The 57,517-nt window shown below is 72.0% G+C and carries 51 protein-coding genes (2 of these 51 running past the window's edge); 30 read left to right on the top strand and 21 right to left on the bottom strand.

Annotated features, from left to right (window positions below):
- From IE273_RS12085 to IE273_RS12055, 7 genes are all read right to left on the bottom strand, one after another.
- Nucleotides 1–44 carry the start of an FAD-dependent oxidoreductase gene (locus IE273_RS12085; RefSeq protein WP_189815136.1) on the bottom strand. It extends 1,090 nt beyond the left edge of the window, so the window shows 44 of its 1,134 coding nt (coding positions 1–44); its start codon is at nt 42–44; the stop codon falls past the left edge of the window.
- 229 nt (nt 45–273) lie between these two features.
- Nucleotides 274–1,272 (bottom strand): type I glyceraldehyde-3-phosphate dehydrogenase, encoded by a 999-nt coding sequence (gene gap / locus IE273_RS12080; protein WP_189815135.1) that lies wholly within the window; start codon nt 1,270–1,272, stop codon nt 274–276.
- A gap of 112 nt (nt 1,273–1,384) precedes the next feature.
- The gene (locus IE273_RS12075) at nt 1,385–2,341 is read right to left on the bottom strand and encodes a GlxA family transcriptional regulator (protein ID WP_189815134.1); all 957 of its coding nucleotides are present in this window, start codon (nt 2,339–2,341) and stop codon (nt 1,385–1,387) included.
- A gap of 101 nt (nt 2,342–2,442) precedes the next feature.
- The gene (locus tag IE273_RS12070; protein WP_189815133.1) at nt 2,443–3,627 is read right to left on the bottom strand and encodes a cytochrome P450; all 1,185 of its coding nucleotides are present in this window, start codon (nt 3,625–3,627) and stop codon (nt 2,443–2,445) included.
- Nucleotides 3,628–3,658: 31 nt separating this feature from the next.
- Nucleotides 3,659–5,014 (bottom strand): NAD(P)/FAD-dependent oxidoreductase, encoded by a 1,356-nt coding sequence (locus tag IE273_RS12065; protein WP_189815132.1) that lies wholly within the window; start codon nt 5,012–5,014, stop codon nt 3,659–3,661.
- A complete protein-coding gene (locus tag IE273_RS12060; RefSeq protein WP_189815337.1) occupies nt 5,004–5,213 on the bottom strand; it encodes a ferredoxin in 210 nt (69 codons plus the stop codon). The genes IE273_RS12065 and IE273_RS12060 overlap by 11 nt, the downstream gene beginning before the upstream one ends.
- A gap of 101 nt (nt 5,214–5,314) precedes the next feature.
- Entirely contained in the window at nt 5,315–5,515 is a 201-nt protein-coding gene (locus tag IE273_RS12055) for a hypothetical protein (protein WP_189815131.1), read from the bottom strand.
- A gap of 231 nt (nt 5,516–5,746) precedes the next feature.
- On the opposite strand from IE273_RS12055, the gene IE273_RS12050 reads away from it, so the two are divergent.
- The 5 genes from IE273_RS12050 (at nt 5,747) to IE273_RS12030 (ending at nt 12,115) form a co-directional block, all read left to right on the top strand.
- Nucleotides 5,747–6,739, top strand: a complete 993-nt coding sequence (locus IE273_RS12050) for an Acg family FMN-binding oxidoreductase (protein WP_189815130.1) — start codon at nt 5,747–5,749, stop codon at nt 6,737–6,739.
- A gap of 343 nt (nt 6,740–7,082) precedes the next feature.
- Nucleotides 7,083–9,467: a phosphoketolase family protein gene (locus IE273_RS12045; protein ID WP_189815129.1), complete on the top strand. Its 2,385-nt coding sequence runs from the start codon at nt 7,083–7,085 to the stop codon at nt 9,465–9,467.
- Between the two features lie 158 nt (nt 9,468–9,625).
- A complete protein-coding gene (locus IE273_RS12040) occupies nt 9,626–10,651 on the top strand; it encodes an alcohol dehydrogenase catalytic domain-containing protein (protein ID WP_189815336.1) in 1,026 nt (341 codons plus the stop codon).
- 192 nt (nt 10,652–10,843) lie between these two features.
- Complete coding sequence (locus IE273_RS12035) at nt 10,844–11,098, top strand: SHOCT domain-containing protein (RefSeq protein ID WP_189815128.1); 255 nt, start codon at nt 10,844–10,846, stop codon at nt 11,096–11,098.
- 132 nt (nt 11,099–11,230) lie between these two features.
- Complete coding sequence (locus IE273_RS12030) at nt 11,231–12,115, top strand: universal stress protein (RefSeq protein ID WP_189815127.1); 885 nt, start codon at nt 11,231–11,233, stop codon at nt 12,113–12,115.
- Nucleotides 12,116–12,165: 50 nt separating this feature from the next.
- Here the strand turns inward: IE273_RS12030 and IE273_RS12025 are convergent, their stop codons facing one another.
- Nucleotides 12,166–12,378 carry a hypothetical protein gene (locus IE273_RS12025; protein WP_167360858.1) on the bottom strand — a complete coding sequence of 71 codons (213 nt, stop codon included), beginning with the start codon at nt 12,376–12,378 and terminating at the stop codon, nt 12,166–12,168.
- A gap of 315 nt (nt 12,379–12,693) precedes the next feature.
- Here IE273_RS12025 and IE273_RS12020 point away from each other — a divergent pair, with 315 nt between their 5' ends.
- The 4 genes from IE273_RS12020 to IE273_RS12005 all read left to right on the top strand — a co-directional run bounded on the left by IE273_RS12020 (nt 12,694) and on the right by IE273_RS12005 (nt 16,362).
- Entirely contained in the window at nt 12,694–13,137 is a 444-nt protein-coding gene (locus IE273_RS12020; RefSeq protein WP_189815126.1) for a universal stress protein, read from the top strand.
- A gap of 199 nt (nt 13,138–13,336) precedes the next feature.
- Nucleotides 13,337–14,242, top strand: coding sequence for a universal stress protein (locus IE273_RS12015; protein WP_189815125.1), 906 nt, complete (start codon nt 13,337–13,339; stop codon nt 14,240–14,242).
- A gap of 26 nt (nt 14,243–14,268) precedes the next feature.
- On the top strand, nt 14,269–15,204 hold the full coding sequence (locus IE273_RS12010) for a universal stress protein (protein WP_189815124.1): 936 nt from the start codon (nt 14,269–14,271) through the stop codon (nt 15,202–15,204).
- Nucleotides 15,205–15,288: 84 nt separating this feature from the next.
- Nucleotides 15,289–16,362 (top strand): zinc-dependent alcohol dehydrogenase family protein, encoded by a 1,074-nt coding sequence (locus IE273_RS12005; RefSeq protein ID WP_189815123.1) that lies wholly within the window; start codon nt 15,289–15,291, stop codon nt 16,360–16,362.
- Nucleotides 16,363–16,383: 21 nt separating this feature from the next.
- Here the strand turns inward: IE273_RS12005 and IE273_RS12000 are convergent, their stop codons facing one another.
- Nucleotides 16,384–16,851, bottom strand: coding sequence for a pyridoxamine 5'-phosphate oxidase family protein (locus IE273_RS12000; RefSeq protein WP_189815122.1), 468 nt, complete (start codon nt 16,849–16,851; stop codon nt 16,384–16,386).
- Nucleotides 16,852–17,227: 376 nt separating this feature from the next.
- On the opposite strand from IE273_RS12000, the gene IE273_RS11995 reads away from it, so the two are divergent.
- Nucleotides 17,228–17,929 (top strand): CBS domain-containing protein, encoded by a 702-nt coding sequence (locus IE273_RS11995; RefSeq protein WP_189815121.1) that lies wholly within the window; start codon nt 17,228–17,230, stop codon nt 17,927–17,929.
- 64 nt (nt 17,930–17,993) lie between these two features.
- Here IE273_RS11995 and arr read toward each other — a convergent pair whose 3' ends face one another.
- The 5 genes from arr to IE273_RS11970 all read right to left on the bottom strand — a co-directional run bounded on the left by arr (nt 17,994) and on the right by IE273_RS11970 (nt 26,094).
- Nucleotides 17,994–18,422, bottom strand: a complete 429-nt coding sequence (gene arr / locus IE273_RS11990) for an NAD(+)--rifampin ADP-ribosyltransferase (protein ID WP_189815120.1) — start codon at nt 18,420–18,422, stop codon at nt 17,994–17,996.
- A 199-nt stretch (nt 18,423–18,621) separates the two neighbouring features.
- A complete protein-coding gene (locus IE273_RS11985) occupies nt 18,622–19,803 on the bottom strand; it encodes an SGNH/GDSL hydrolase family protein (protein ID WP_229887179.1) in 1,182 nt (393 codons plus the stop codon).
- 297 nt (nt 19,804–20,100) lie between these two features.
- Nucleotides 20,101–22,518 carry a glycosyl hydrolase family 95 catalytic domain-containing protein gene (locus IE273_RS11980; protein ID WP_189815118.1) on the bottom strand — a complete coding sequence of 806 codons (2,418 nt, stop codon included), beginning with the start codon at nt 22,516–22,518 and terminating at the stop codon, nt 20,101–20,103.
- 110 nt (nt 22,519–22,628) lie between these two features.
- Nucleotides 22,629–24,515: an alpha-galactosidase D gene (locus IE273_RS11975; protein WP_189815117.1), complete on the bottom strand. Its 1,887-nt coding sequence runs from the start codon at nt 24,513–24,515 to the stop codon at nt 22,629–22,631.
- 367 nt (nt 24,516–24,882) lie between these two features.
- Nucleotides 24,883–26,094: an ROK family transcriptional regulator gene (locus tag IE273_RS11970; protein WP_189815116.1), complete on the bottom strand. Its 1,212-nt coding sequence runs from the start codon at nt 26,092–26,094 to the stop codon at nt 24,883–24,885.
- 387 nt (nt 26,095–26,481) lie between these two features.
- On the opposite strand from IE273_RS11970, the gene IE273_RS11965 reads away from it, so the two are divergent.
- From IE273_RS11965 to IE273_RS11930, 8 genes are all read left to right on the top strand, one after another.
- Nucleotides 26,482–27,573 (top strand): substrate-binding domain-containing protein, encoded by a 1,092-nt coding sequence (locus tag IE273_RS11965; RefSeq protein ID WP_189815115.1) that lies wholly within the window; start codon nt 26,482–26,484, stop codon nt 27,571–27,573.
- Nucleotides 27,574–27,608: 35 nt separating this feature from the next.
- Complete coding sequence (locus IE273_RS11960; RefSeq protein WP_189815114.1) at nt 27,609–28,697, top strand: mandelate racemase/muconate lactonizing enzyme family protein; 1,089 nt, start codon at nt 27,609–27,611, stop codon at nt 28,695–28,697.
- Nucleotides 28,694–29,770 carry an ABC transporter permease gene (locus IE273_RS11955; RefSeq protein WP_189815113.1) on the top strand — a complete coding sequence of 359 codons (1,077 nt, stop codon included), beginning with the start codon at nt 28,694–28,696 and terminating at the stop codon, nt 29,768–29,770. Before IE273_RS11960 ends, IE273_RS11955 begins: the two co-directional genes overlap by 4 nt.
- Nucleotides 29,767–30,843 (top strand): ABC transporter permease, encoded by a 1,077-nt coding sequence (locus tag IE273_RS11950; RefSeq protein WP_189815112.1) that lies wholly within the window; start codon nt 29,767–29,769, stop codon nt 30,841–30,843. The genes IE273_RS11955 and IE273_RS11950 overlap by 4 nt, the downstream gene beginning before the upstream one ends.
- The gene (locus IE273_RS11945) at nt 30,840–32,384 is read left to right on the top strand and encodes a sugar ABC transporter ATP-binding protein (RefSeq protein ID WP_189815111.1); all 1,545 of its coding nucleotides are present in this window, start codon (nt 30,840–30,842) and stop codon (nt 32,382–32,384) included. Before IE273_RS11950 ends, IE273_RS11945 begins: the two co-directional genes overlap by 4 nt.
- A gap of 168 nt (nt 32,385–32,552) precedes the next feature.
- Entirely contained in the window at nt 32,553–33,269 is a 717-nt protein-coding gene (locus tag IE273_RS11940) for a GntR family transcriptional regulator (protein ID WP_189815110.1), read from the top strand.
- 169 nt (nt 33,270–33,438) lie between these two features.
- Complete coding sequence (locus IE273_RS11935; RefSeq protein ID WP_229887178.1) at nt 33,439–34,659, top strand: PP2C family protein-serine/threonine phosphatase; 1,221 nt, start codon at nt 33,439–33,441, stop codon at nt 34,657–34,659.
- A gap of 28 nt (nt 34,660–34,687) precedes the next feature.
- A complete protein-coding gene (locus IE273_RS11930) occupies nt 34,688–35,059 on the top strand; it encodes an STAS domain-containing protein (RefSeq protein ID WP_189815109.1) in 372 nt (123 codons plus the stop codon).
- 21 nt (nt 35,060–35,080) lie between these two features.
- On the opposite strand, the gene IE273_RS11925 is transcribed toward IE273_RS11930, so the two are convergent.
- Both IE273_RS11925 and IE273_RS11920 read right to left on the bottom strand, forming a co-directional pair.
- Nucleotides 35,081–37,876: a SpoIIE family protein phosphatase gene (locus IE273_RS11925; protein ID WP_189815108.1), complete on the bottom strand. Its 2,796-nt coding sequence runs from the start codon at nt 37,874–37,876 to the stop codon at nt 35,081–35,083.
- Between the two features lie 80 nt (nt 37,877–37,956).
- Nucleotides 37,957–38,226, bottom strand: coding sequence for a DUF3291 domain-containing protein (locus tag IE273_RS11920; RefSeq protein ID WP_373309328.1), 270 nt, complete (start codon nt 38,224–38,226; stop codon nt 37,957–37,959).
- A 187-nt stretch (nt 38,227–38,413) separates the two neighbouring features.
- Here IE273_RS11920 and IE273_RS11915 point away from each other — a divergent pair, with 187 nt between their 5' ends.
- Entirely contained in the window at nt 38,414–39,478 is a 1,065-nt protein-coding gene (locus IE273_RS11915; RefSeq protein WP_189815107.1) for a hypothetical protein, read from the top strand.
- 226 nt (nt 39,479–39,704) lie between these two features.
- Here IE273_RS11915 and IE273_RS43430 read toward each other — a convergent pair whose 3' ends face one another.
- On the bottom strand, nt 39,705–40,067 hold the full coding sequence (locus tag IE273_RS43430; protein WP_229887177.1) for an AsnC family transcriptional regulator: 363 nt from the start codon (nt 40,065–40,067) through the stop codon (nt 39,705–39,707).
- A 137-nt stretch (nt 40,068–40,204) separates the two neighbouring features.
- Here IE273_RS43430 and IE273_RS11905 point away from each other — a divergent pair, with 137 nt between their 5' ends.
- Entirely contained in the window at nt 40,205–41,671 is a 1,467-nt protein-coding gene (locus tag IE273_RS11905) for a carboxylesterase/lipase family protein (protein ID WP_229887176.1), read from the top strand.
- A gap of 52 nt (nt 41,672–41,723) precedes the next feature.
- Here IE273_RS11905 and IE273_RS11900 read toward each other — a convergent pair whose 3' ends face one another.
- Nucleotides 41,724–43,016: a cytochrome P450 gene (locus tag IE273_RS11900; RefSeq protein WP_189815106.1), complete on the bottom strand. Its 1,293-nt coding sequence runs from the start codon at nt 43,014–43,016 to the stop codon at nt 41,724–41,726.
- A gap of 37 nt (nt 43,017–43,053) precedes the next feature.
- Complete coding sequence (locus tag IE273_RS11895) at nt 43,054–44,409, bottom strand: glutamine synthetase family protein (protein WP_189815105.1); 1,356 nt, start codon at nt 44,407–44,409, stop codon at nt 43,054–43,056.
- A gap of 337 nt (nt 44,410–44,746) precedes the next feature.
- On the opposite strand from IE273_RS11895, the gene IE273_RS11890 reads away from it, so the two are divergent.
- From IE273_RS11890 to IE273_RS11845, 10 genes are all read left to right on the top strand, one after another.
- Nucleotides 44,747–44,935, top strand: coding sequence for a ferredoxin (locus IE273_RS11890; protein WP_014670403.1), 189 nt, complete (start codon nt 44,747–44,749; stop codon nt 44,933–44,935).
- Between the two features lie 3 nt (nt 44,936–44,938).
- Complete coding sequence (locus tag IE273_RS11885) at nt 44,939–46,147, top strand: NAD(P)/FAD-dependent oxidoreductase (protein WP_189815104.1); 1,209 nt, start codon at nt 44,939–44,941, stop codon at nt 46,145–46,147.
- Between the two features lie 10 nt (nt 46,148–46,157).
- On the top strand, nt 46,158–46,964 hold the full coding sequence (locus IE273_RS11880) for an acetoacetate decarboxylase family protein (protein WP_189815103.1): 807 nt from the start codon (nt 46,158–46,160) through the stop codon (nt 46,962–46,964).
- Between the two features lie 35 nt (nt 46,965–46,999).
- A complete protein-coding gene (locus tag IE273_RS11875) occupies nt 47,000–48,463 on the top strand; it encodes an aldehyde dehydrogenase (protein WP_189815102.1) in 1,464 nt (487 codons plus the stop codon).
- Nucleotides 48,456–49,382: a 3,4-dihydroxyphenylacetate 2,3-dioxygenase gene (locus IE273_RS11870; protein WP_189815101.1), complete on the top strand. Its 927-nt coding sequence runs from the start codon at nt 48,456–48,458 to the stop codon at nt 49,380–49,382. The genes IE273_RS11875 and IE273_RS11870 overlap by 8 nt, the downstream gene beginning before the upstream one ends.
- A gap of 28 nt (nt 49,383–49,410) precedes the next feature.
- A complete protein-coding gene (locus IE273_RS11865; protein ID WP_189815100.1) occupies nt 49,411–50,256 on the top strand; it encodes a fumarylacetoacetate hydrolase family protein in 846 nt (281 codons plus the stop codon).
- A 28-nt stretch (nt 50,257–50,284) separates the two neighbouring features.
- Nucleotides 50,285–50,899, top strand: coding sequence for a TetR/AcrR family transcriptional regulator (locus IE273_RS11860; protein ID WP_189815099.1), 615 nt, complete (start codon nt 50,285–50,287; stop codon nt 50,897–50,899).
- Between the two features lie 188 nt (nt 50,900–51,087).
- Nucleotides 51,088–52,548: an APC family permease gene (locus tag IE273_RS11855; RefSeq protein WP_189815098.1), complete on the top strand. Its 1,461-nt coding sequence runs from the start codon at nt 51,088–51,090 to the stop codon at nt 52,546–52,548.
- An 86-nt stretch (nt 52,549–52,634) separates the two neighbouring features.
- Nucleotides 52,635–54,125, top strand: a complete 1,491-nt coding sequence (locus tag IE273_RS11850) for an aldehyde dehydrogenase (protein ID WP_189815097.1) — start codon at nt 52,635–52,637, stop codon at nt 54,123–54,125.
- Nucleotides 54,122–54,844 (top strand): gamma-glutamyl-gamma-aminobutyrate hydrolase family protein, encoded by a 723-nt coding sequence (locus IE273_RS11845; RefSeq protein ID WP_189815096.1) that lies wholly within the window; start codon nt 54,122–54,124, stop codon nt 54,842–54,844. Before IE273_RS11850 ends, IE273_RS11845 begins: the two co-directional genes overlap by 4 nt.
- A gap of 71 nt (nt 54,845–54,915) precedes the next feature.
- Here the strand turns inward: IE273_RS11845 and IE273_RS11840 are convergent, their stop codons facing one another.
- Both IE273_RS11840 and IE273_RS11835 read right to left on the bottom strand, forming a co-directional pair.
- Complete coding sequence (locus IE273_RS11840) at nt 54,916–55,488, bottom strand: MarR family winged helix-turn-helix transcriptional regulator (RefSeq protein WP_189815095.1); 573 nt, start codon at nt 55,486–55,488, stop codon at nt 54,916–54,918.
- A gap of 111 nt (nt 55,489–55,599) precedes the next feature.
- Nucleotides 55,600–57,517: the 3' portion of a beta-L-arabinofuranosidase domain-containing protein gene (locus IE273_RS11835; RefSeq protein ID WP_189815094.1), read on the bottom strand. 392 nt of this gene lie beyond the right edge of the window; only the last 1,918 of its 2,310 coding nucleotides appear in the window; its start codon lies beyond the right edge, outside the window — the gene reads right to left on this strand; it ends in the stop codon at nt 55,600–55,602.

Raw genomic sequence — 57,517 nt, 5'->3', positions numbered from 1 at the left:
AGTCCGGCGAGCCCGGCGCCGATGATCGTGACATCAGTGGTCATGGTGGTTCCTTGCCTTCCGCGTGCCCGCCGGACGGTCACCCGGCAGGAATACCGGCAAGGTTTCAGACGCTGCCGACACCTGGCCGACACGCCGCCGACAGCGGACCGACAGCCCCAGGTCGAGCCGATCGCGCAGGCGGGGAGGTGCCGGTCCGGTCCGGGCGCCGTACACACCGGTCCGGCACTGGTCGAAGACCGGCACATCCCCCTGACGCACCGTGCTGGAGTATCAGCCGGTGGCGAGGAACTCCAGCGTGTCGATCACGCGGTTGGAGAAGCCCCACTCGTTGTCGTACCAGGCGACCACCTTGATGTGGCGGCCTTCGACGCGGGTGAGGGCCGAGTCGAAGATCGACGAGGCGGGATTGCCCGTGATGTCGGACGACACGAGCGGGTCGTCGGAGTACTCAAGGATGCCGGCGAGCGGCCCCTCCGCTGCGGCGCGGTACGCCGCCAGCACCTCGTCGCGCGTCACATCGCGGGCGACGGTCGTGTTGAGCTCGACGATCGAGCCCACCGGCACCGGTACGCGGATCGAGTCGCCCGACAGCTTGCCGTCGAGGTTGGGCAGCACCAGGCCGATCGCCTTGGCCGCGCCGGTCGTGGTCGGCACGATGTTGATGCCGGCGGCCCGGGCGCGACGGGCGTCACGGTGCGGGCCGTCCTGAAGGTTCTGCTCCTGCGTGTAGGCGTGCACCGTCGTCATGAACCCGTGCTCGATACCGGCGAGTTCGTCGAGGACCGCGGCCAGCGGCGCGAGCGCGTTGGTGGTGCAGGAGGCGTTCGAGACGATCGTGTGCACGGCCGGATCGTAGGCGTCGGTGTTGACCCCGAACGCGAGCGTGACATCGGCGCCGTCCGACGGCGCGCTGACGAGCACCTTCTTCGCACCGGCGTCGAGGTGGGCCCCGGCGGCCTTGGCCGAGGTGAAGCGGCCGGTGGCCTCCAGGACGATGTCGACACCGAGTTCGGCCCACGGCAACCGCGCCGGTTCACGCTCGGCCAGCACCGTGATCCGCCGGCCGTCGACGACGAGGGTGTTGCCGTCGGCGGTCACCGGGCGCCCGAGCCGGCCGGCCGTGCTGTCGAAGGCGAGCAGCCGGGCGAGCGCGGCGGGCTCCGTCAGATCGTTGACGGCGACGATCTCCAGGGCGCTGTCGCGCTCCAGCAGTGCGCGCAGCACGTTGCGTCCGATGCGGCCGAATCCGTTGATGGCGATGCGAGTCATGTGTGACGTCCCTTCCTTTCGCCACCAGACTCGCCCGCGGCCCGCGCCACCGACAGTGGCGGGATCGCCATGGTCCACAAGGATCGCGCCAGCCGGCGTGGTGCCGGGCGGCCTACTCGCCCCGGGTGAAGGTGCGCCGGTACTCGCTCGGAGTGGTGCCGAGGATGCGCTGGAAGTGGAGCCGCAGGTTCGCGCCGGTGCCGAGCCCGACGTCGGCGGCGATCTGTTCGACGCTGCGCTGCGAGCGCTCAAGCAGTTCGCGGGCCAGGTCGATGCGGGCGCGCATCACCCACTGCATCGGCGTGTAGCCGGTCTCCTCGACGAAGCGCCGGGAGAACGTGCGGGGCGAGACGCCCGCCTGCCGCGCCAGTACGTCGAGGGTGAGGGGCTCGCCGAGCCGGTGCAGCGCCCACTCGCGGGTCGCGGCGAACCGCTCGCCGAGCGGCTCGGGGACGCTGCGCGGCACGTACTGGGCCTGGCCGCCGCTGCGGTAGGGGGCCGCGACCAGACGCCGGGCCGCGTGGTTGGACGCGGCCACTCCGAGGTCGCCGCGCAGGATGTGCAGGCACAGGTCGATGCCGGAGGCGGCGCCGGCCGAGGTGAGCACGCTGCCCTCGTCGACGAACAGCACGTTCTCGTCGACCTGGACGAACGGATGCCTGGCCGCGAGTGCCCGGCTGTAGTGCCAGTGCGTCGTGGCGCGCTTGCCGTCGAGCAGGCCCGTGGCGGCGAGCGCGAAGGCACCCGTCGAGATGGCGGCGAGCCGGGCGCCCCGCTCGTGGGCGGCGATCAGCGCGTCGAGCACGGCCTGCGGCGGGTCGTCGCGGTCCGGGAACCGGTAGCCGGGCACGAAGACGATGTCGGCCCACGCGAGCGCGTCGAGGCCGTGGGCGACGTAGTACGCGAGGCCATCGCCGCCGGTCACGAGACCGGGTGCCGCCCCGCACACCCGCACCTCGTACGGCATGCTCGCGCGGGTGGTGAAGACCTGCGCGGGAATGCCGACGTCGAGCGGCTTCGCACCGTCGAGCACGAGGACGGCGACGCGACGGAGGGGGGAGGGCGGCACAGGGAAAGGTTACGTGGGGCGTGACGCCGACGTGCCACTGCGCTGTCGTCGCCCCGTCCCGTCCCTCCTTCCCTGTCGTGCGCGGTGCCGGCGTACGGCCCTCAGAGCTGGAGGGGCAGGTGGCGGGGGCCGCGGAGCATGGCGTTCTGGCGGTAGGGCGGTGGGTCCTGGACCAGCCGGGCGGTGCCGAGGTGGGGGAGCAGGGCGCCGAGCGCGGAATAGGCCTCGATGCGGGCCAGGGGGCCGCCGTAGCAGAGGTGGATGCCGCTGCCGAAGCCGAAGTGCTGGTTGTCCGGACGGGTGGGGTCGAACCGGTCGGGCTCGACGAACCGCTTGGGGTCGCGGCTGCCCGAGGCCAGCACCAGGACGACGGACGCGCCTTCCGGGAGGGTGGTGCCGGCGACGTCGACGTCGGCCCGCGGGAGGCGCTCGCGCATGTGGACCGGAGGCTCGTAACGCAGCAGCTCCTCCACCGCTCGCGGCAGCAGGTCCGGTTGGCGGCGCAGCAGGTCCAGCTGGTCGGGCCGGCGCAGCAGGGTGAGCACACCGTTGGTGATGAGGTTGACCGTGGTCTCGTGCCCGGCGATGAGCAGCAGGACCGCCGTTTCCGCGAGTTCCTCCCGGGTCAGGCGCAGAGCCGGGTCGGGCTCGTTGACGAAGGCGGAGAGCATGTCGTCGCTCGGCTTGCCGCGGCGCTGTTCGGCGAGGTTCACCAAGTAGCCGCCCATCTCCATCTTCGCCTGTTCACCGGCCTTGTCCGTCTCGGTGGTGTCCGCGCCGGCCCTGACGTCGGCGGCGGCGACGAGGGCGTCGGACCAGGCCCTGAAGAGGGGCTCGTCCTCGCGGGGCACGCCGAGCAGGCGGCAGATGACCGTGACGGGCAGCGGGTAGGCGAAGTCGTCGACGAGATCGATCTGCTCGCCCGCGCGGAAGGATGCCAGCAGTTCCTGGGTGATCCGGTCGATCTCGCCGCGCATGCCGTCGACGCGGTGGGGGCTGTGCGGCGGACCGAAGGGCCGCATGGCCAGGGTGCGCAGTCGGTGGTGTTCGGGGTCGTCGAGCCGCAGGAACGGCAGTTGCTGGGCCTCCCCGCCGCGGGTACGGGGATCGACACTCATCCGCGGGTCGTGGAGCAGGGCGGCGACCTCGTGGTAGGTGCCGATCAGGTAGCTGCCGTCAGCCTGCCGCACCACGGGTCCGGCCGCGCGGAGTTCCGCGTACAGCGGGTACGGGTCAGGGCGGCTGGCGTAGTCGGTGATGCGTTCCAGCAGGGTCTCGGAGGCCATGGCGGCTCCTCGGGGTGGGGCGGGACGTGGGCTAGACCACGGTCAGTCGGCGGTCGGGAAGGTGACCGGTGAGCGCGACGGTCGGGCCGTGGGACAGCACCGACGGATCGGGCACGTCGGAGGGGATCGTGACGTCGGCCGCGATCGCCCGGTCCGCCGCGCCGGGCGGGGGCGGGAAGGGAGCGGCCGACTCGATCAGGTGCCGGTAGTAGTCGAGCGACTTGGCCATGTCGACGGTGACGGCCGCGGTGACCCGGCCCTTGTACCCGTAGACCATGGCGAGACGGCGCGCCTCCAAGGAGCCTTGGGCGATGACGATGTGGTCGGAGTACGTGGGCACGCCCACGGACTTGATGTTGAGTCCGAACTGGGTCGACCAGAAGACCGGGACCGCCAGGTGCGGGCGTCGCAGTGGACCCGGGTTGACCATGTTGTGGGCCGCCACCTCGGCCTGCTCGACCGCGTTGCCCCAGTGCTCCAGGGACAGCATCTGGTAGCCGAACAGCGGGTGGGGGAAGCGGGAGACGTCGCCGGCCACGAAGACGTCGTCGGTGACGATCCCGTACATGTTGAAGGCGCGGCATCCGGCGTCGCACGCGATCCCGCGCGGGCCCGCCGCCAGCCCCGACTCCGCCAGCCATTCGACGTTGCGGATCGCTCCCAACGCCGCCACGCACACGTCCGCGTCGACCCGGCTGCCGTCGGACAGCCGCGCACCCGTGAAGGCGCCGTTGCCGTTCAGGGCGGTGACCGTCACGCCGGTGCGCAGGTCCACACCGTGGTTGCGCTGCATGACGGCCGCGAGCTTCGACAGGGTGCCGCCGAGCGCGCCGACCAGGGGAGCGGGGCCGCGCTCGGTGACCGTGACCTGCACCCCCAACTCCCGGCAGGCCGAGGCGATCTCCGAGCCCGTGAAGCCGCCGCCGATGACCAGCACGCGCTCCGGCCTCGCGGCGAGCCGGTCGGCCAGCCCCGCGCCGTCCTCGCGGGAACGCAGGGTGAACACCCCCTCCAGCGCGGCCTCCTCCTTGTGGGGCCAAGGCCGCGCGCGGGTTCCGGTGGCGATCAACACCCGGTCGTACGGCAGTGACTCCCCGTCTTCCAGCAGCACCCGCTTCTCCAGCAGGTCCAGGCCCGTGGCGCGGACGCCCAGCCGCCACTCGGCGTCCGGATCCCGGCGCATCGGCAGCTCGGTGGTCTGCGCCGTCGCCTGCCCGAGCAGCACCTGCTTGGACAGCGGCGGACGGTCGTAGGGTGCGTGGGGTTCGTCCCCGACCACGGTCAGTGAGCCGGTGAATCCTTCCTCGCGCAGCGCTTCCGCGGCCCGCAGACCGGCCAGCGACGCACCGACGATGACGATGCGGCCGTCCTTGAGGTCATCGGGCACCGCTCTTCACCTCTTCCCCCAGGAGTATGGCCTGGACCGGGCAGGCCGCCGCGGCTTGGCGCACGCGTTCTTCCTGGTCGTCGGGTACGGCCGTGGCGTAAAGAAGGCCTTCCTCGCCGTGCAGCTCGAACACGGCCGGCGCGAGGAACACACACTGTGCGTATCCCTGGCAGCGCGTGAGATCGACAACGGTCCGCATCTTCACTACCTCCTCCGCTGTCACACCCCCCTCACCTCCAGAATGGGTGGAGACCCGTTCGCTCGCACGGTGGCCGCCTCGGGGCCGCCGCCGGTGCGTCGTCAGCCGAGGGCGCGGTCGAGGCCGGCGGTGGCGCCGATGCGGGTGGGGCGCGTGAACGCCGGTGGGGACGCGCCCAGTTGCTCGCCCGCGCGGCTGATCTCCTCGGCGTACAGGCCGACATGGCCGGCGTTGCCGAGGGCACCGAGGATGGACGGCCACACGAGGGCACGAGGGGCGACGAACCTGGTCAGCGGCATCATCGGCGGGTGACGTCCGGCAGGGTCGCCACCCGCGGCGCCGGCGGACGGAGCACCCGTCCCGTCACCCACGCCGCGATCGATCATCGACCGCCCGGCGGCCCGTCCTGCCCCGTCCCTGAGGGGGACCGGCCCGGAGCCTGAACGCGTCTGACCACGGCACCGCTGCCCCGGGCCCGGGACGTGCGCCCGCACGCGATGTGGGTACTGGGACGGAGTCGGCAGGAGGGCACGATGGACACACCGCAGCCGGACGCGAAGACGGTCGCCGGTCTGGTCGCCGAGGCCGTGACCGCTCCCTCCATGCACAACGCGCAGCCCTGGCGCTTCCGCTTCCTGGCGAGCGAGCGGGTCCTGCTGCTGTTCGCCGACCTCGACCGCGCCATGCCCCGCTCCGACCCCGGCAACCGCGCCCTGCACATCGGCTGCGGTGCGGCACTGTTCACGTTGCGGGTCGCCGCGGCGCACGCCGGCATCACCCCCACGGTCAGCCTGCTGCCGGACCCCGCCGAACCGCTGCGGCTCGCCGCGGTCCGGCTGGGCGGGACAGACCCGGACGCCTCGGAAGACGATCTGGTCCGTCTGCACCAGGCCGTCCGCCGGCGGCACACCAGCCGGTACCCCTTCGACGAGAAGGACATCCCGGAGGACGTGCGGGCCGCCTTGCGCGCGGCGGCGGACCGGGAAGGGGCGGAGTTGCAGTTCCCCGGGCCGTGGCACGTGCGGACGATCCTGGACCTGGTGCACGACGCGGAGAACCGCGACGTCCTGCACCCGGAGAGCGCGGGGGACCTGCGGCGCTGGACGCGGCTCGGACCGGAGGCCGACACGGCCACCGACGGGGTCCCGGAGTACGCCTTCGGACCGCGCATGCGGGACGGCAAGGCGCCCATGCGTGACTTCGCCGGCCGCCGCCCGGTGGCCGACCGCGGCACGGCCTCGTTCGAGAAGGACCCGCACCTGGCCTTGCTGAGCACACCGGGCGACGGCCCCGCCGACTGGCTCCGGGCCGGCCAGGCACTGCAACGGGTGCTGCTGGAGGCGACCCTGGCGGGGCTCGCCACCTCCCTGACCTCCCACGCCCTGGAGAGCCGGGACCTGCGCCTGCTGACCCGTGACCCCGTGACGGGCCGCGGCCACGTCCAGATGGTGCTCCGCCTGGGCTACGGGCCACAGGGCCCCGCCACGCCCCGCCGGTCCGTCCGCGACGTCCTCGACATCGCCTGAACGGCAGGGGCCACGACGACCGGAGTGCGCGACGAGGACGGAAGCGGCTCCGGCCGCGCCCCGGTGCCCGCGCCGCCCCCGTCGCGGTCGCGGGCCCCGCCGGTCGCCGTCGGGCTGACGGCATCTCGTCGCAGCGCCGGGAAGACGTTCGCACCGCCGACCGGCCGGACGGGTGGTCCGATCGGGTGCCGGCCGAGGCAGCCAGGTCCTGCGGGACCGTCCGCCGCGCGGCCGGTGGCCCGAACGGCCCTGTCGGGAACCCGGCGCGTCGATGGAAGGTGGTCGTACAGAGGCCGGCACGCATGAAGCCCCCGAACGCCGTCCCGACACGAAAGGGATCCGGATGTCCGTCGACACGCACACGGCGCCCGCCGAACTCTCGGACGAGGAGCTCACCTCACTGGACGCCCACTGGCGCGCCGCGAACTACCTCTCCGTCGGTCAGATCTACCTCATGGCCAACCCCCTGCTGAGCGAGCCGCTCCAGCCCGAGCACGTCAAACCGCGGCTGCTCGGCCACTGGGGCACCTCACCCGGCCTGAACCTGGTGCACACCCACCTCAACCGCGTCATCAAGGCCCGCGGCCTGGACGCGCTGTGCGTCTGGGGGCCCGGACACGGCGGCCCGGCCGTCCTCGCCAACTCCTGGCTGGAGGGGTCGTACACCGAGACCTACCCGGACATCACCCGGGACGCGGCCGGCATGGCCCGGCTGTTCAAGCAGTTCTCCTTCCCGGGCGGGGTGCCCAGCCATGTCGCCCCCGAGACCCCCGGCTCCATTCACGAAGGCGGTGAGCTCGGCTACTCCCTGTCACACGCCTACGGCGCCGCCTTCGACAACCCGGACCTGCTGGTCGCCTGCGTGATCGGCGACGGGGAGGCGGAGACCGGTCCGCTGGCCGCCTCCTGGCACTCCAACAAGTTCCTCGACCCGGTCCGCGACGGCGCCGTGCTGCCGATCCTGCACCTGAACGGCTACAAGATCGCCAACCCGACGGTGCTGGCCCGGCTCCCGGAAACCGAACTGGACGAACTCCTGCGTGGCTACGGCCACGACCCCGTCCATGTCACCGGTGACGACCCGACGGCCGTCCATCGCGCGATGGCCGCGGCGATGGACGAGGCGCTCGACCGCATCGCCGGCTTCCAGCGTGCCGCCCGCGAGGACCGGGCCACGGACCGGCCCCGCTGGCCCGTGATCGTGCTGCGCACGCCCAAGGGCTGGACCGGTCCCGCCGAGGTGGACGGACTGCCGGTCGAGGGCACCTGGCGCGCGCACCAGGTGCCGCTGGCCGCCGTGCGGGACAACCCGGAACACCTGCGGCAGCTGGAGCAGTGGCTGCGCTCCTACCGCCCCGAGGAACTGTTCGACGAGCACGGCGCCCCCCGCGCGCACGTAGTGGCATGCGTCCCGGAGGGTGCCCGACGGCTCGGCGCCACACCGCACGCCAACGGCGGCCTCCTCGCGCGGGAACTGCCTCTTCCGCCCCTGGAGAAGTACGCCGTCGAGGTGGACAAGCACGGCGCCACTCTGCACGAACCCACGCGTGTCCTCGGTGACATGCTCGAAGACGTCATGCGGGCGACGACCGACCGCCGGGACTTCCGGCTCGTCGGCCCCGACGAGACCGCCTCCAACCGGCTCCAGGCCGTCTACGGGGCCAGCGGCAAGGCCTGGCAGGCCGCCATCCTCGACGTGGACGAGCACCTCGACCGACACGGCCGGGTGATGGAGATCCTCTCCGAGCACACCTGCCAGGGCTGGCTGGAGGGCTACCTCCTCACGGGCCGGCACGGGCTGTTCTCCTGCTACGAGGCCTTCGTGCACATCGTGGACTCGATGGTCAACCAGCACATCAAGTGGCTGCGCACCACCCGCCGCCTGCCCTGGCGCGCTCCGGTCGCCTCCCTGAACTACCTCCTCACCTCCCATGTGTGGCGGCAGGACCACAACGGCTTCTCCCACCAGGACCCCGGCTTCGTGGACCACATCCTGAACAAGAGCCCCGAGGCCGTACGGGTCTACTTCCCGCCGGACGCGAACACACTGCTGTCCGTGGCGGACCACGCCCTGCGCAGCCGCGACTACGTCAACGTGATCGTGGCGGGCAAGCAGCCCTGCTTCGACTGGCTGTCGATGGAGGAGGCGAAGGTCCACTGCGCCCGGGGCGCCGGCATCTGGGAGTGGGCCGGCAGCGAGGACGGCACGCGCGAACCGGACGTGGTGCTCGCGTGCGCGGGTGACGTGCCGACGCAGGAGGTCCTCGCCGCGGTCCAGCTGCTGCGCCGCCACCTGCCCGACCTGGCCGTGCGCGTGGTCAACGTGGTCGACATCGCCCGACTGCTGCCCAGCGAGGAACACCCGCACGGCATGAGCGACTTCGAGTACGACGGACTGTTCACGGCCGACAGGCCGGTGATCTTCGCCTACCACGGCTACCCCTGGCTCATCCACCGGCTGGCCTACCGTCGTACCGGGCACCGCCACCTGCACGTGCGCGGCTACAAGGAGATCGGCACGACGACCACCCCCTTCGACATGGTGGTCCGCAACGACCTGGACCGCTACCGCCTGGTCATGGACGTCGTCGACCGCGTCCCCGGCCTCGCCGTCCGCGCGGCCGGGGTGCGCCAGCACATGGAGGACACCCGCCAGCGCCACCACGTCCACATCCGGGAACACGGTACGGACCTGCCCGAGGTCGCCGACTGGACATGGGACGGCTGAACCTCCTGCCGGGGAGAGCGCCGCGGCGCTCTCCCCGCACGTCAGCGGCGTGCCGCCGACTGATCCCGGGTGCGCATGAGGTCCACCTTGCGTGGGCCGTGTTGCCCGGCAGCGTCACGGGGGCGACCGTGTAGAGGGGGAGCGAGGAAGTGAGTCCGGTGCGAGCGCTCGTCTACCACGGCCCGGCGCGGATCTCCTGGGACACCGTGCCCGACCCCGTGATCGAGGAGGCGACCGACGCCGTCGTGCGCGTCGACGCGACCACCGTGTGCGGCACGGACCTGCACATCCGGCGGGGCGACTTCCCCGACGTGAAGCCGGGGACCGTGCTCGGCCACGAAGCCGTCGGCGAGGTCGTGGAGACCGGCAGGCAGGTCAACCACCTGCGCCCCGGCGACCAGGTGATCGTGTCGTCCGTGTCGGCCTGCGGGGATTGCCGGGAGTGCCACGACGGCCGGTACGGACAGTGCCGGGGTGGCGGCGGATGGCTCCTGGGGAATCTGATCGACGGCACCCAGGCCGAGCTCGTGCGTGTGCCGTTCGCCGATCACTCCACCACCCGACGGCCCTGCGACCTCCCGCTGGACGACGCGGTGCTGCTCGCCGAACTGCTGCCGACCGCCTACGAGGTCGGGGTCCGCAACGGACACGTCGGTCCGGGAGACACCGTGGTCGTGGTGGGTGGCGGCCCCGTCGGCCTCGCCTCGGTCGTCGTCGCGCGGCTCTACTCGCCCCACAGGATCATCGTCGTCGACCTGGCCGGCTCACGGCTCGAAACCGCTGCCCGGGTGGGGGCGGACGCCGCCGAATCGCCGGGAAAGATGATCACCGAACTGTCCGAGGGGCCGGGAGCCGACGTGGTCATCGAGGCGTCCGGTGATCCGGACGGCTTCCTGCTGTGCACGCGCGCCGTCCGGGCGGGAGGACACATCGCCAACATCGGCACGCACGGCAGACCGACGACGCTGCACCTTGAGGCGATGTGGCGCAAGAACGTGACGATCAGCATGGGGCAGGTGGACACGTCCTCCACACCGTGGCTGCTGGAGTTGCTCAGGTTCGGCCAACTGGCCGTCGCCCCGTTGGTCACCCACACCTTCGGTCTCGACGCCATGGAGGACGCCTACGAGGTCTTCGCACACGGCACCGGCACGGGCGCGCTCAAAGTCGTGCTGCACCGGTGAGGGCCATCGGCAGCCGGGGGACGCAGGTGGCTACGGTCCGCTCCGCCCCCGTACGGGCGTACCGGCCCACCGTCCGGGGCCGCCCGGCCCCAGACGGCGGGGACGGGCGGCGGGACGATGCGAGTGAGGGCAGGAGCCGCCGGGCGCGCCGGCGATCCGGCCACGGAGCAGGGCCGAAGCAGGTGAGAGACCATGGTGTTCCGGTACGGACACGGCGTCGGTGGATGGTTCGCGATGTCGACCGGCGTGATCCTGTTCTGGGCGCTGATCATCGCAGTCCTCGTGCTGCTCGTCCGCGCCCTCCACCGGCCGCGGGATCACCGGCACCTTCCGGCCCCACCGTCGGCGGAGGACATCCTCCGTGAGCGGCCGGCCCGCGGGGAGATCGACGAGGACGACTACCGGCGCCGTCTGAACACACTGCACGCCGGACCGCCCCGGACCTGAACCGGCGAAGGCGACAGCGAGCGGTACCTGGACCGGCGAAGGGGACAGCGAGCTGCAAGGGGCCGATGGACTTCCGACCGGGCCGTAACGCCCTCGCGGTGTACGGCGCGACGGGCGGCCCCGGGAAAGGCGGTGGGGACGATGACACTCCCTCTGGTCGTGGGAGTCGACGGATCGGAGCCGAGCCTCGTCGCGGTCGACTGGGCCGTGGACGAAGCCGTCCGCCACGGTCTCCCGCTCAGGCTGGTCCACGCCTCCCTCTGGGTGCGCTACGAGGCCGGCCTGCCCCCGGCGGGTCCGGGACAGTCCTCGGAGCAGGTGCTGGCCGAGCACATCGTGGCCGCGGCGGCCGACCGTGCGGAACGACGCAACCGGGACGCGGAGATCATCACCGACATCGTTCCCGAGGAGGCGACGGCCGCTCTCCTGCGCGAGGGCGGCGCGGCCTTCGCGCTGGTGACCGGTTCGCGTGGCCGCGGCGAGCTCAGGGGACTGCTGCTCGGGTCGGTCGGTCTGGCCGTGGCGGCCCGAGCCCCCTGCCCGGCGGTCGTGGTCCGGGGTGACCGGGTGGGCCTGGCGGGTGGGCACGGGCGCATCCTGCTCGGCCTCGGTGGAGCCGGTACCGGCGCGGAAGCCGTGCGCTTCGCCTTCCGGGAGGCGGAGGTGCGCGGCTGCGTCCTCGACGTCGTGCATGCCTGGCGCGGGCCCGCCCACGACAGGAGCGGCAACCGGCCACAGGCCGACGGACCGGTCGAGACGTCCGGGCAGAGCGCCTCCTCCGCCGTCGACGCCCGGCTCACGGCCGCGATCGACGAGTACCCGCACGTCCGGACGCGCCCGGCGGCCGTCGAGGGACCGGCCGGCAAGATCCTCGTGGAACGGTCGGCCGCCGCGGACCTCGTGATCGTCGGCGCACGACGCGGAAAGGGGCACTTCGGACCGCAGCTCAGCCGTGTGGGCCATGCCCTCCTCCACCATGCCCAGTGCCCGGTCGCGGTCGTGCCCGAACGGCAGTGAGCGCGGCGCGGCGTGCTCCGAACGCACCGCGGGTGAGCGGTCCTGCGGCCTCACCCGAACAGGCTTCGCACCCTGATGGTCTCGACGCGCCGCCATGTGCCGCCGGGCAGCAGCATCCGCTCGCCGTCGGCACTGCGAGCGCTCAACCGACCGGAACCGGCCGGCCGGGGCGCCGCGCGCCGCCGCGTCTTCCTCGCCGAGGGCAGCGCCGGACCGCGGTAGGTCCGCTCGGCCCGCGCGTCAGCTTGAGTGCGTCGGCTCATCGGCCCTCCACATCGCGAGTACGGGATGCTCTTGGGAACGCCGGCGCTCCCGGCGGTCGGGCTCGCCCCGATGCCCGGACAGCCGTCGGCCCCACACCCAGCATCCCCCCTCGTGTACCCGCGGGCGGGGCCGAATCGCACAACCGCGGGAGCAAGTCGAACCGGCCGGGCCGCGCGCCACGCGCGCTGACCGCGCACAGCCGTCCGTCATGCCGCCGGATGCGCATCTCTGGCGGTGTGGCGACGGGTCCCGCAGCGTGGGGACAGGGGCGGAACGGCCCGGCGGGCACACACACCGAAGGAGAGGTGGGACGCATGGACAAGGATGCCTCCGAGCGCCGGGTGGTGGTCGGTGTCGACGGGTCGCAGTCCTCCTACGACGCCCTGCGCTGGGCCGTGCGCTACGCCGGCCTGGTCGGCGGCACCGTGGAAGCGGTCGCGGTGTGGGAGCTGCCGGGCCTGTACGGCTGGTCGGGGCCCGCCGTCGACATGGACGTCGACGAGGACGAGACACGCCAGAAGATGAGCCGGGAGCTGACCGACGCGCTCGGCGCGGACACGGCCGGCTCCGTGCGGACCCACGTGGTGCACGGCAACCCCGCCGACGTCCTGCTGCGAGCCGCCGAAGGAGCCGAGGCCCTGGTCGTCGGCAGCCGGGGCAGGGGCGGGTTCGCGCGCGCCCTGCTGGGCTCCGTCAGCCAGCACGTCTCGCAGCACGCGAGCTGTCCGGTGGTGATCGTGCGCTCCGCGCGGCAGTGAAGAAGACCCGTGGGCCCGGCCGCCCGGCACACTGGAAGGAGCCGGACCGCCCGGTCTCGGACCGCCCGGCCTCGGACCGCCCCTTCGGCGTCCGCCTCGAAGGGGTCGGCCGGTCCCGGGCGGGGCCGTATGGCCCCTGATCGTGTGCGCCCCACGGCGCCACCCTGGTGTCGGACCCCTCACCCGGGAGGCGGAGACCATGTCGCGAACCGTCACGGTGGGTCTCGACGACTCGCCCGAGAGCCGGGCCGCGGCCGAGTGGGCCGCGCGCGAAGCCCTGCTGCGTCGCCTGCCGCTGAAGATCGTGCACGTCCAGGGGCCGAGGCCCCGGTATGTGGCCCGCATGCCGGGGCGGGACCCGGTGAGTCACGTGCGCCGGGCCCAGCAGCTGACAGACGAGTCCGCGGACGGCATCCGGCTGCGCCACCCGGGCGTCGAGGTGACCACCGAGCTGCTCACCGGCACCGTGGTCGATGTCCTCGGCGAGGCGGCGGGCCACGCCGAGCTGCTGGTGCTGGGATCGCGGGGCGTGGGCGGGTTCGGCGGGTTCGTGCTCGGCTCGGTGAGCCGGGGCGTCGTGGCCCGCGCCGAACGCCCGGTCGTGCTGGTGCGGGCGGGGGAGCAGGCCGCCGACGAGCACAGGATGGACCCGACGGGCGTACCGTCCGCTGCGGCGCCCTTCCGGCCCGTGGTGCTCGGCCTCGACCTCGACCACCCGGACGACACGCTGCTGGACTTCGCCTTCGACGCCGCCGCCCGCCGGAAGGCGGCCCTGCGGGCCGTCCACGCCTGGTCCGGGCCGTCGGCCTCGTTCCACGGCTTCTCCGGTGACGCCAGGCTCCACACCTCGCTCGAACGCGGGCAAGCCACCCTCCTCGGCAAGGTGCTGCGCCCCTGGCGGCAGAAGTTCCCGGACGTCGAGGTGATCGAAACGAGCCGGTGCGGCAGCGCTCCACAGGTCCTCGTCAACGATTCCCGTGACGCCTCCCTGGTGGTCGTCGGACGGCGTGTCCGCCCGCACTCGTTCGGTGCGCACATCGGCCATGTCACCCACTGCGCGCTGCACCACATCGCCGCCCCCGTCGCGGTCGTCGCGCACACGTGACCGACCACTCCGCAGGAGGAGAAGCCATGAGCGCAGCAGCCGCACAGGCCCATGGGGCGCCTCTGGACCTGCCCCTGGTCGTCGGCGTCGACGGTTCGGAGCCGAGTATGCGGGCCGTGGACTGGGCCGCCGACGAGGCGGTCCTGCGCGGGGCGTCGCTCCGGCTGGTGTACGCCTCGCTCTGGGAGCGCTACGAGGGCGCGGTCCCGGTCCAGGAGTCCGCAGAGCCGTCGGAGGAGATGATGGCCGAGGAGATCGTCGGGGCCGCCGAACAGCGGGCCCGTCGGCGGCGGCCCGGCGTCAAGGTCACCACCGATGTACTGCCCGAGGAACCGGCGTACGGCCTGATACACGAGAGCAGCAGCGCCCTGGCCCTGGTGCTGGGCTGCCGCGGTCGCGGCGGCGTGACCGAGTCACTCCTCGGATCGGTCGGCGTCGCGGTGGCCGGGCACGCGCACTGCCCGGTGGTCGTGCTGCGCGGAAGCGACGGCGACCAGGCGCGCTCGGCGGCACGCGGTCGCGTCGTCCTGGGAGTCGGCGCGGAACCGGCGGGCTCGGCGGCGGTGAGGTTCGCGATCGAGGAGGCCGTGCTGCGCGGGGTCCCGCTGGAAGCCGTCCGGGCCTGGCGCCGTCCCCTGCACGAGCCCCGTGCGCATCGTCCCCCGGACTTCGTCCGGGGGTACTCCCGGCTCGTCGGTGAACCGGCCCACCCGCGAGAGCGGCAGGCCGCCGAGACGGTCGAGGACGCGCTGCGGGACATCCCGTCCGGCCTGCGGGTACGACGACGTACGGTCGAGGGACCCGCACGCGACGCCCTGTCGGCCGTCTCCCGTGAAGCCGACCTGCTCGTCGTCGGAGCGCGGCGCCGCCGAGGCCACCACGGGCTCCGACCCGGCCGTGTCGTCCGCGGTGTGCTCCACCGCGCCTCCTGCCCGGTGGCGGTCGTACCCGAGCCGGCCTGAGCCCCGGGCAGGAGGGCCGGCCGGCCCGAGCGCGGACCCACGGACACAGCACAGCCCGAAGACCGAACCGGGGTGAGGAGCGTCATGAAAGCCTTCGTCTTCCACGGTCCCGGACAGGCGTCCTGGCAGGACGTCCCGGACCCGGCCGTCAAGGAACCCACCGACGCGATCGTGAAGGTCGACGCGGTGACCATCTGCGGCACGGACCTGCACATCCTCAAGGGCGACGTCCCCGAGGTCCGTCCGGGAACAGTGCTCGGCCACGAGGCGGTCGGCGAGATCGTCGAGACCGGCAGTGACGTGCGCACCGTGCGCCCCGGGGACCGGGTGCTGGTCTCCTGCATCACCTCGTGCGGCCGGTGCCGGTTCTGCCGGGAGAGCGCCTACGGCCAGTGCCGGGGCGGCGGAGGCTGGATCCTCGGCCACCTCGTGGACGGCACCCAGGCCGAGTACGTCCGCGTACCCCACGCCGACCTGTCCGTCCACGCGCTGTCCGCCACCGTGCGCGGCGAGGACGCCGTCCTGCTCGCCGACATCTTCCCGACCGCCTACGAGGTCGGCGTGCTCAACGGACACGTGCGTCCCGGCGACACCGTGGCCATCGTCGGCGCCGGTCCCATCGGACTCGCGGCCATCGCCACGGCACGCCTCTTCGCGCCGGAGCGGATCATCGCCGTCGACCTGACCCCGGCCAGGCTGGAGGCAGCCCATCGGCTGGGCGCCGACGCGATCGCCGACGTCCACGAGGCTCCCGGCCAGCTGGTCGCCGACCTGACCGACGGCCTCGGCGCGGACGTGGTGATCGAAGCGGTCGGCGTGCCGGAGAGCTTCGAGATGTGCACCCGGATGGTCCGCCCCGGCGGGCACGTGGCCAATGTCGGTGTGCACGGCCGGCCGGCCACGCTGCACCTCGAAGACCTGTGGATCAAGAACGTGACGATCACGACCGGCCTGGTGGACACCTACTCCACCCCCACCCTGCTGCGGATGGCCGCCGCCGGCCGGCTGCCGACCGGGCAACTGATCACCCACACCTTCCCGTTGCACCACATGGAAGAGGCGTACGACGTCTTCTCCCGGGCCGGCGAGACCGGTGCGCTGAAGGTGGTGCTCGGTGTGGAGCAGCACGCGCAGGTGGCCGTGCCCACACCCCCGTGACCGCGCCGTGCGCGACGGTCGTCAGCCGAGTGCCGTCACCGTCCCGCCCTGCCCCGCCAGGTCCGTCAGGCGGACACCCGCGACCAGCTCGGGGTGGATGCGGACCGCCTGGTCCAGGCCGTCCGCGGGTGCCCAGGGCCGCAACATCGCCCGGATGCGGGCCAGTTCCGCCGGATCGGTCACCAGGCGGGCGTAACCCGTGACGACCACGCTCCAGCCGAGGTGGGTGTCCGGGTCGATGACGTCGGCCTCGTAGGCGACGACCACGCCCGGACCGGCCGCCTCCTCGGCGTGGGATGTCAGGGCCGTGCCCTCGTGGGTACGGATGACGATGTCGCCGTCGTCCAGGACGTGGTTGACCGGGCGGACGGTGGGGAGAGCCTGCCGGGTGAAGACGATCCTTCCCAGCGACACGCTGCCCAGCAGCCGCAGCGCCTCGGCGGGGCCGAGGTCGACGCGTCGGTGCACGGGGGCGTGATCACGGGTCATGGCCTGCTTCTCCTGGACGGGCGACCGGCCTCCCGCCGGCGTCGGCCGGCCGGTGGGCGCCGGGGTGCGGTACGGGCGGATCGGCGGCGCGGGGGACCGGTGCCGTTCCTGTTCTCACGGTCGTCCACCAGATGCCTTCCCTCCAGTGCCGGTCGGCTCTCGGACAGGGGTCGGACGTCCCTCGCACCCGCGGGCACCCGCTTCGACGCCGGCGACGGATCCCGGCGGCACCGGCAGCCGAGCGGGCCGGACCGGCGATCCCCGGGGCGGGCGGACGAAGGTCCCCCTGGGCGGGCCGTTCGACCCATGCCCCGGGCGGCCCCGTCACCGCAGCCTGGAGATGTCGCAGACCGGTACTCGGCCCCTGGAGGACGCCATGACCGGTATTCCCACCGTCGTGAGCGACGTGATGACGCGCAGGGTCGTGGCCCTGCGCACGGGGGCTGCGTTCAAGGACATCGTGCGGACCATGCGGGAGTGGCGGGTCAGCGCCCTCCCCGTGCTGGACGACGCCGGACGCGTCGTCGGCGTGGTCTCCGAGGCCGATCTGCTGCGCAAGCAGGAGTACGGCGGGGGCGGCCTCGGCTGGTACGGGCGGGCCCGGGACCTCACCGGGTTCCGCAAGGCGGACGCGGCGACCGCGACGGAGCTGATGACCACCCCGGCCGTCACGGTGCCGCCCGACGCCGGCCTCGCCCAGGCGGCGCGCATCATGGCGCGGGGCAGGGTCAAGCGGCTGCCGGTCGTCGACCACGCGGGCCTGCTGAAGGGCATCGTCAGCCGGTCCGACCTGCTGAAGGTCTTCCTGCGGGACGACCAGGGCATCGCCGAGGACGTCCGGCGCGAGGTCGTCGCACGGCTCTTCGGCCCGTACGCGGAGGCGGTCCGGGTCGAGGTGCGCGACGGTGTGGTCACTCTCACCGGCAGGACCCCCGAGACGGCACTCGTTCCCCTGGCCACCGCCCTGGCACGGACCGTGGCCGGTGTGGTGGACGTACAATGCGCGCTGAGCGGCCCACCCCGCCACCCGGACCTCGATCCGGACCTGCCGGATCCGCAGCGGTCGGCTTCCGCCTGACGGGGCGCCGCCAGGGAGGAGGCCCGGACCGGTGACACGGCTTGCGGGGCTCCGGCGGTCCTCGTCAGTCCAGGATCGTGGCGATGCCGCGGCGGCGAAGGTCGGCCAGCCCGTTGAGCATGGCCTCGATCTGCTCGGGGGAGTGCCCGGCCCAGTCCTTGAGCTCCGACACGACGCGCACGGGCTCGCGGGTGCGGTACGAGCGGGTGGGGTTGCCCGGGAACTTCCGGTCGGTGACGTTGGGATCGTCCTCCAGATCGCCGGTCGGCTCCACCACGTAGACCCGTCCCGGCCCGTCGCCGGCCGCGAGTTCGGCGCCCCAGGCGGCGGCATCCAGGGTCTCGGACACGTAGACGTGGCGGGACGTGCGGCCTTCCTGGAAGTTGGACGCGTACCCGGGGATCAGCAGATCCCCGGGTACAAGGGCCGCCTTCGTACCGTGCAGAAAGGTTCCTGCCTCGTACACCTGGAAGGGGACGGGCGCGCTGGTCATGGGCTGCTCCTCGGGGCCTGGGCTCGGGAGAACAGGAAACCACCATCCGCACGTCGGCGTCGGTGCCGCGTGGGGGAGTTCACGTCGGTTTTCAACGTGACCGGACAGTGGGCGAGTTCCCTGCCCGTCCATCAGGACGACGCCGGGTCATCCGAGACGAGGACCCGGCGTCCTCCTCCGCGAGCGGCACCCACCTGTGTCAGGTGCGCAGGAGCCGCAGGTCGATCGCGTCGGCCATCGCCTTCATCCCCTCGTCGTTGGGGTGGATGTGGTCGCCCGAGTCGTAGGCCGGGTTGAGCGCCGCCGGGTTCGCGGGGTCACGCATGGTCCGGTCGAAGTCGATGACGCCGTCGAAGGCACCGCTGGTGCGGATCCACTGGTTGACGCTCTGACGGATCTTCTCGGCGTCGGGCGTGTAGTACCCGTTCCCCTGGTCGGGCATCAGCGTCGCGCCGATGATGTTGACGTGGGCGGCGTGTGCCTCGTCGATCAGGGTGCGGTAGCCGTCGATCAGGTCCTGCGCGGTCAGCGGCCGGCCGTCGGGGCCCGCGTTGTTGCCGATGTCGTTGATGCCTTCGAAGAGGATGACGTCCTTGACGCCTGGCTGGCCGAGGGCGTCGTGGCCGAAGCGCTTGAGAGCGCTGACCCCCTGCCACAGGTTCGGGACGTCGGTGAGAACGCGATTGCCGCCGATACCGGCGTCGACGACGCTCAGTTTCTGCGGCCCCGGTCCGGAGCCCAGCCGGCGTCCGAGGAAGTCGGGCCACCGGGTGTAGGTGCCGGTCGAGGAGTGGTAGCCGTCCGTGATGGAGTCGCCGAAGGCGACGACGGTGCCCCTCGCGGACGGTGACAGGACGTCCATTCCCGCCAGGTAGTACCAGGAGGTCGTGGTGGTGCCGAACGCGGCGGCGGTGTCGTCACCGGCGTGGTTGCCGGAGGCTATGTACGTGGTGTCGAACGCGTCGGAGTGCCAGGTCGACATCCCCGTCGCGCCGGGGACGTAGAGGCTGACGAGCAGGTTCTCGCCGGCACTGACCGAGATCGGGACGACGTCGCTGACCGCCTCTTCGCCGACGGGGATCGTGACGTGGCGCGAGCTTCCGAAGGTGACGTTCCGGGTGGTGCCGCGCGTCGCCTCCCCGCCGCTCGCCTGGACGGCCACGTCCACGGTGCTGACATCGAGCGGCGTGGTGCTGTACCGGTTCGACAGGGTGATGCGTACGCCCGAACCCGCGACGCTGCTGTGCACCACCATCCGTATGGTCTGGTTGTCGAAGGACGGGCCGCCGGTCGTCATGCTGGGCGACCAGGCGCTGACCCGGGTGCCCTTGCTCTGCGAGGGCGATGTGGCGGCGGCGCTCGCCGCATGCGCGGTGCTCAACGGAACGACCGTGAGGATCATCCCGGTCACAGCGCCGAACACGGACAGCAGGGATCTGCGACGCGGTCGGCGATCCGCCGCCGTGCCTTCCTTTTCCGGGGACATCGTTGTTCTCTCCACTCTCCGCGTCATCCGCGGCGGGCCGGCTCCGCGGGGAGTCCGGCCCGGTCCCGCCCCCGCCGAAGACGGACGGATTCCGCACGGCGGGGCGGCCCGCTGATGACGGGTCATCGGGGGTTGGCTCGGGGTGTTCGTGGTGTGCGGCACCGGCCTCGGCCGGGCTTGCTCAGACTGACCTCAGCCGAGGTTGCTCAACGTGACGGACCCACCCGGCTTGAGGCTGACCCTCCGCGAAGTGCCGCCCGCGAACACGGTCGTGTCACGACCGCCGACGCTCTTCAACGTCACCTGGGTGACCTTGCCGTTCTTCCACTTGAGGTCGGCGACGAAGCCGCCCCGCACGCCGACTCCGGACACCGAGCCGGACCCCGCCCACGCGGCGGGCAGAGCGGGCAGCAACTCGACGTGGCCCGGCCGCGAGTAGGCCAGCATCTCGATCATCGCGGAGGGCGTGCCGAAGTTCGCGTCGATCTGGAAGATGCCGCGGCCCTGCCCCATGTCCATGATGTCGAAGAGGTTCGGCGCGGTGCCGTTGCTGCCGCCCGCCGACGGCTTCAGGTTGTTGACGACGAGTTGGTAGGCATTCTCCGCGTTCTTCAGCCGGGCCCAGCACAGGCTGCGCCAGGCGTTGGCCCAGCCGTAGCTGTTCATGCCGCGCGCGGTCAGCAGGGCGGTCGCGCCGGCGAGGATGTCCTTCGGGGTGGACTCGTCCGGGCGGATCCGGTCGCCCGGGAAGAGACCGACGAGCGGGGACAGGTGCCGGTGTGTGGTCTCGCCCAGATCGTCGGGCGACATCCACTCCTCCAGCCAGCCGGTCTTGGGGCTGACCACGGGCAGGTACAGGCGTTGGCGCAGTCCGTCGACGGTGTCGGCGTAGGAGGTGTCCCTGCCGAGCACCCGGGTCGCGGTGCGGTAGTTGCCGAAGAGGTTCCACACCAGTTCCTGGGCGTAGGTGATGCCCTTGGCGTCGAGCGGGCCCTGCTCGGGGGACCAGTCGCTGTCGGCGATGAGGACCTCGCGTGAGGAGCCGGAGGCGTCGGTGACGGTCGTGGTGATGAGGCGTGCCTCCCAGAACTCCACGGCGCCCTTGAGCAGGGGGTAGATCTTCTCCAGGTAGGCGCTGTCCTGGGTGTACTCGTAGTGTTCGAACAGGTTCTGGCAGATCCAGGCATTGCCGGCCGGGTGCCACCACCAGCCGCCTCCGCCGTAGGGGTTGGTGGAGATGGCCACGGTCCAGCCGGCTGTCTTCCCGCTGGAGTTGCGGTACCTGTTGGTCGGACTGTTGAACAGCCGCCGCGTGACGTCCGTCCACGAGGGCAGTTGCGCGAGGCAGTAGTCCGTGAAGGTGTCGAAGCAGTCCGACAGACCGGCGCGATCGGCCAGCCAGTAGTTCATCTGGACGTTGATGTCGGTGTGGTAGTCGCCCATCCAGTCCGGGTCGTTGCCGTCCAGCCACGGGCCCTGGAGACCCATGGGCAGCACGCCCCGTGACCCCGAGATCATCAGGTAGCGCCCGAACTGGAGGTAGGCCGCCTCCAGTTCCGGGTCCGGGACGTTGTCCCGGTAGCGGGCCTGTATCCGTTGCCAGGTGTCCAGCTTGCGCTGTGCGGTGGACGACGTGCCGAGGTCGACGGCCAGTTGCTCGAACACCGGGCGGAAGTCCGCGACGTGGGTGTGCAGCAGGGTGCTCGCGGAGTGGCCGGCCGCGTCCTTGACCTTGGTGCGCGCCAGACGCTCCGGGTCCAGGGCCGGGTCGCGGAACCCGCTCGCCGCGTCGGGCGCGTAGTTCGTGCCGCCGCTGACCACGACGGTGAGGTCCTGGCAGCCACGGAACGAGAGGGACGTACCGCTGACGGTCACCGTGCCGGTGCTGCTGGTCGCCGTGACGGCGGCGCCGTACTTCAGGCCGTTGGCGAGGGAGGCCCCGAACGAGGCGTAGCGCTCCGTGCCGGCCGCGGTGGTGCGCTCGCCGTGGGTGCCGGCCAGTGTGACGGTGCCGGTGTAGGTGCCGCCGCCGAGCTGGGAGAAGTACACGACGATGACGTCGTCGGGGCGGCTGGCGAAGATCTGCCGCTGGTAGGTGACGCCGGACAGGTCGTAGGACGCGCTGACGAAACCCTGGGCCAGGTCCAGGGTACGGCGGTAGTTGTCGACGGAGCCCAGGTCGTGACCGGGGATGTCGACCGTGAGTTCGGCCAGCAGGGTCAGGGAGCCGAAGTCGTCCCGCCCGTAGGGGAACTGGCCGTCGTCCTGGAGGGTGTCGTTGGCGCCACCGGTCCACAGGGTGGCGTCGGTGATCGTCAGCAGTTCGCTGGAGGGGTCGTTGCTCACGAGCGCTCCGAGGCGCCCGTTCCCGACCGGCAGGCCCTGCTGGATCATCGAGGTGGAGGAGCCGGGGGCCCGCCACCACAGTTGGTTCTTCGTGGCGGCGGCGGCGGACAGCATGGGTGAGGAGGCGGGGCGGGAAGGGGCCGCCGACGCGGTGAAGCTCGGCATACCGCCGAGCGCGGCGGCCATGCCGGCGGTGGCGGCGAGGGAGAGGAAGCCTCTGCGGCTGGGACGGTTCTCGCGCGAATCGGTGTGCTGGGTGTCCACGTGGTGCACTCCATGTCCGGGGAACGGCGCGTGCGGGAACGACGGATGCGGGGCCGTCGGGTGTGGTGCGAGGCGGTGGGCCCGGAACTGTTGCCGGGCCCACCTGTGGGTCAGGCGGTCTTGGGGACATCGATCCTGTCGATGTCGGGGGAGTAGTCCCAGCCGCTGTCGAACGTGATGCTGTTGGAGCCCGCCTTCAGGGCCAGCTGGACGCTGACGGTCTCGACCGTGCTCCAGCCACCCGTGGAGGGGAACTTCAGACGGGTGCCGTTGCCACTGTTGGAGTAGACGGTCACCGACCGGGGGTCACCGCTGACGTAGGCGACGTTGATGGTGTAGATGCCGTCCTTCTTCACCGTGATGTCGTTGAACTGCAACCTGCTGTCGAGGTAGAGGTTGCCGACCTTCTTGCCGCCGGAGCAGGAGTCGCACGAGGCGAGGGAGGCGTTGCCGGTCAGGGTGTTGTTCCCGGACTCGGCCTCGTAGCGGGTGGTCGCCAGCGGCGTGCCGCCCGGCTTGACGGTGAACAGCCGTGAGCCGTGCGCGGGCAGCGTCGCGCTGATCCTGTTCTTGTACGTTCCGAGGTTCTGGTGCCTCCACAGGTCGCGTACGGACGCCGCGCCGGTGAAGCCGAACGACGCCCAGTCAGCGGTGACGGAGGCCGAGGAGTCGCCGAGGTTGAACAGGGCGACGGTGTAACTGCCGTCCGCGTTCCTGGTCCCCCAGACCTGCTGGTCGCCCATCGGCGTGACGGGGCGTGCCACCGGCGAGTCGTTCTGGTCGACGGCGATGACCTCCTGGTTGGTCAGCAGGGAGAGGCCGTAGTCGTCCAGTCTGGTGAGGTCGTCACCGGTGTACAGGGGCGACTTGTTGATGGCCCACAGGGTCATGTAGCTCTGCCGCTCGGCAGGGGTGAGGCCGTCCATCTCCCCGTTGCCGACGTCGATCGCGTCGAGGTCGTTCCAGCCTCCCGGGCCTGCCTTGCCGCTCCACGCGGGGGCGTCGTTCCACCGGTCGTTGACCGAGTTCTCCCAGGTGACCAGGGTCTTGCAGTAGCACTCCACATCGGTGTCGATGCGCCAGCCGTTGGAGTACTTCTTCCAGTCGGCGGCGTGGCCGATGTCGAGCGACCAGGACAGTTCCAGGTGCATCGGGCGTCCGGTGTCACCGATGGCCTTGTGCCAGGCGGCGACGTCCGGGACGTTGTCGTAGTTGTCTCCGGACTTGAACGAGCCGGGACCCACGCCGTCGAGCTTCAGGAAGTCGTAGCCCCAGTCCGCGAGCATCTGTGCCTGCGAGTCGATGTACTTCTGCGCGCAGGGGTTGTCGAAGTCCAGCTTGTAGGCGCTGTCCCAGCCGTTGGTGGTGCGCAGGTCGGGGTAGACCACGTCCGCGGTGGTGCAGCCGGGGGCGTTCCGGATCGGCACCTTGCCCTCGCCGTACGCCCCCTTCTCCAGGCCGACGGGCAGGTAGATGCCGGCCTTGAGGCCCTTGGCGTGGATGTGGTCGGCGACGGACTTCATCCCGTTCGGGAACCGGACCGGGTCGGGCGTCTGCCGGCCGTACTGGTCGAACTCGGACGTCCAGTTCTGGTCCATCCACCAGCCGGCGTCGATGTTGACGTACTCGTAGCCGTACTTCTTCAGCGTGGCGGCCAAGGCGTCCGCCTGCTTCAGCACGTTGGCCTCGGTGAGGTAGCTGTAGCTGCCGTCCGGATTCAGCCCCGGGTACTGGGAGGACTGCATGCTCCAACTCGACCAGCCCATGTAGGGCTTGGCCGCGAGACCGGAGGTGGCGTCGGCCGTCGTCGAAGCGGAATCAGTGGCCGTGGCCGTGGCCGTGGACGAGGACTTGGCGGTGGCGGCCATGGCCTGGTCGACGGCCGGGACCGCTGTGGCGAGTCCGGCCGTGACGGCCAGCACCAGCGTCGCTCTGAGGGTGCGGCGCGGGAAGCCGGGGCGGGTTCCGCGCAGGGCTGTGTACGGGGATGACCGCATGGGTCGCCTCCTGGGGGTGGGTGAGCGGAATCGTGCGGTGGTACCCGGTGGGGGACGGGTGCGGTACCGGGCGGGACGCCGGGGGAGGCGGTCGAGCGGCCGACCGCCGGGGCGTCGGAACGGCGGCTCGGTCCGTGCCCGAGCCGATGGGGAGCCCGCTGGTGCGCCGTCGCCGTGGCGTGCGGCGCACCAGGAGAGCAGGGGGTCGCGGTCATGGGCGCACCTGACGCGACGAACGTGGGGAGGGGAACCGTCTTCGCGTCCGGCCGCGCGTCGCCGTCGGCGAGTGCGGGCGGCGCCGGGCTCGTGGCGGCCCCGGCGCCGGACAGCGCCTGGGGGCCGTCCGGCGGCGGGAGGCGTCGGCGGCCTACGGGCCGCGACTGTGCAGCGTCATGGTCTGCTCCTCGTACGTGTCCGATCCCATGAAGGACTGGATCGCGGTGGCCGCGGCCCCGCGGGCCCACTCCTCGAAGGGGAGAGGACGTGTCACCACGTCACAGCGTGCGGCGGTACCGAAGGCGGACGCGGCGAACGCGTTCCGGATGCCCTCGGCGAAGAGGTCGTAGGCGGCCAGGCCCTCCCCGGAGATGATCACCCGCTCGGGACCGAGGATGTTCACCAGGGAGCCGATCGCCTTGCCGATGGCCTCGCCGGCCCGTGCGTAGACCGCGCGGGCACCGGGGTCCTCCCGGTGGGCCAGGTCCAGCGCCTCGGCGGTGTCGGTCACCTGCTTGCCGGTGGCCGCGCGCACCGCGCGGACGATCGCGGGGTCCGCCGCGATCGCCTCCACGCATCCCCGGTTGCCGCAGTGGCACCGCGGGCCGAGCGGGTCGAGGGACAGATGCCCGATCTCGCCGGCCACGCCGTGCGCGCCCGACACCACCCGTCCGTGCACCACCAGGCCACAGCCGATGCCGGCGCCCACGGTCACCAGGGCGAAGTGCGAGAGTCCGACTCCGGCCCCGAACCAGTGCTCGGCGACCGTGAGCGCCCGCACGTCGTTGTCGACCGTGACCGGCAACCCGGTCGCGGCGGCGGTGAGTTCGGCGAGCGGCACGTCTCGCCACTCCAGGAAGGGCGAGTAACGGACCACCCCCTCGGCCCGGTCCACGTCCCCCGAGATCGCGATGCCCAGCCCCCGCACCCGCACGCCGAATCCGACGGCTTCGGTGAGCAACTCCTGTACCAGCGCGATGATCGCGGGGAGCACCACCTCCGGCTCGCGGCCCGTGAGGTGTACGTGCCGGGACATCCGGATACGACAACACAGGTCGGCCAGTACGGCGATGATCTCGTCGCCTGTCACCTTGAGCCCGATGAACAGCGCCTTCCCGCCGTCCACCCACACCAGGCTGGCCGGGCGTCCCACGGCGGGCGGCGCCTCTTCGTCCACCCCCTCGACCAGGTAGCCGAGTTCCATCAGCGGACGGACCGCCTTGGTGACGGCGGCGGCGGAGAGGCTGGTCCGCCGCGCGACCTCGGCCCGGGTGAGCGGGCCGTGGGAGAGCAGTGTGGTGAAGACCAGGGAAGCGGCCGGAGTCATCGTGGGGACCGACTCACGGGGGGAGGTCGGGCGCATGGCCGGAAACCTAGGCGTGACTCTTTTCCGCTGTCAATGAAAAAACCACACTTCTTCAGAAGTGCTTACCGGAGGGGCGCTGAACCTCTGAAACGGCTGGCAGTGCGCGCATTCTGACGGTGGATCGAAGGACTCGGGTCCGGTGTCGGTGGCAGCATCTCGGCCGTTCCCAGCAGGACCCGGGGTCCACTGTTGACGTCATGATTCCTATAGGGTTTTGATCCGGTCCGACGTGACGATGACCGAGCGACGGACCGTCACGGCCGGGCCCGTACGCCTCTCCGAGCAGGTCGGAACCGATTGTGCGGTCCGAGGGGTTGACGCGCGGCGCCGGGTGGCCAAGCATCGCCGTACCGATTTCCTATTTGATTCTGGGGAGTGGTGGAGATGCGTCCCCCGACCCGTTCCGTCCTCTCAGGGGTTGCCGCCGCCGTGCTCTTGGCGGCCCCGGCGGCCTGCACCATCAAGAACTCCGGCGCCGACACCGGCACCCGGGCCCCCGCGACCGGCAAGTCCGGCACCGGCAGCGCCGAGTTGGCCGACGGGTCGGGCGTCAAGGTGGCCCTCGTGCCCGGCGGCGCCCACCCGTACTTCCAGCCCTGGAAAGCCGCGGGCGCCGCCGCGAAGAAGGAGTACGGCCTCGGGGGCGTGACCTTCGACGAGACCGCCGAGTGGGACCAGCAGAAGCAGGACAACCTGCTCTCCACGCTCGCGGCCCGCGGGTACAACGCGTTCGGGGTCTTCGGGGTGTCGCCCACCGACATCAACACCACCTTCGAGGACCTCAGGTCACAGGGTTTCGCCGTGGCCTCTCTCGCCTCCTGCCCGGCCGGCCCCACCGACAAGGCCGACTTCTGCCTGTCCACGGACGTCGAGGTCGCCGCCTACAAGGCGGCCAGGGCCGCGATCGACGCAATGGGCGGCAAGGGCACGCTCGTTCACCTCACCGGCAACAACGTGGACGCCAACACACAGCTGCGCATCAAGGGCGTGGCCAAGGCGGTGAAGGAGACCGGCGGCAAGGTCAGGCTGTTGCAGACCATCACCGACGTCGACAAGGACCTGCAAACCGCGCAGAAGGCGGTCTCCGACCTGCTCGCGGCCAAGGGCGACCGGATCCAGGGCATCGTCACCACCGCCTACAACCCCGCCGTCGCCGCCGCCGACGCGGTGAGGAGTTCCGGGTCCGCCGCCAAGGTCGTCGCCATCGACGACGACGCCAAGATCCTCGGCGCGATCAAGGACGGCTCGGTCGCCGCGACCGTCGTGCAGAACCCCGTGGGACAGGCCGAGGTGGGCACCTGGGCGCTGGCGCTGTTGCAGACGAAGCAGTGCGCCATGCGCCACCCGGGCCAGACCGTCGACTCCGGTTCGTTCGTGGTCACGAAGGCGAACGCGGGCACCTACGACGCGGCCAGGAAAGCGAGGACCGAGCAGCTCAAGAAGGAGTTCGCGGACACGCTCCTCGTCTGCGAGTGACCACCGACGGCCCTACGGAAAGCGGACCCCGCCCGATGACCATCATCACGACCGCGACCGCGCTGCTCGCCGACATCGCGGTGGAGACGGACCGCACGGACGCCGTGCAGGCCTTCGTCAAACAGGAGACGATCCTCGTCCAGATCACCACCGGGGACGGCCTCCGGGGAACCGGCTACGCCTACACGATCGGCACCGGCGGATCATCCGTCCTGGCCCTGCTCCGGGAGCACCTGCTGCCCCTCCTCGTCGGAGCGGACGCCCGTAACGTCGAGGCGTTGTGGCAGCGGCTGTTCGCCACGACACGGGCCACCACCACCGGGGCCATCACCTCCCTGGCCCTCGCCGCCGTGGACACCGCCCTGTGGGACCTGCGGTGCAAGCGCGCCGGTGAACCGCTGTGGCGGCTGGCCGGCGGCCACCGCCAGGAGGTCCCGCTCTACGACACCGAGGGCGGCTGGCTCCACCTGAGCACCGACGACCTGGTCCGTTCCGCCCGCGCGGCCCAGCGGGCCGGATGGGCGGGCGTCAAGATCAAGGTGGGGAAGCCGCACGTGGCCGAGGACGCCGAGCGGCTGCGCGCCGTCCGCGAGGCGGTCGGCCCGTCCATGCACATCATGACCGACGCCAACCAGTCACAGACCATCTCGTCGGCCCTCCACCTCGCGGCTGCCCTTGAGCCCTACGGACCGTACTGGTTCGAGGAGCCCCTCCCGGCCGACGACGTCAGCGGACACGCCCGCCTGGCCGCCGCGACGAGAATCCCCCTCGCCGTCGGTGAATCCCTGTACTCCGCCATGCAGTTCCGCACGTACCTGGAGTCGGGCGCCGCCTCTGTCGTGCAGGTCGACGCCGCGCGCGTCGGCGGCATCACCCCGTGGCTGAAGGTCGCGCACACGGCGGAGAGCCACAACGCCATGGTCTGTCCGCACTTCCTGATGGAACTGCACGTGAGCCTGGCCGCCGCGGTGCCCAACGGCATGTTCGTCGAGTACATCCCGCAGTTGAGAGCGGTGACCCGCACCGAGCTGACGGTCCGTGACGGACGGGCGGTGGCACCGGACGTGCCGGGGATCGGGATCGACTGGGACATGGACGCCATCGACGACAGGAGGGTGGCATGAGGACACCCGTCACGGCACCGGAGCACGTGGCCGGCGAGGCGGCCGGCGCACAGCGCCCCCCGCGGCGGCTGCCGTTCTGGGTGGACCAGCGGCTCGGGCTCCTGGTGCTCACCGTCGCCCTCGCCGCGCTGTTCGGCGTCCTGCGCCCGGCGTTCCTCGACCAGCGGCTCGTGCTGTTCCCCCTGCTGCGGGAGATCTCGACGCTGACCGTGGTGGCGCTCGCCCAGCTGGCCGTCCTCTCCGTGGGACACATGAACCTCGCCGTAGGCCGGATGGCGGCCTTCGGTGCCCTCTTCGCCGGCCTCGGCTACGACCGGCTCCACCTTCCGCTCCAACTCGGCCTCCTGGTCTGTCTGTTCGCCGGAGCCGTCATCGGCGGCCTGACGGGCTGGATCATCGCCCGGACCGGTGTGAGCTCCTTCGTGGTCACCCTGGCCATGGACTTCGCGCTGATGGGACTGGTCTCCCTGCTCTACTCGGCGCTGACCGAGAACGCGGCCTTCACCACGCGGCCCAGCGGGCTGCTGGACCTGCGCTCCGCCTCACTCGCCGACATCTGCGTCGGTCGCGTCTGCGGATCCCCGGCCGTGCCGCAGATGGCGCAGTTCACGGTGCTGGCACTGGTCGGTCTCGGTTTCCTGTACACCCGCACCCGGATGGGCCGGGAGCTGCTGCTGACGGGGGCCAACCCGAAGGCGGCGGAGTTGTCGGGCATCCCCACGGGCCGCCGCGTGATCCTCGCGCACAGCCTGTCCGGACTGCTCGCCGCGCTCGCCGGATTCATGGCCGCTGTCAGCACCGGCACGTTCCGCGCCTCCATCGGCGACGACTTCATGCTGCCCTCGTTCCTCGGCGCGGTCCTCGGCGGCACCCTCCTCACCGGCGGGGTCGTCTGCGTGGTCGGAGCGCTGCTGGGCACCTCCCTCGTCGCGGTCATCCGCAAGGGCCTGGACCTGCTCGGCGTCGGCCTGGAGAGCCTGAACATCTACCTCGGCTGCGTCCTGCTGCTGGCCCTGTCGGCCGACCGGGTGCGCGCCGTCGTGTCCTACCGCAAGGTGGTGCGCTCCACGTGATCACGATCAATGAGTACGGAGCCCGGACCTCCGCGGCCCTGCGCCGCTTCTCCCGCTCCACGACCACGACACTGCTGTGCGTCACGCTGGGCGGCTACCTGGCCCTGGGGATCGCCTCGTCGGGCGAGTTCTTCCAAGGACCGTCGGTACGGACCTTCCTCCAGTACCTGGCCACGCCGGTCCTCATCGGGCTGGCCCAGATGGTCGCCCTGTGCGTCGGACAGCTCAACCTCGCCGTCGGCGCCCTGGGAGGCTGCACGGCCTGTCTGATGGGCGTCCTGATGGCCGACGGCGGCGTCCCGGCACCCATCGCGGTGGCGGCCGGCGTCCTCACGGCGATGCTGGTCGGTCTGGTGACCGGTGTCTTCATCGTGGCCACGCGGATCAACGGCTTCATCGTCACGCTCGGCGTGATGACCATCCTGCTGGGGGCGCAGTACCGGCTGGCCGGCACACGTACCGTCGACGGTTACTCACCGGCCCTCAAGGAGCTCGGCAGGGCGGCCCCGCTGAACGTCCCGCTGGTGTTCCTCACCGCACTCGCCGTGGCGGGACTGCTGGCCGTGTTCCTGTACCGCGCGACCGCCGGACGACGGCTCCTCGCGGCAGGCGGCAACCCGCTGGCGGCGAGGCTGTCCGGCATCTCCACCGACCGGCAGATCGTGCTCGCGCACACCCTGTCCGGCCTCCTGGTCGGCGTCGCCGCCGTGACCGCGACGGCGTCACTGCCCGGCGTCAACCGCAGCGTGGGCGGCGACTGGCTGCTGCCGAGCTTCGCCGCCCCGATCATCGGGGGCGTCGGGCTCAGCGGGGGCTCCGTCGCGGTGTTCGGCACGGTGCTGGCGGCGTTCGTGATGCGGCTCATCGACGCCGCGCGCGCCCAGTTCTCGCTCGACCCGAGCTGGGTGAACTTCCTCATCGGCCTGGTCGTGCTCGGCACGGTGGTCGGTGGCCGCGTCCACCAGACGCATCTGGAGAAGAGGGGGAAGGCGCACGGCCGTACCCCGCCGGCACCGGCCGGGCGGGGACCGACGGCCGACGCCACCCTGCCGAACGCGGGAGGTGGGCAGTGAACGACGTCCTTCTCGAAGGCCGGGAGATCGTCAAGGTCTTCCCCGGAGTACGGGCCCTGGACGGCGTCGGACTGCGCCTGACGGCCGGATCCGTACACGCGCTGCTGGGCGAGAACGGTGCGGGCAAGTCCACGCTCATCAAGGTCCTGACCGGCGTCCACGCGCCCGACGGCGGCCGGCTCACCTGGCGCGGCGAAGAGGTCCGCCTGCGCTCGCCGCTGGAGGCCACCCGCACCGGCATCGGCGTCGTCCACCAGGAACGCAACCTCATACCCGACTTCTCGGTGGCGGAGAACATCACCCTGCAAAGCCCTCCCGCGCGCCGTGGGTTCGTCGACCGCGGGGCCATGAGCGCGCCCGCCCTGCGCTGCCTGGCCGAGCTGGACCTGGACCTGGACCCGCTCCGGCCGGTACGCGAACTGTCGGTGGCCCAGCAGCAGTTGGTGGAGATCGCGAAGGCGCTCTACACCGAGAGCCGGGTGCTGCTGCTCGACGAGCCGACCGCGTCGTTGTCCCCGCGGGAGGCCGATCGCCTCTTCGGTGTCGTCCGGCGGCTGACGGCCCGTGGCACATGCGTCGTCTTCGTCAGCCACAAACTGGAAGAGGTCTTCGCGCTCTGCGACACCGTCACCGTGCTGCGCGACGGCCGGTCCGTGCTGGAGTCCTCGCCGCTCGCCGGCCACACCCACGACGACATCGTGAACCTGATGGTGGGACGCGCGCACACGGCGACCGAGATGCCGCCACGCGCCCCGGACCGTACGGCCGCCCCGGTCCTCGCGCTCGACGGCGTCTCCACCGCCGACGGCCACCAGGACGTCTCCCTGGAGGTGCGCCCCGGCGAGATCGTCGGTCTCTACGGTCTCGTCGGCGCCGGGCGCAGCGAACTGGTCAAAGCCGTACTGGGCCTCGACCGGATCACCGCCGGTGAGGTCAGGATGCACGGCACCCCGGTCCGGATCGCCTCGCCCCGCCAGGCGCTGCACGACTTCGGCATCGGCTACCTGACGGAGAACCGCAAGGAAGAGGGCGTCTTCCTCGAACAGCCCATCCACCGGAACATCACGGTCACCGTGTGGAAGAAGCTGGCCAAGGCCCTCGGGTACGTTCCCGCTGCCGAGGAGCGGCAGGCGGCACAGGACTTGGTCGACCGGCTCGGGATCCGCATCTCGGGCCTTGAGCAGAACGCCGGTGAACTGTCCGGCGGCAACCAGCAGAAGGTGAGTATGGCGAAGTGGCTCGCGGCCGACACCCGCCTGCTGATCGTCGACGAACCGACCGTGGGCGTCGACGTGCGCACCAAGCACGCCTTCCACCGGCTCCTGTGGGAGCTGGCCGGCGAAGGTCTGCCGATCCTGCTGATCAGCAGCGACCTGACCGAGATGATCACGCTGGCGGACCGTGTCCTCGTCATGGCCGACCACCGCATCCGCGGCGAGGTCGACAACGACGGGGACTACGAACGGATGAGCGGCCGGATCATCCGCATCATCCACGACCGTGCGCTCCCGGCGGTGACCACGGAAAGGGAGGCGGAATGAAGTCCGTGGCACCGTGCGTGCGGGAGGCGGCACCGGGGGAGTGGCGGGCCTCGGTGGAACAGGTGTTCCGCACGCCCTGAAACCCGGCCGACCCCGGGCCGGGCAACGTGCTCACCTCGGTAAACTGCATCGTCCCGACAGCCTGGAGCGGCAGGAACAGGAGAACGGATGCCACAGCATGACAGTTCCTCCGCCGGGGTCCCGGAGTCCGGGAGCAGCCGATCCGCCCGTGCCGGTCGCCAGGTCCTCTCGGACAGCGTCTACGAACAGATCAAGGCCATGGTCATGGACCATGAGATCGCTCCGGGCGCCCGCGTGGGGATCGAAGCGCTGTCGCGTGCTCTCGGAGTCTCGCCCACGCCCGTCCGCGAGGCACTGGCCAGGCTGGAGTCCGACGGACTCGTGGTCAAGAGGTCGCTGTCCGGGTACCGGGCGACGGAGCTGCTGACGCGCGAGGGCCTTGAGCAGCTCTTCGAGATGCGGCTCCTGCTGGAACCGCGAGCGGCGGCCCTCGCCGCCGCCCACGCCACCGAGGAGCAACTCGACGCCATCGAGCGGCTCGTGGAGGAGATGCAGACCCACCCGGGGCCGACGGGGCGCTACGCGGACTACCGCGGCTTCGCCGCTCTCGACCAGCGCTTCCACGACACCATCGCGGTGGCCTCGCAACGTCCGCTGCTCGCCGACGCGGTGGAGCGGCTCCACTCCCATCTGCATGTCTTCCGCATCAGGAGCGCCGGGAACGCCGACGACCCGACGCTCGCGGAACACGAACGTGTCGTACGCGCGATACTGCGCCGCAAGCCCGAGCGCGCCGCGGAAGCCATGACGGAGCACCTCACCGGGAGCCTCCAGCGCCAGCTCGGCCAGGCCCGGGAGCCCTGACCGGCGCCGCACGCGCACCGGACACCACCGTCCCGTGATCGGTCCGAGCCACCGGATCCAGGCGGGCGCGAGCATGCCTGCTGCCGGGCCGCGCGTGCTGTCGGGGAGCGGGTACCCGTGTGGTGGCCGAGGATGGACATGACCCGAGCGGCCAGGAAAGAGGGGCGCGGTGACCGACAGCGCGGCGTCGCTGTTGCGGCTGATGCAGGCCAGTCATACGGCTACGCTCGAAGAGCTCCCGGGGTTGATCGCCGACCACGCCGCCGTGGCAGGCATGCACGACGTGGCCCTCTTCGTGGTGGACATCCGGGAGACGGTGCTGCGCCGGCTCACGGGTCGGGGGCTGGGTGCCGGGGACCGCGGGCAGGAGTTCACCGTTGCGGGCAGTCTGCCCGGCCGAGCCTACCGGCGTGTGGAAATGCTCACCGAACCCGGATGGGAGGGGACACGCGACCGTCCGGGCGGGCGGCGGTGGTGGGTGGCCGTCACCGACGGTGTGGAACGGCTGGGTGTGCTGCGGGCCGACACCGACAGCGACGACGAACCCGTCCGCCAAGCCCTGCGCGACCTGGCGTCGATGACGGCCCTGCTGTTGCTGAGCAAGCGGTCCTTCAGCGACTCCTACGCGCGTCTGGTGCGTACGGAGCCGATGAACGTGGCCGCGGAGATGCAGTGGAACCTCACCCCGCCACCCGCCTACGCCGGTCACGACGTCACCGTCGGCGCGGTGATGGAGCCCGCCTACCAGGTGGGCGGCGACGCCTTCGAGTACGCGGTGGCCGGCAGCACCCTCCACCTGGGCGTCTTCGACGCCATGGGCCACGACACCACCGCCGGGATCACCGCGAACGTCGCCGTGGCCGCCTGCCGCAACGCCCGCCGCCAGGGTGCCTCGCTGACCGAGACCAGCCGGTCGGTGGAGGAGACGCTGATCGAGCAGTTCGGCACCAGCCGCTACGTCACCGGCATCATGGCCGACCTGGACATGGAGAGCGGCCGGCTGACCTGGATCAACCGCGGCCAGCACCTGCCCATCCTGATCCGCGGCAACCGCTGGACCACCGAACTGGCCTGTCCCCCGGCCGGCCCCATGGGCGCCGACCTCGGCCTGCCGGTCACCACGGCCACCGAGCAGCTCGAACCCGGAGATCGCCTGCTGCTGTACACCGACGGCGTGGTCGAAGCCCGCGACAGGTACGGGACGGAATTCGGCCAGGAACGGTTCGTCGACTTCATCCGCCGTCACCACTCCGGCCGGCACACCCTGCACGAGACCCTGCGCCGGCTGATGGCCGCCATCATGGAACACCATGACGGCAAGCTCGACGACGACGCCACCGTGTTGCTCACCGAGTGGCGCGGCGGCCACCAGCAGGAGCTGACCCCGTGAGCCCGGGCCCCCGTGGAAAGAGGCGGTCATGAACACCGACCGGTCGGCCTTCCGTGATCGTCCGCACACCCTCCGGGTGCACGTACGCCGTCTGGGCACCGACCGTCACCTCGTCACGGTCGTGGGCGACCTCGACCTGCACACCGCCTCACACCTCGCCGACGCCCTGCAACCCCTGGTGCTCACCGGTGGGCACAGCGTGCTCGTGGACCTGTCCGACGTCACCTTCCTGGACTCCACCGGGCTCACCTGCCTGATCGCGGTCTACCGCACGGCCCGGAGCACCGGCGCCCGCCTCGCGCTGATCGCACCCAGCGAACGCGTACGGCGCATGCTGGCGCTGACCGGAACGGACCAGGTACTGCACAGCTACGCCACCGTGGACTCCGTCCCCGACTGACCGGCCGCGACCGGCGGCGGGTCAGCCGGGGTCGTCGAACATGGCCAGCAGTGCTTGCTCGTCCGTCTCGGGCGCAGGCTGCTCCGGCTGCGGAATCTGCTCGGCCCACACCGTTTTGCCCTGCGGCATGTAGCGGGCACCCCAGCTCTTCGTGAACTGCGCCACGAGGAACAGGCCGCGTCCGCCCTCCTCGGTCGTGGCCGCGCGTCTGATCCGAGGAGAGGTGTTGCTGCCGTCGGAGACCTCGCAGATCAGTGAGTCGTCGCGCAGCAGCCGCAGGCCCACCGGCCCCGGGCCGCCGTACCGCACGGCGTTGGTGACCAGCTCGCTGACCACGAGCCCGGTGTTGAAGTCCAGCTCCGACATGCCCCAGGTGGCGAGCTGGGCACGGGTCAGCGTCCTGGCCCGGGCCACGGCCGCGGGGTCGGACGGGAATTCCCAGGACGCCATCCGGTCCTCGGGCAGCGCGTGCACACGGGCCAGCAGAAGGGCCACGTCGTCGGACGGGCCCTGGGGCAGGAGGGCGGCCGTGAGCCCGTCGCAGGTGTCCTCCAGCCCAGGACCGGCGAGGCGCAGGGAGGCCAGCAGTTGCGCGGTGCGCGCCTCGGTGTCCTCGTAGCCGCGGCTCTCCTTCAGCAGTCCGTCGGTGTACATCGTCAGCAGGCTGCCCGGGGGCAGGTCGACGGCGGCGGACTCGTACGGCTGGAGCCCGCCGAGCCCGAGGGGCGGACCGGTCGGGAGGTCGATCAGCCGGGCCTCCCCGTCCGGGGTCAGCAGGGCCGGCGGCGCATGACCGGCGGTCGCGGCCGTGCACCGGCAGGACACCGGGTCGTAGACCGCGTACAGGCAGGTCGTCCCGGTCGCCGGGTCCTGGTCGTCGGCGTCTTCTTCAGGGGTGCGGCTGACCAGGTCGTCCAGGTGGGCCAGCACCTCCTCGGGCAGCAGGTCCAGACCGGCCAGCGTCCGTACCGCCGTACGCAGCCGGCCCATGGTCGCTGCCGCCTGCAACCCGTTTCCGGGCACGTCACCGACGACCAGCGCCACGCGCATGCCGGAGAGCGGGATCGCGTCGAACCAGTCCCCGCCCACGCCTGACCTGGTGTCCGCGGGCAGATACCGGGAGGCGAGGCCGACGGTGCTCAGCCGGGGCAGGGCATGCGGCAGCAGGCTGCGTTGCAGGGTGAGGGAGGCGTGGTGCTCCCGGCGGTAGCGGCGGGCGTTGTCCATGCTGATCGCGGCGCGGGCCGCCAGCTCGCCGGCCAGCGTGAGGTCGTCCTGCTCGTACGGCCTCGTCCTGCCGCGTCGGTAGAACCCCGCCAGGCCGAGGACGGATCCCCGGGCGGACAGCGGAGCCGCCAGGTAGGAGTGCGCACCCTCGCCGAGGAATCCGACGGGGTGCACCCGGCTGGTCGGGTGCCCGGCCAGGGCGGCGGTCACCACCGAGTCCGTGACCGGCTGCCCGGTCTCCAGGCACCGGGCCTGGGGTGTTCCGGCCGGGTAGCCGGCCGGCTCGTTCACCCCGTCGACCGGGAGGTCGCGGGCGTCGTCGCCGGCCCAGGCGGCCACCCGGCGCAGCGGTACGTCGGCGCGCAGCGGTCCGGGCGGTGGCTCTTCGCCCGCCAGGACGCCTTCGACCAGGTCGACGACGACCAGGTCGGCGAAGCGCGGCACGGTGATCTCCGCCAGTTGCTCGGCGGTACGCCACAGGTCCAGGGTGGTGCCGAGCCGGACACCTGCCTCGTTCAGCAGGGCCAGCCGTCCGCGCGCCTCGGCGGCGAGCCGGCCGACGCCCGGTTCGCCCACGAGCAGCAGCCACGCGTCGGTCGTCCCGCCGGCGTGCGGCTGCGCCGCCTCGGCGGGGCGGTTCAGGAGTGGCACACGGCCATCGGCGGCGGTCGCGGTGGCCGGACGCGCCGGACCCGTACCGCCGGTGTCCTCGAAACTGACCTCGACCGCCGCCCCCTCCGCGTCACCGTGGTGCAGCTCGCGTCGGCGCAGGACGGCCACGCGACTGCCCGCGAGCGGCACCTCGGCGAACGCCTCACCGTTGGAGGAGATCAGCTCGACGGCACGCTCCAGCAGGGTCAGCCGTTCCTGCGAGGCGAGCCGGGGCGGCGGTCCGCCGCGCCGGGACAGCTCTCCCGACGCGAGGTCCAGCTCGGCATGCCCGCCGCGCTCCATGGACCGGCGGAAAGAGTGCGTGAGTTCGAGCTCGCGGGCCGTGCTCAGCTCCAGCAGGCGTTCCCCGATGCGTTCGGTGGCCTCTTGCAGGACCAGCGCCATGCCGGGGTCGGCCAGTTCCCGGGGGACGGAGAGGTTGACCGCGCCCCGCACGGTGCCGCCCACCGGGTCGCGCACCGGCGCGGCCATACAGGTGAGCTCCTTGAGGTCGTGCAGGAAGTGTTCGTGGCCCACGACCACGAACGGTGCCCTGGTGCTCAGGACCATGCTGACGCTGCTGGTTCCCATGAACCGCTCGTCGACGTTGGCGCCCGGCACCAGGGAGGCGGCGTCCATCAGTTCCAGCCCCGCCGGGTCGCCCCACCGGTCCACGATGTGCGCCCGTGAGTCGGCCAGTGCCACGGTCACCGGTACGCCCGAGAACCGTTCGTACAGGCGGGTCAGCACCGGCGCGGCGGCCCTGATCAGCCGGGAGTCGGGATCCAGGTCGCTCTCGATCGGCAGGACCGCCCGCTCGCGGTCGATGCCGAGAGAGTGCGAGCGCTGCCAGGAAGCCAGGATCTCCGGGCGCACTCCGGCGCCCAGCGGCGTCCGGTCGCCGTGATCGCTGCCCGAAGGAAGCGGGTATGACTCCACCGCTCCAGGATAATCGGGCAAATGGGGCGCTTGCTCTGGTGCGGCTGCTCGGCCGTGAGTGCTTCGGGCCGTTGCCGGCCCTAGGTCGGAGGGCTCGGCGTGGCGTCCTGGTTGATCTGAACCGCCGCCGGGTCCGAGCCCGGCGCCGGCCGGGTGTCCCGGGCGGCCTCGGCCGCGGTGTAGGGGGCGAAGGTGAACGCGCGCGGGGACGGCCCGTGGGTCCGCAGGTCCGCCGGCCGCTCCAGGGCCTCGTCGACGGTCGGGAGGTGACCGGCGGGGATCCACCAGAGCACCAGGTGCGCCTCGACGTGCCGGTGGAACCATTCACGGCGCCGCCGCAGCGCCTCCACATGGCCGAAGAGGCTCCCGAGGCGCTCGTCAGCGCACTGCTCGCCTTTCGGGGAGCGGAAACGCCGGAGCGGACGGCGGCACGGCAGCCCGTACGGAAGCGCTGTTGACAGCGCACCGATCGGCGCGCACCAATCGCCATGCTGGAACAAAATGGGACGAAAGTGACGGCTGACTCGGGGAGGCGCGGTGGCGCAGGGCAACGCAGACAACGACGACGGGGCCGTCGAGGAGCGTGACCCGTACGACGGGGAACCCCACGCCCAGGACATCACCGAGGACATCGACGAGTACACCGAGCCCGAGCCGTACGACGTCGAGCCGGAGCCCTACGACAGCACCGCCACGGCTCATGAGGCAGCGGCCGTCCCCGGCGCCGGGACAACCGTCGCGCGGGTGGCCGCCGGTACCGACCCCGACGTCTTCCTCGACGTTCCGGTGCTGAAGGTCGACGAGATCGACCTGGACGTCGAGGACCTGCGCGCGCACGTGTCGCTGCAAGCCGAGGTGCTCGACCTGGTGAAGCTGAACGTGGGCGCCGATGTCGCGCTGGGCCGGGTGCACCTGGGCATCTCGGGGGTGGAGGCGCAGGCTCAGCTCAGGGTGCGTCTCGACAACGTCGCCTCGATCATCAACCGCGTGCTGACCACGCTCGACCACAATCCGGAGATCCTGCGTGAGGTGGCGCGGGGGGTCGGGTCCGCGGTGCGGGACGTCGGTGGCGGAGCCCGTCAGGCCGTCGGAGAGCTGGGTACGGGGGCCGGAAGGGCAGTCCAGGACGTCGGCCTGGGCGCCCGTGCCGCCGTACAGGACGTCGGTCACGGCGTCGGCTCGGTGGCCCAGGACATCGGCCAGGGGGCCGGAAGCGCCGTTCAGGGCGTGGGCACCGCTGCCGGGCGCGTGGTGGATGAGGCCGGCGGTGCGGCGAGCCGGGTCGTCGGCGAGACCGGGGCGGAGGTCGGCGCCGCCACGGGGAAGCTGGCCGAAACGGCTTCAGACGTGACGGAAGCGGCTGCCGAGGCGGCGCGGGACGGCGGACGCGGCATCGCGGACGTCCCGCACGCGGCGGGCGGCACCGCGCGTCGCACCGAGCCCGCCGGACGGGGTGGGGTGCGCAAGCCCGCGGAGGGCCGGCGCCGGGCCGTCCGGGACCAGGAAGGTACCCGCGCCCGCCGAGCGCGCACCGAGGACGGCAAGCCGGCGCTCCGGCCCCGTCGCCACCGCGCCACCGAGGAGCGGGAGGAGCCGCCCTGAACGGGAGGCGCGGCAGCGGAGAGCCGGGCATGGGACATCTCGTTCCGGTCGACGGTGCACGCCGAGCGTCTCCGATTCGCGGAGGAACCCAGGACGGCCGTCCGCTTCCCCGGCACCGGGGAGCGGGAGTCGACGAGCCACAGCGACCGAACCCGCCTGCCCGACAGGATCGTGCCCGGCGAGGAGTACCGCGACGTCACCGTCGCCTACCGCCTCGCCACCCGGCTCACCGGGCCGGAAGACGGAGGGAGCGGCTCGGGCTCCGTCGGCGTGTCCTGAGGACCCGGCGCCCCAGCTGATCCCCGAGCGCGACAGTTGGCCCGACGAGTGGTGCGCGCACCCTCGCCCGGACCCCGCCCATGGCCCTGGCCACCTCCGCGTTCCAGGTCGGCATCGCCACGGGCTCCTGGCTCGGCGCTTGCGCGGGGTTGCGTACGGCCGTGGCGCGCAGCGTGCCGTCGCCGAACAGCGGTGCCGCACGGCGTACGACGGTGCGTTCCGAGATGCCGAGGACGCGGCTGACCGTGCGCCAGGAGGCACGCGGGGCCGCCGGCAGCGCGGCGGCGATCCGGCTGTCCGTTGCGTTCATCTGGTGGCGCACTCTCTCCATGGATGAGGATCCGATGTCCTTCTTCCTCGATGGGGATGGTCCATCCTGGCTCGGATTCTCGTTCCGGCCTGGAAACGTCTCAGGGCAGTCGAGACGAGAGAAAGCAGGTGGGCACGGTGACCGCTGGCATCGAGCGCACGGTCGTGGACACCGACCGGGGCAAGGTCAGGGGAATCGCGGAGGGCGAGGCGGTCTCCTTCCGGGGGATCCCCTACGCCGCCTCGCCGGTCGGCGAGCTGCGGTTCGCGCCGCCGCGGGCGCACCCGGGCTGGACGGACGTGCGGGAGGCGGCGCAGGCCGGCCCGTCCGTCCCGCAGGCGGCTTCCCGGCTGGAGCGGGTGCAGGGGCGGCGCGTGCCGGACTGGAACGAGGACGGCAGCCTGACCGTCAACGTCTTCACCCCGCGCCGGGCGGCGGCGGACGGCGCGGCCCGGCCGGTCCTGCTCTGGTGGCACGGCGGCGGCTTCACCAGCGGTTCCGGCGGCTGGGACTGGTACGACGGCGGTCGCCTCGCCGCCCTGGGCGACATCGTGGTCGTCACCGCCAACTACCGGGTGGGACCGCTGGGTTACCTCTACCTGCCGGAGATCGGCGCGGCCAACCTCGGCTCCCAGGACCAGGCCGCCGTGCTGCGCTGGGTGCGGCACAACATCGCCTCGTTCGGCGGCGACCCGCGGACGATCACCGTCGGCGGGCAGTCCGCCGGGGCGTACTCGGCCCTGTCGCTCGCGCTCGATCCCGGGACGAGCGGATCCATCACCCGGGTGCTGCTGGAGAGCGGTCCCTTCGGCCTGAGCCCGCAGGATCCCCACCAGGCCGCCGAGAACGCCGACGCCTACCTGCGCCTGCTGGGCGTCCCGGCCGGCGCCGACCCCGCGAAGACCCTGCGCGCGCTGCCGGCCGAGCGGTTGCTGGACGCCTACGGCCGGCTCTCCGCGCAGCTCGCGGCTCCGGGCAACGCCGCCCCGCCGATGTATCCGGTGCTCGGCGCCCCCGGTATGCCCCGTACCCGGCAGCAGGCCCTCGCCGACGGCGCCTTGGAGGGCAAGCCGCTGCTGATCGGCACCACCCGCGACGAGGCGACGGCGTTCCTCGCCTTCGATCCCCGCATCCAGAACCTCGCCGCCGCCACCGCGCTGGACGTACTCACCGCCCAGGTCGGCCGGGAGGCCGCCCAGGACGCCTACCAGCGGCACGCCACCCGGCAGCCGCAGGCGACACCGGCGCAGATCTTCACCGCGGCGCGGACCGACGGGCTCTTCCGCGACGGCTCACTGGAGATCGCCGACCACCACGCGGCCGACGGCAACACCACCTACGTCTACCAGTTCGACTACGCCCCCACCGACGACGCGTACGGCCTGGGCGCCACCCACTGCGCCGAACTGCCCTTCCTCTTCGACACCTTCGACGCCTACCCCGACAGCCCCGTACTCGCCGGTGCCGGCGATGCCCAGCGCGCGCTGGGCCGCGCGTTCGCGAGCGCTCTCGCCCAGTTCGTCGCCGCCGGAACGGCCGGTGACTGGCTCCCCTACGTCCCCGCGACCGCCGCCCGCATCCGCCACTTCGGCGGAGAGCGGTGAACGGCGGTCGCGGAAGACCTCGATGGTGTCGCGGGCCGGGCCGCCGTGGCCGTCAGGCCGGAGTGACCTCGACCGGCAGCTTCTTGATGCCGTTGACGAAGTTGGAGCGGACCCGCGGGACGTCCCCGGCCAGCTTGATGTCCGCCAGGCGGGGAATCAGCTCCTCGAACATGATGCGGATCTCCGTGCGCGCCAGCAGGTTGCCCAGGCACAGGTGGGGGCTGCCCTTGCCGAACGTGATGTGGTCGTTGTTCTGCCGGGTCACGTCGAAGTCGTAGGGGTTGCCGAAGACCTCCTCGTCGCGGTTGCCGGAGGCGAACCACATGACGACCTTGTCACCCTCCTTGATGTGCTTGCCGCCCAGTTCCACATCGCGGGTGGCGGTGCGGCGGAAGTGGTAGACGGGGGAGGCCCAGCGCAGGAACTCCTCCACCGCCGTCGGGATGAGGGAGGGGTCCTCCTGGAGGCGGGCGAGCTGTTCGGGGTGCTGGATGAGGGCCAGCATGGAGTGGGTGATGGTGTGGCGGGTGGTCTCGTTGCCGGCGACGACCAGGAGCAGGAAGTAGTTGTCGAAGTCCTGCGGGGACAGGGGGACGCCGTCGCGCGGGGTCTCGTTGACCAGCTTGGAGATCAGGTCGGTGCCGGTGCCGCCGCGTCGCTGCCGGGCCAGCTCGCGGCCGTAGGCGAAGACCTCCAGGGAGGCGGGGGAGCGGAAGGGCAGGTCGCGGTACTTCTCGCTCTCCTCGCTGTGCAGCAGGACGTCCGCGTAGTCGGGGTCGGTGTTGCCGATGATGCGGTTGCCCCAGTCGATGAGCTGCTGGTTGTCCTCCGGTGGCACGTCCAGGAGCCGGGCGAGGACGTTGATGGGGAAGTCGGCGGAGACCTCCTTGACGAAGTCGAAGGTGCCCTTGGCGAGGGCCGCGTCCAGGGTGGTCGCGGTCAGACCGCGCAGGAAGTCGGCGTAGCTGTTGATGACGCTGGCGCCGAACTGCCGCTGGAGCAGGCTGCGCAGGGCACGGTGGCGGACCCCGTCCAGCTCCAGGATGGAGGCGCGCTTCTTGATCTGGTCGTCGTCGACCTCTTCGAGGTTGACGAACCTCGTCGAGGTGAAGGTCTCCGCGTCGCGGTCGACGCGGGCGATGTCGGCGTGCCGCGTGAGGGACCAGAAGCCGGAGTTGGGCGCCTCCTCGGGCTGCCAGTGGACGGGGGCCTCGTGGCGCAGGGTGTGGAACATGCGCCACGGGGTGACGCCGTCGGTGAAGTGGTCGAGGTTCGCGAGGTCGACGTCGGCCAGCGGCAGCGGCTCGCGTACGGCGTCGGTCACGGACCGGGCGGTGGTGGTCATGGGGTGTGTGCTCCTCGGTGTCCTGGGCGGGCCGGCGTCACAGGTGGTAGGCGTACTCGGTGAACTCCCAGTCGGTGACGTGCCGTTGGAAGCGCGCGACCTCGTCGCGCTTGTACGCGAGGTAGGAAGTGGTGAAGTCCTTGCCGAGCACCTCGGCCAGCGCCGTGTCCGCCTCCAGGGCGTCGAGGGCCGCGGGCAGGCCCATGGGCAGCACGGCGGACTTCGCGGTGTCGTAGCCGTAGCCCTCCAGCGGTGCGGGGGGCTCCTCGCCGGCCAGCACACCGAGCAGCGCCGCCGCGAGGGTTCCCGCGATCAGCAGGTAGGGGTTGGCGCTGGCGTCGCCGAGGCGCAGTTCGAGACGGGAGCCCGAGCCGCGCTCCGGCGGGATGCGGATCATGGCGCTGCGGTTGTCCAGGCCCCAGTCGATCAGCCAGGGCGCGAGGGTGTCGGGGCCGAAGCGCTTGTAGGAGTTGATCGTCGGGTTGGCCAGCGCGGCCAGAGCGGGGGCGTGGCCGAGGATGCCGGCCACGGCGTGACGGGCGGTTGCGGAGAGGCCGTAGGGGGCGGAGGGGTCGTCGAAGACGTTGTCGTCCCGGTCGTCCACGCAGGACAGGTGGAGGTGGAAGCCTGATCCGCCGACGCCGTTGAAGGGCTTGGCCATGAAGGTGGCGAGGCGGCCCTCCCTGCGGGCCAGTTCCTTGATCGCCGCCTTGAAGCGGAAGGCGCGGTCGGCGGCGGCCATGGCGTCGCAGTGGGTCAGGTTGATCTCGAACTGCGAGCCGTCGAACTCGTGGTTGCCACTGGTGACGCCGAGGTCCATGGCGCGCAGCAGGCGCAGGGTGCGCAGCAGGTGGTTGTCCCCGTCGGCGCGCAGGCCCGCCGTGTAGACGACGCCCGCCGCCTGGTCGTAGCGGTGCCAGCCGGCGGGGGTGCCGGGGGCGGCGTCGCAGAGGAAGTACTCCAGTTCCGGGCCGATCACCGGGTGCAGCCCGTGCTCGTGACAGCGGTCGACGACGGCGCGCAGCAGGTCGCGGGGGGACTCCGGGGCGGCCACCCCGGTGGCCGGGTCGGTGACGTCGCCCAGGCAGGTGGCCACTCCGGGCTCCCACGGCAGGGCGGTGAGGGTGCCGAGGTCGGGGCGCACGCAGATGTCGGGCAGACCGGCGTCCAGGCCCCCCGAGACCGGGACCACGTCACCCTGCGGGCTGGTGTGGTAGACGGCGCGGCAGAAGGCGAGCCCGTGGTCGCAGGCCGCGGGCAGATGGTCGAGCAGGACGTCCCGGGCGCGTTCGGTGCCGATGAGGTCGGGATAGGTCACCCGGACCACGTCGATGCCCTCGGCGGCCAGCCGCTCCATGTGGTGGCGGACGGGTGAGGTGTCGGATGCGCTCACCGGTGTCTCCTCAAGGGGAAGGGGGCGCCTCCCAGAGCTCGGAGCGCTGGGGGAGGGGAGGGGGCGGCGGCCCCGGACTGCGGAGAGGGGCAGTGGCCGCCACTTTGTTTGAGGCCAAACGGTAGGGAGGGGTGTCACCTTCCCGCAAGGGTCCTGTCGCAGAAATTTATCCATGCGGATAGCTATTGACCAGGGCCCCGGCCCGTTCCTATGTTGTTTGAAGCCAAACGAGTTGGGGGTGCGGGCGATCCGCACCCCTGTGGCCGGGGCCCGGCCCGCACGGTCCGGGCCCCTCTTCCCTCTCCCCGACGCCCCCTCAGCACCAGGAGGACCGGCCATGAAGGTCGTCGTCGACATGAACAAGTGCCAGGACCACGGCCAGTGCGTCTTCGCGGCACCCGACGTCTTCCGCTTCGACGACGCCGGACATCTGGCCTACGTCCCCGACCCCGACGACGCGCTCCGGGACGAGGTCGAGGAGGCCGCCGACGTCTGCCCGCTCCAGGCCATCCGGATCGAGGACTGAGCCATGAGCGCGACCGTCGTCGTGGCCGGCGCGTCCATGGCCGGCCTGCGCGCGGCCGAGCAGCTGCGCGCCGCCGGCTGGGACGGGCCGATCACCCTCATCGGGGACGAACCCCACATGCCCTACAACCGGCCGCCGCTGTCCAAGGAGGTCCTGGCCGGCAAGGCCCCGTTCGAGTCGCTCGCCTTCCGGCCCCGGGCCAGCGTCGCGGACGTGCGCTGGCGGCTGGGCACCAAGGTCGTCGCGGCCGACCTGGACCGACGTGTCGTCACACTCGACGACGGCGAGGCCCTCGCCTACCGGGGACTCGTCGTGGCCACGGGCATGCGCCCGAGGCGGCTGCGCTGCCCCGGCCCCGTCACCGGACGGCACACGGTCCGCACGCTGGCCGACGCCCAGGGACTGCGCGAGGCGCTGACCCGGCCGGGAGCGCGCGTGGTGATCGTCGGCGCGGGATTCATCGGCTGCGAGGTCGCCGCGACCGCCGTGGCCCTGGGTGCCGCCGAGGTCACCGTGGTGGACCCGCTGCCGCTGCCCATGGTCGGCCCCCTGGGCGACCAGCTCGCCAAGGCGCTGCTCGGTCGGCACGAACAGCGGGGCGTCCGCTTCGCCCTCGGCACCGGGGTCACCGGGTTCGAGGGCGACGACCGGGTCACCGGAGTCGTCCTGGCCGACGGCACGGTCCTCGCCGCGGACGTCGTGGTCGAGTGCGTCGGCTCCCTCGCCAACACCGAGTGGCTCGACGGCAACGGCCTCGACCTGACGGACGGCGTGCTCACCGACGGGCACCTGCGGGCCGGCGGACGCCCCGACGTGGTCGCCGTCGGCGACGTCGCCCGCTTCCCCAACGCCCGCTACGACGGCGTACCGCGCCGCGTCGAGCACTGGTCGATCCCCACGGACACCGCCAAGCACGCCGCCCGTGTCCTCGCCGCCCACCTCGGCGGCGGCGACGCCGGACTCGCGCGGTTCGCGCCGCTGCCGACCTTCTGGAGCGACCAGCACGACTTCCGCCTCCAGTCCTTCGGCGCCCCCGCCCTCGGCAAGGAGGACGTACGCGTCCTCGACGGCGACCCGGACGGGGACGTCGTGGCCGGCTACCACACCGCGGGCCGCCTGGTCGGTGTCGTCGCCCTCGGCGGTCCGGCCGCCGCCGCAGCCGCCGCCCGCTACCGCGCCGAACTGCTCGCGCAGCCCGCCCTCACCGCGTAAGGAACCCCAAGTGACCAGCGTTCGTGGATACTTCTTCCCCAAGACGGCGACGGGTGCCTCGTCGCTGATCCCCTCCCCGCCCTGGCGCTACTCCGGCGACCTGCTCACCGTCGAGTACCGCACGGATCCCGCCCGGGTGCGTGAACTGCTCCCCGAGCCGCTCGAACTCGCCGACGACGACCCGGGCGCGGTCGCGCTGGTCTGGGCCGACTGGCAGTCCTGCGCCGCCTCCGGAGAGGAACTGCTGGACCCGGTGCGCTCCCAGTACAAGGAGGCCTTCGCGGTCGTCCGGTGCATGTACCGGGGGCAGACCTACAGCCGCTGCGTCTACATCTGGGTGGACAAGGACTTCGCCATCGCCCGCGGACTGCACCAGGGGTACCCGAAGAAGCTCGGCTCCATCCACCAGACCCGCCCGCATCCCTACGGGCCGGCCCCCCGCATCGAGGCCGGGGCCCGCTTCGGCGCCACCCTGGCCGCCGCCGACCGGCGCCTCGCCCAGGCCGTCGTCACGCTGCGCGAACCGTCGGAGACCAACGGCTTCGTCAACGGCCACCCGATGGCCCACCACCGCTGGCTGCCCTCCATCGAGAAGGGCAAGGGCCTCGCCCTGGACGAGCTGGTCGCGTCCGGCGCCGCTTCCTTCGAGGGCGGGCAGCCCTGGATCGGCGACGCCGACCTGGACCTGTTCGACTCGCCCACCGAGGAACTGGCACGGCTGGAGGTCCGCGAGCCGATCGCCGCGTACTACCGGCAGGTGGGCGTGGTCTGGGACGGCGGCCTACTGCTGGAGTCGAACACCTCCGGCGCCGAGTGATCCCGCACCGCACCCACCCCCAGGAGCCCAGCACCATGAGCGCACACCTCACCACCGTCGCCGGGGTCGCCGTCGACACCCGGCACTGGATCGGCGGTGAACGCGTCGCCTCCACCGGCACGTTCACCGATGTCTCGCCCATCGACGGCAGCACCCTGGGCGAGATCGCCCGCGGCACCGCGACTGAGGCCGCGGCGGCCGTCTCCGCCGCCAAGGCGGCCTTCCCCGGCTGGGCCGCCACCCCGCGCGCCGAGCGCGCCCGCATCCTGCACGCCATCGCCGACGGGGTCGAGAAGCGCCTCGAAGACCTGGCCATCGTCGAGACGTGCGACAACGGCGCCCTCCTGCGCTCCCACCGGCGCGGGGTGATGCCCCGGGTCGCCCACAATTTCCGCTTCTTCGCCGACTGGCTGCTGCGACTGGACCACGAGGACTTCCAGACGCGCGGGCACACCAACCACGTCAGCTGGGACCCCGCCGGCCCGTGCGTCCTGATCACCCCGTGGAACGCCCCGCTGATGCTGGCGACATGGAAGGTCGCCCCGGCGCTCGCGGCCGGCGACACCGTCGTCCTCAAGCCCGCCGAGTGGTCCCCCCTGACGGCCTCCCTCCTCGCGGACATCGCGGCCGAGGCCGGACTCCCGGCCGGCGTCCTCAACGTCGTCCAGGGCTACGGCTCCGAGATCGGTGACGCGCTCACCTCGCACCCGGACGTACGGCGCATCAGCTTCACCGGCTCGGTCCCGACCGCCCAGCGCATCGCCGCCTCGGCCGCCGCCAACCTGACGCCCCTCAGCCTCGAACTCGGCGGCAAGTCCCCGCTGCTGGTCTTCGCCGACGCCGATCTCGACCTCGCCGTCGACCTCGCGGTGGAGCAGTACGACAACGCCGGCCAGGTCTGCCTCGCCGCCACCCGCATCCTGGTCGAGGACGCCGTCGCCGAGGAGTTCACCGCCCGCTTCGCCGAGAAGGCGGCCCGGCTCAAGCAGGGCGACCCGCGCGACGAGGCCACCGACATCGGCCCCAACATCCACCCCCGCCAGGTCGAGAAGATCGACGGCTTCGTGCGGCGCGCCCTCGCGGCGGGCGCCCGCGCGGTCGTCGGCGGCCACCGCGGGGACGGGCTGTACTACGCGCCGACCCTGCTCACGGACGTGGCGCAGGACGCGGAGATCGTCCAGGAGGAGGTCTTCGGCCCCGTCCTGACGTTGCAGACGTTCACCACCGAGGAGGAGGCGGTCCGGCTCGCCAACGACACCCGGTTCGGCCTCGCCGCCACCGTGGCCACCGGCGACCGCGAGCGCGCCGAGCGCGTCACCGCGCACCTGGTCGCGGGCACCGTCTGGGTCAACTGCTTCTTCGTCCGCGACCTCCAGGCCCCCTTCGGCGGCTCCCGCCAGTCCGGCGTCGGCCGTGAGGGCGGCACCTGGAGCTTCGACTTCTACTGCGACGTGAAGAACACCGTCACCGCGCCGAAGGGATTCAAGGACCATGGGTGAGATCGTCGGGGCGGGACTGCTCGCCCACGTCCCCACCATCGTGCTCCCGAGGGAGACCCGGCTGGAGCTGAACGAGGGCAAGGAGATCACCCTCGTCACCGGCCTGGAGCAGCTCCGCGAGGACGTCTTCGAGCGCGACGACTACGACACCGTCGTCGTCCTCGACTCGCACTGGGCCACCACCGTCGAGTTCGTCGTCACCGCGCAGGGCCGCCGCGCCGGGCTGTTCACCTCCGAGGAACTGCCGCGGGGCATGTGCCGGATGCCGTACGACTTCCCCGGCGATCCCGAACTGGCCCGCAACATCGCCTCGTTCGCCGACAGGCACGGCACGTGGATCACCGCGATCGACGACGAGTACCTGCCGGTCTACTACGCCACGATCAACCTGTGGAAGTTCCTCGGCGAGGGCCTGCCGGACAAGCGGTGGGTGACCATCGGCGTCTGCCAGACCGGCGACATGGAGGACCACCTGCGCCTGGGCCGCGCCCTGGCCGACGGCATCGCCGCGACGCCGGGCCGCCGGGTGCTGCTGATCGCCTCCGGCGCGCTCTCCCACACCTTCTGGCCACTGCGCGAGCTGCGCGACCACGAGTCCAGCGACCCGGCGCACATCTTCACACCCGAGGCACGCGAGGCCGACTCCGAGCGCATCGCCTGGTTCAAGGAGGGCCGCCACGACAAGGTCCTCGACACCATGGACGAGTTCTGGAAGTACCGGCCCGAGGCCAGGTTCTTCCACTACCTGATGATGGCCGGCGCCCTCGGCGAGCAGGGGTGCACCGCCCGGGCCCGCCAGTACGGCGAGTACGAGAACTCGATCGGCACCGGCCAGGTCCACCTCTGGTTCGACCGCCCGGCCGACGGCTGGACCGGCACCGGCCTGCCCGCCCCGCGCACCCCGCACAGCCGCATCTAGCCGACGCACGTCATCCAGGAGCACCGACATGCCCGAATACCGCCGCATCCTCCTCGACGGCGCCGCCGTGGAAACCGTCCGGGACGGTGACGAACTGGTCGCCGGGGACGGCCGCCGCGTCAAGGCCGACGAGGCGCGGCACCTCCCCCCGGTCGTCCCCTCCAAGGTGATCGCCGTCCACCTCAACCACCGCAGCCGCGTGGAGGAGTTCCGGATCGGCCTGCCCGGCACCCCGACCTACTTCCACAAGCCGACCTCGGCCCTCAACTCCCACCAGGGCGCCATCGTCCGGCCCGAGGGCTGCAAGTGGCTCAACTACGAGGGCGAGGTCGCCATCGTCATCGGCAGGACGGCGCGCAACATCGCCCCGGCCGAGGCGGGGCGGTACATCGCCGGATACACCGTCGCCAACGACTACGGCCTGCACGACTTCCGTGACACCGACGCCGGCTCCATGCTCCGGGTCAAGGGCTCCGACACCCTCTGCCCGCTCGGCCCCGGCCTGGTCACCGACTGGGACTTCCGCGGCAAGCGGCTGCGCACCTACGTCAACGGCGAGGTCGTCCAGGACGGCTCCACCGACGAGATGACCTGGGACATGCACTACCTCGTCGCCGACATCGCCCGCACCATCACCCTGTACCCCGGCGACGTCCTGCTGTCCGGCACCCCCGCCAACTCCCGGCCGGTGGAGCCCGGCGACGTCGTGGAGGTGGAGGTCGAGGGCCTCGGCCGGCTCACCAACCACATCGTCACCGGCCCCACCGCGATCCGCACCGACGTGGGGGCCCAGCCCACCGAATCCGAGGAGGTGCTGTCCACCGCGCTCGGCGGCGACTGGGAGTTCCGTGGCATCAGGCCGCCCAGGCGTTGACCGGACCGCCGCCGGTAGGGTCGGCGTCATGACCGACTCCGTCGAGCCCGCCGGCGAGCGCCGTCCCCGCAAGCGCGTCAACCACTACGGGACGGGCCGGGCCGCCCTGCTGGACGCCGCCGTCCGCGTGGTGGCCCGCGGCGGGCTGCGCAAGCTCACCTACCGGGCGGTCGCGGAGGAGGCCGGGGTCACCCACGGCCTGGTCGTGCACCACTTCGGCTCGCGAGACGCGCTCATCGAGGAGGCCGTCACCCACGCCGTGCGTACCTCGCTGGCCAGCAGCACGCTCGACATCGGCACCGGTGACCCGGACGACTTCGCCGGCGGGCTCACGGGCATGGTGGACAGCGGTCCGGAGCTCCAGGCGTTCCAGTACGAGCTGCTCCTCGAAGCCCGGCGCAGGCCGGAGCTGCTGCCGCACCTGCGCAGCCTGTACGAGGAGTACTTCGAGGCCACCCGGCGAGAGCTGTCCCGCATGCTCCCCTCCCCGGTGAGCCGCGGCACGTCCCGGCTCGTCTTCGCGGCCCTGGAGGGCCTGGTCCTGCACCAGCTCGTCTTCGGCGAGCGCGAGGTCACCGAAGAGGCGCTCGACGAGCTCAGGACCCTGCTGCGCGGACTGGCCGAGGGGCCGGCCGGGAGCTGACCGGCTTCTCGTCGGATCGTTCGCGCAGCCGGAGGGCGGTGGGGCCGCCCCGTGTCACGCCGAGGTGAGAATGCGCTCTCCCGGGGATTCCCTGCGCCCAACCCCTTGTCAAACGGATAGTTCCGCCCCACGATGAGGCAACTCGTTTGGCCTGAAACGATCCTTCCCTTCTCTGGCAGGTGATCCGAGTGGACAGTCAGACGGCCTCCGCCGAGCGGACCGTACGGGACGCCCCCACTAAAGCCACGCTCAAACCCAACGCCCTGGGTGTCCTGGGCATCCTCTTCTTCGTCCTGTCCGGTCAGGCCCCGCTCACCGGAATCGCCGGCGCGGCCCCGATCTCCGTCGCCCTCGGCAACGGATCGGGGACCCCGGCGGCCTACCTGCTGGCCGGAGCCGTCATCCTGCTCTTCTCCGTCGGCTTCGTCGCCATGGGCCGGCACGTCGTGGACGCCGGCGCCTTCTACACGTACATCGGCACCGGCCTGGGCCGGACCGCCGGGGCGGGCAGCGCGAGCGTCGCCCTCTTCGCGTACTGCGTCATCCAGGCGGCGATGTACGGCCTGTACGGCTCGATCGTCAGCGGGCTCGTGGCCGACCACACCCCACTCCACGTGCCCTGGTGGGTGTGCACGCTGGTCACCATGGCCGTGGTCCAGGCCCTGGGCTCCGCGGGGATCGAGATGGGGGCCCGGGTCCTGGCCGTCTTCGTGCTCGCCGAGTTCAGCATCCTGCTGGTCTTCGGCCTGGTCACCCTGTTCAAGGGGGGCGGCCCCGAGGGACTGGGCGTGGCCGACAGCTTCTCCCCGGCGGCGGCCCTCCAGGGCGCCCCCGGCGTCGCCGTGATGTTCGCCGTGGCGTCGATGTTCGGCTTCGAGGCCACCGCGATCTACGGCGAGGAGGCCAAGGAGCCGAAGAAGACGGTGCCGCGGGCCACCTATCTGTCGGTGATCGTGGTGACCGTGTTCTTCGCCCTCACCTCCTGGATGCTGATCTCCGCCTACGGCGCGTCCAAGGCGCCGGCTGCCGCGGGCACGGCACTGGCGAGCGGCGACTCCGCGGGGTTCGTCTTCGCGCCCATAGCGGGACAGTTCGGCGGCTGGATCAACGACGTCCTGCCGGTCCTCCTGGCCACCTCCCTGTTCGCCGGCATCCTGACCTTCCACAACTCCGCCAACCGCTACCTGTTCTCCCTCGGCCGCGACCGCCAGCTGCCCGTCTCCCTCTGCCGGCTCAACAGCCGCCTCGCCCCGTGGACCGCGGGCTGTGTGCAGACCGTGATCGCCGTCCTCCTCGTCCTGCCGTTCGCGCTGGCCGGCAAGGATCCGGTGCTCACCCTGTTCTCCTGGTTCAGCGGACTCGCCGTCCTCGCCATGATGCTGCTCTACCTGCTGACCTCGGTGTCCGTGGTGGTGTTCTTCCGCCGCCGACGGGTCGACGGCCGGATGTGGAACACACTGATCGCGCCCGTCCTCGGCGCGCTCGGCCTCGCGGGCGCGATCTGGCTCATCCTGGCCAACTTCACCACCCTCATCGGCGGCGAGGCGAGCACGGCGTTCTGGCTCGTGCTGTCCGTGCCCGTCGTGCTGGCGCTCGGAGTGGCCAACGAACGCCTCAGGCGCCGGCGCACCACCCCCGACGCCCGCTGACACCGTGTGGCCGCCCGTCCGGCACGCGCCCGCGGCGGGCGGCCATCCGCCCTTCCCACCGCTGACCACCCGGTCTGGAGGACCGCATGACCGTTGCCACCCACGACGAGTGGCTCCGCCGGGCGAAGACGCTCGACCTGCCCCGCACCCATCTCATCGACGGCACCGAGGAAGCCGGGGGCGGCAGCACGTTCACCGTGATCTCGCCGCGTGACGGACAGCCGCTGGCGGAAGTCGCCGACGGCGGCGCCGCCGAGGTCGACGCCGCCGTGGCCGCCGCCCGCCGCGCCTTCGACCACGGCCCCTGGCCGCGGCTCGCCCCCGCCGACCGCGGCCGGATCCTGCTGCGCGTCGCCGATCTCCTCGAAGCACACCGGTCCGAGCTGGCGCTCACCGTCAGCCTGGAGATGGGCAAGCCCATCACCGACGCCCACGACATCGAACTGCGGGCCGTGATCAACACCTTCCGCTGGTACGGCCAGCTCGCCGACAAGCTCGCCGACGAGTCACCGCACACCGCTCCCGACGCCCTCGCCCTGGTCACCCGGGAGCCGGCCGGTGTCGTCGGCGCGGTCGTGCCCTGGAACTTCCCCCTCACGCTCGCGGGCTGGAAGATCGCCCCCGCCCTGGCCGCCGGCTGCACGGTCGTCCTCAAGCCCTCGGAGAACTCGCCCCTGTCGGCGCTGCTGCTCGGCCGGCTCGCCCTGGAGGCCGGTCTGCCCCCCGGCGTGCTCAACGTCGTGGCCGGCGACGGCCCGGTCGCCGGCCGCGCCCTCGGCCTCCACCCCGACGTCGACGTCCTGGCCTTCACCGGTTCCACCGCCGTCGGCCGCCACTTCCTGCGCTACTCCGCCGACTCCAACCTCAAGCGCGTCTGGCTGGAGCTGGGTGGCAAGTCCCCCAACATCGTCCTGCCCGACGCCCCCGACCTCGACAAGGCCGCGGCCACCGCCGCCTGGGGCATCTTCTTCAACCAGGGAGAGATGTGCACCGCGCCCTCCCGGCTGCTGGTCCACTCCTCCATCGCCGAGGACGTCACCGAAGCCGTCGTACGACGCGCCCGTGAGCTGCGTGTCGGCGACCCCCTCGACCCGGACACCGAGATGGGTGCCCTGGTCGGCGAGCGGCACCTCGCCCGCGTGCTCGACCACATCGACGCCGCGCGGCGTGACGGCGCCCGCCTGCGCACCGGCGGCACCCGGATCCGCACCGAGACCGGCGGTGTCCACCTCGAACCGACCGTCTTCGACCAGGTCGCACCGGGCAGCCGGCTGGCGCGCGAGGAGGTCTTCGGGCCCGTGCTCTCCGTCCTCGCCTTCGACGACATCGACCAGGCCGTCAGCCTGGCCAACGCCACCGAGTACGGCCTCGCCGCCGGCCTGTGGACCTCCGACCTGTCCACCGCCCACCGGGTCTCCCGCGCCCTCAAGGCCGGCACCGTCTGGGTCAACTGCTACGAGGAGGGCGACCTCACCGTGCCCTTCGGCGGCATGAAGCAGTCCGGCAACGGACGGGACAAGTCCGCCCACGCCCTGGAGAAGTACACCGAACTGAAGACCACCTGGATCCAGCTGTGACCCACCGCCCGCTGATCGCCGTACCCGCCCGCTTCTCCGCCACCACCTCGGCACTGCGCTACGCCGCCGAGGTCAACGCGCGCGCCCTGATCGAGGCCGTGTGGCGGGCCGGCGGCGAGCCCGTCACCCTGCACCCGCACGCCCCCGGCGGCACGGCCGACCCCGCCGAGGTCGCCGCCCGCCTCGCCCGCTTCGACGGCCTGCTGCTCCCGGGCGGGGGTGACATCGCCCCCCACCGCTACGGAGCGGCCGACGCGCACGAGGCCGTCTACGACGTCGACGACGAGCAGGACGCCTTCGACCTGGAACTCGCCCGCCAGGCGCTCGCGCACGGCACGCCGCTCCTGGCCGTCTGCCGCGGCCTGCAAGTGGTCAACACGGCCCTGGGCGGAACACTCCACCAGGACATGGGCGGCCCCGGGCGAGAACACCGGCACGTGCGCCACCCCGTCTCCGTCGCCCCCGGCTCGGCCCTGGCCCAGGCCACCGGCGTCGACAAGGCGGAGGCGTCCTGCTACCACCACCAGCACGTGGACCGGCTGGGGGAGGGGCTGACGGTCACCGCCCGTGCCGCCGACGGGACCGTCGAGGCCGTCGAACTCGCAGGCGGAGGCCCGCTGTTGGCCGTGCAGTGGCATCCCGAGGACACCGCGCACGAGGACCCGGTGCAGCAGCGTCTCTTCGAAGCGCTGGTGCGCGCCGCACGCGCGCCGGTCTGACGACGGGCGGGAGGGGGCGAGGGGCCGCGTGCCCGGACGCGGTGCCGGGCCGGCACCCCGCCGGCCCCGGATCAGCCCTTGGGGCGCCGTCCGCTGCGGCGCGGCGACGGGCACTCACCGTTCAGGAGCGACCTGCGGCGGTCCTCGCCCTCCTCCTCGATCTGGAGGACGACACGCCGCAGCCCGTCGGCGAGACCGCGGCACTCCGCGTCGCTCAGCCGGGCGGTGACGAAGGCCTCCTCCTCGTTGAACGCCGGGAACACCCGGCGCATGAAGTCCTCGCCCTCCTCCGTGAGGGCCAGCAGGACGAGCCGCCCGTCGGTGGGGTGACCGGCGCGCCGCAGCAGCCCACGCGACTCCAGCGTGCGGGAGACACCGGTCAGCGTGCCCTTGGAGATCCCCGCCTCCTCGGCCACGTGCCGGGTCTCGGACTCGCCCCACACCCACACCACCCACAGCACCACGAAGGCGGTCCAGGTCAGGTCCGAGCCGCGCAGCACGGAGTTCTCCAGGTGCTGGCGCACGGCGGACGCGGCCCGGTGGATGTTGGCCACCGCGGCCATCTGCTCGCGGCGCAGGGGAATGTCGCCGAGCTTCTCCGCGGCGAGCTTCTCCGCCTCGCTGATGGACCGCTGGCTGGGCACCGTGGCTCCCTCACGTCGTCCCTGGATCGCGTGCCCCACGGGCCGGCGATCGTTCGGTACCAAATTGTACGGGGAGAGATCCACACGTGGGTCACCCCGGACGCCTGGCGGTCACCGCACGACGCGCCACCGGTTGTCGGCCGTGCCGTCGTCGGGTGCCTGGACCGCGAAGGCGCCGACGGCGCCGGACCCGTTCTCGACGGCGAGCAGTTTCCCGCTGTGCACATTGCGGATCACGAAGGTGCCGTCGCCCTGGTCGAGCAGGGTCCACCGGTGGTCGGCGGTGCCGTTGTCCGACCATTGCAGGACGGTGGCACCGTCGGCCGTGGACATGTTCAGCACGCCGAGCACCTTGCCGCTGTGGACGTTGCGGAAGCGGAAGGCGTCGCCGTCGGGGACCATCTCCCAGTCGTGGTCGGCCGTTCCGCTGTCGCTCCAGAGCAGGGCGCGGCCACCGTCGGCGGTGGACATGTCCTGGATGCCCAGTACCAGACCACTGGCCGCGTTGGCGAGGCGGACGGAGCGCGGGCCGCCGGTGTTCCAGTAGACGGTGTAGTTGTGGCCCTGCGCGTCGTGGAAGGGGCCGAGGCCGACGGTGCTGCCGTTGGCCGTGGCGGTGAAGGCGAGCGCGGTGGAGCTGGTCCGTCTGATCGAGGAGGTGTCGAGGGCGGGCAGGGAACCGAGGGCGGTGTCGCCGTAGTCGCCGGCCAGGACGACCGGGCCGTAGGTGACCGCGGAGACGTTCGGGTTGTCGTTGGCCGGCCGCAGCGCGGTGCGCATGGGCAGGCGTACGGTGACGGTGTCGCCGGCGGCCCAGGACCGGTCCAGGGTCGCGTAACTCCCGGTGGCCGCGGTGATGTTCTGCACGACGCCGTTGACGCTGACGCTCGCCCCGGTCGTCCAGCCGGGGATGCGGACGCGCATCGCCCAGGTGCCCCCCACGTCACCGGTGACGCGCAGCGTCGTGGTGTCGCTCGCCGGGTACGAGGTGGTCTGGGTGACGGTGATGCCGCGCTGGGTCCACGTGAGCACCGACGGCACGAACATGTTGACGGTGAGCGTGGTGCCGGAGTGGAAGTAGACGGAGTCCATGAGCCGGGTGTGGATCTCCACGCCCGTGCCCTGGCAGCACCAGAAGGTGGTGTAGTCGGTGCTCCAGGTGCCACCGCCCCACGCCGGGCCGACACCGCGCCGGCCTCCGGGCCTGAGCGGGGTGAAGTAGGTGATGTGCCCGTGGGGGTCGGCCGGGTTCTGGTTGCCGATGATGTGGTTGAGCCAGGCCTGCTCGTAGTAGTCGAACAGCGCGACCCGGTCCGGCGTCAGCGTGAACAGCTCCCTGGTGAGGGTGAGCATGTTGACCGTGTTGCAGCTCTCGCAGGTGTCGTCGGCCAGGTAGGCGGCGATGGCGTTCGGGGCGCGGAAGTGCTCGGCCTGGCTGTTGCCGCCGATGGCGTAGGTGTGCGAGCCGACGCAGTGGTTCCAGGCGTTGGTGGCGATGTCGCGGTACCGGGTGACGCCGGTCGCCTTGTACGCGCGGACCGCTCCGATCCACTTCGGCACCTGGGTGTTGGCGTGCAGCCCGGCCAGCGCGTCCTGGTTCGCCGCCAGCGGGTCGAACACCGCGGCGTGGTCGAAACGCTGGGCCACGGTGAGCCACCGGGCGTCGCCGGTCTGCAGGTAGAGGTCGGCCAGGACCGCGTTCATGCCGCCGAACTCGGTGCCCAGCACGGCCTGCATCTGCGCGGTGGTCAGCCGGCCGGTGCGCGCGTCGACCCAGCCCGCGAGGGCCAGCAGCACATCGCGGGCCTGGGTGCTGCCGAGGTGCCGCCACACGTCCAGCAGGCCGGACATGGTCTTGTGGACGGTGTAGTACGGTACGTTGCCGTTGCGCAGGGTGCCGGCCTCCAGCGCCGTGAAGTCGGACTCGGGGTAGCCGGAGAGGTAGCCCGCACCGAAGCCCGCGGCCCTGTTGTTGGCCTGGCACTTGGCCAGTTCCGCCACCATGTACAGGGCCTTGTCCCGGGCCACC

The organism is Streptomyces olivaceoviridis, from assembly GCF_014650115.1.
Lineage (GTDB): Bacteria > Actinomycetota > Actinomycetes > Streptomycetales > Streptomycetaceae > Streptomyces > Streptomyces olivaceoviridis.
This window is presented reverse-complemented; position numbering and strand designations above follow the sequence as displayed.

What these genes read in the sequence shown, in the direction of transcription:
- gap (WP_189815135.1), bottom strand. Translation starts at nt 1,272, where the DNA reads ATGACTCGCATCGCCATCAACGGATTCGGCCGCATCGGACGCAACGTG.
- IE273_RS12070 (WP_189815133.1), bottom strand. Translation starts at nt 3,627, where the DNA reads ATGGCCTCCGAGACCCTGCTGGAACGCATCACCGACTACGCCAGCCGC.
- IE273_RS12060 (WP_189815337.1), bottom strand. Translation starts at nt 5,213, where the DNA reads ATGCGGACCGTTGTCGATCTCACGCGCTGCCAGGGATACGCACAGTGT.
- IE273_RS12055 (WP_189815131.1), bottom strand. Translation starts at nt 5,515, where the DNA reads ATGATGCCGCTGACCAGGTTCGTCGCCCCTCGTGCCCTCGTGTGGCCG.
- IE273_RS12050 (WP_189815130.1), top strand. Translation starts at nt 5,747, where the DNA reads ATGGACACACCGCAGCCGGACGCGAAGACGGTCGCCGGTCTGGTCGCC.
- IE273_RS12045 (WP_189815129.1), top strand. Translation starts at nt 7,083, where the DNA reads ATGTCCGTCGACACGCACACGGCGCCCGCCGAACTCTCGGACGAGGAG.
- IE273_RS12035 (WP_189815128.1), top strand. Translation starts at nt 10,844, where the DNA reads ATGGTGTTCCGGTACGGACACGGCGTCGGTGGATGGTTCGCGATGTCG.
- IE273_RS12025 (WP_167360858.1), bottom strand. Translation starts at nt 12,378, where the DNA reads ATGAGCCGACGCACTCAAGCTGACGCGCGGGCCGAGCGGACCTACCGC.
- IE273_RS12020 (WP_189815126.1), top strand. Translation starts at nt 12,694, where the DNA reads ATGGACAAGGATGCCTCCGAGCGCCGGGTGGTGGTCGGTGTCGACGGG.
- IE273_RS12015 (WP_189815125.1), top strand. Translation starts at nt 13,337, where the DNA reads ATGTCGCGAACCGTCACGGTGGGTCTCGACGACTCGCCCGAGAGCCGG.
- IE273_RS12010 (WP_189815124.1), top strand. Translation starts at nt 14,269, where the DNA reads ATGAGCGCAGCAGCCGCACAGGCCCATGGGGCGCCTCTGGACCTGCCC.
- IE273_RS12005 (WP_189815123.1), top strand. Translation starts at nt 15,289, where the DNA reads ATGAAAGCCTTCGTCTTCCACGGTCCCGGACAGGCGTCCTGGCAGGAC.
- IE273_RS12000 (WP_189815122.1), bottom strand. Translation starts at nt 16,851, where the DNA reads ATGACCCGTGATCACGCCCCCGTGCACCGACGCGTCGACCTCGGCCCC.
- IE273_RS11995 (WP_189815121.1), top strand. Translation starts at nt 17,228, where the DNA reads ATGACCGGTATTCCCACCGTCGTGAGCGACGTGATGACGCGCAGGGTC.
- arr (WP_189815120.1), bottom strand. Translation starts at nt 18,422, where the DNA reads ATGACCAGCGCGCCCGTCCCCTTCCAGGTGTACGAGGCAGGAACCTTT.
- IE273_RS11975 (WP_189815117.1), bottom strand. Translation starts at nt 24,515, where the DNA reads ATGCGGTCATCCCCGTACACAGCCCTGCGCGGAACCCGCCCCGGCTTC.
- IE273_RS11970 (WP_189815116.1), bottom strand. Translation starts at nt 26,094, where the DNA reads ATGCGCCCGACCTCCCCCCGTGAGTCGGTCCCCACGATGACTCCGGCC.
- IE273_RS11965 (WP_189815115.1), top strand. Translation starts at nt 26,482, where the DNA reads ATGCGTCCCCCGACCCGTTCCGTCCTCTCAGGGGTTGCCGCCGCCGTG.
- IE273_RS11960 (WP_189815114.1), top strand. Translation starts at nt 27,609, where the DNA reads ATGACCATCATCACGACCGCGACCGCGCTGCTCGCCGACATCGCGGTG.
- IE273_RS11955 (WP_189815113.1), top strand. Translation starts at nt 28,694, where the DNA reads ATGAGGACACCCGTCACGGCACCGGAGCACGTGGCCGGCGAGGCGGCC.
- IE273_RS11940 (WP_189815110.1), top strand. Translation starts at nt 32,553, where the DNA reads ATGCCACAGCATGACAGTTCCTCCGCCGGGGTCCCGGAGTCCGGGAGC.
- IE273_RS11930 (WP_189815109.1), top strand. Translation starts at nt 34,688, where the DNA reads ATGAACACCGACCGGTCGGCCTTCCGTGATCGTCCGCACACCCTCCGG.
- IE273_RS43430 (WP_229887177.1), bottom strand. Translation starts at nt 40,067, where the DNA reads ATGAACGCAACGGACAGCCGGATCGCCGCCGCGCTGCCGGCGGCCCCG.
- IE273_RS11900 (WP_189815106.1), bottom strand. Translation starts at nt 43,016, where the DNA reads ATGACCACCACCGCCCGGTCCGTGACCGACGCCGTACGCGAGCCGCTG.
- IE273_RS11890 (WP_014670403.1), top strand. Translation starts at nt 44,747, where the DNA reads ATGAAGGTCGTCGTCGACATGAACAAGTGCCAGGACCACGGCCAGTGC.
- IE273_RS11885 (WP_189815104.1), top strand. Translation starts at nt 44,939, where the DNA reads ATGAGCGCGACCGTCGTCGTGGCCGGCGCGTCCATGGCCGGCCTGCGC.
- IE273_RS11875 (WP_189815102.1), top strand. Translation starts at nt 47,000, where the DNA reads ATGAGCGCACACCTCACCACCGTCGCCGGGGTCGCCGTCGACACCCGG.
- IE273_RS11870 (WP_189815101.1), top strand. Translation starts at nt 48,456, where the DNA reads ATGGGTGAGATCGTCGGGGCGGGACTGCTCGCCCACGTCCCCACCATC.
- IE273_RS11865 (WP_189815100.1), top strand. Translation starts at nt 49,411, where the DNA reads ATGCCCGAATACCGCCGCATCCTCCTCGACGGCGCCGCCGTGGAAACC.
- IE273_RS11860 (WP_189815099.1), top strand. Translation starts at nt 50,285, where the DNA reads ATGACCGACTCCGTCGAGCCCGCCGGCGAGCGCCGTCCCCGCAAGCGC.
- IE273_RS11850 (WP_189815097.1), top strand. Translation starts at nt 52,635, where the DNA reads ATGACCGTTGCCACCCACGACGAGTGGCTCCGCCGGGCGAAGACGCTC.